The sequence below is a fragment of the Chryseobacterium lineare genome, assembly GCF_977014045.1.
In genome coordinates, this window is sequence record NZ_CDRNIQ010000001.1 from 1,211,104 (window position 1) to 1,268,774 (window position 57,671).

The window sequence follows — 57,671 nt, forward strand, 5'->3', positions numbered from 1 at the left end:
TAAAAACGCAAAGATACAAAAAAGAGTGCCAAAATAATCCGGCACTCATGAGTTTTATAATTTACTATTGACTAGCTTTTGACCCATTTGAATTGAAACTGCAGGTCAGGCGTAGAAATCCTGTCCGTAATTTTCTGAAGTCTTCCTGGAAGTTTCATCAGATATTCCTGTGCTTTCTCGGCTTTTTCGTTAAGACCTTTTATGTGTTCAATTTTCCATTCATCCAAAAGATCTTTAAGAATATTGATATAATCCTGTCCTGTATATACCATGCATCTCTGTGCAGCATCCGAAAAATGTCCCCAAAGTTCTCCCGCTTTCTGTCCGGATTGTCTCATCATGTGGGCTGGCATTACAATTTTTTTACGCATCATATCTTCAAATGCAAGAATCATTTCAGAAGGATCGATCTCAAGAATTTTCGTTACAAAATGTTTGTATGCTTTGGCATGTCTTGCTTCATCTGCAGCGATTACGCCACACATTTTAGCCAGCTTTCCGTTTCCGGACTGTTTTGCCAAAGTTCCTACTCTTCTGTGAGAAACATTGGTAGCGGTTTCCTGGAAGCTTGTGTAAACAAAATTTCTGTACGGATCCATACTTGTTCCCAAATCGAAACCATCATTGATAAGATATTGTGTTGTTACTTCCATTTCTCTCATGTTTACTCTTCCGCACAGGTAAAGATATTTGCTTAAAAGATCTCCGTGTCTGTTTTCTTCGGCAGTCCAGGCTCTTACCCAGTTGGCCCAGCCAATTTCTTTCTGTTCCTGATCTACTCCATCTACGCCCATCAACCAGGATTCATATGAAGGTAAAGCCTCTTCCGTAATACAGTCTCCAATTAATGTTACGAAAAGATCGTAAGGCATTTCACGTGCAAAAGTCTGGATTTCTTCTAAATCATATTTGAAATCTGAGCTTGATGGATCAGGAAGATAATCGGAAGGCTGCCAGATCTTTTCAATTGGCGTTAAAAATTTATCCAGAAAAGAGCCTACTTCCTTTTCCAAAATTCCCATTACTTCTTTTCTTACAAGCTTTTGATACATTCTTTAAATTTAGGATTAATTTGCAAATTTAGAGTTTTATTTATTATTTAAAACATAATAATCTGTTAATTCTTCTGATATTCATCATAAAAATTGCCGCTATATAAAATACAACGGCAATTTTAACGTAATATTATTATTCTAACTGATTAATATATCACCTGTCATAATCTCAGGAATCTCTATATCCATTGCTTTTAAAATAGTTGGTGCCACGTCCCCGAGTTTACCGGGCTTCAGATTCCAGGTATGGTCTTTATCCATCACGATAAAAGGAACCAGATTCGTGGAATGCTGCGTATTTGGTGTACCATCCGGATTAATCATCACGTCAGAATTTCCATGATCTGCAAGAATGAAAACCACATAACCGTGTTCATAAGCAGTTGTCGCTACTTTTTCAATGCATTTATCTACCGTTTCCGCTGCTTTTACAGCCGCCTCAAAAACACCGGTATGGCCTACCATATCAGTATTGGCAAAATTTAAACATATAAAATCTGCTGTTTCATTTTCCAGCTCAGGAACGATGGCATTCGTAATGTCGTAAGCAGACATTTCAGGTTTAAGATCATAAGTCGGAACATCCTTCGGACTTGGGCAAAGCAGTCTCTTTTCTCCATTGAAAGGCTCTTCTCTTCCTCCTGAAAAGAAGAACGTTACGTGAGGATATTTCTCTGTCTCTGCAATTCTGATCTGAGTTTTATGATTTCTTTCCAGAATTTCGCCCATTGTTTCATGAAGAACTTCTTCATCAAAAACTACGTGTACATCTTTAAAAGTTTTATCATAATTGGTTAAAGTCACATAATACAGCGGCAGTTTTCTCATAAAATATTCCGGATGACCTTGCTGCGTAAGTACTTCTGTGATCTCACGCCCTCTGTCTGTACGGAAATTGAAGCAGATCACGACATCATGATCAGTGATTTTAGCTACCGGAACAACATTTCCAATCGCTGTAGAATCGATCACAATAATCGGCTTCATAAACTCATCGGTAATATTTTCATCATAAGACTTCTGAATTTCCAGTAATGCATTGGTCGTCTGAGCGCCAACACCTTCCACCATCGCATCATAAGCAATTTTTACACGTTCCCATCGCTTGTCTCTGTCCATTGCGTAATATCTTCCCACCACAGTAGCCAGTTTACCAACGGTTTTTTCCATGTGATTCTGAAGATCTTCAATAAATCCTTTTCCGGAATGAGGATCACAGTCGCGGCCGTCTGTAAAAGCATGAACAAATACATTTTCATGTAAACCGAATTCATGAGCCGCGGTTAAAAGACCTTTCAGGTGATTGATGTGAGAATGCACCCCACCGTTGGAAACCAGACCTATAAAATGTACTTTTTTATTTTCTCTTTTAGCATATTCAAAGGCATCCTGAATAACTTTCTGCTGACCCAATGATCCATTTTCAACAGCCATATTCAGCTTCACAAGATTTTGGTAGACTACTCTTCCTGCACCCAGATTCATATGTCCTACTTCTGAATTTCCCATTTGTCCTGCAGGTAAACCTACCGCCAGTCCGCTTGCTTCCAGTGTGGTATGTGGAAAATTTTTAAGACAGTTATCTATAAATGGAGTGTTTGCTTTGTCAATGGCTGAAACGTCCGGATTCATTCCCAATCCCCATCCGTCGAGGATGGCTAATATTGCTTTTTTCGACATTTTGTATAAACTTTTGTATTACAAATTTATCTATTTTGAAATGAATTTAAGAATTGAAGGGCTTAAAATTTGTTTAAAATCAATTTCCGCAGGACCTTAGCGGAGAAAGTTTAGATAAATATTTATTAATTTTGCGATATGGATTTAAGAGATCAATTGAAAAACCTTTTTCCTGAACATGAGGAGCAGGATTTTGAAATGCCTGAAGAGCAATTCAAGCAACAAGAGCCTTTGGTTTGCAAATTTGAAAAGAAAGGCAGAAATGGTAAACCTGTAACGATCGTTGAAGGCTGGGAAGGCAGTGAGGAAGACCTTAAGAAAATATCAAAAAAAATAAAAACCACCTTAGGAATAGGTGGTTCTGAAAAGGATGGAACGATCATTATTCAGGGGGATAACCGTGATAAAATAATGAATATCCTTAAAGAAATGGGCTATAAAACCAAAAGAGTCGGCGGATAGGTTTGTTTTACTACAGCCTTGTTTTAAACGCAAGGATCGCAAGGATTTGAATTGAAATGATTGCGTATATTTTTGATCGCGGAGGCACTTCGTTCAGCAAATGATAGCAGAAACTTTGAAATCAATTGAAATTGAAGACTTAGATGTAATTAAATACGAGTACGAAAAAATTACGAAACTTATACTTATAGATTTCCGCAAGCATTGTGTTAAAAACGATTCTCAACTCTTGCCTTCATACTTTTACAAATCACTCGCAAAAGCTTATTTTTTTTATATCATTTGCTGAACGAAGTGCCCTTGCGAACAGATTAACAGTTAGTCTTTATAAGAAATTCTTTGCGAACATCGCGTTAAAAACAATTCTCAATTTTACAGATCATGGTTAAAAATAAATCTGCGTTTCCGGCATTATTCTTTTCAGGTTTTCAATAGTTGATTTATCCATAGGATTGCCGATCAATATCAGTGTTTTCAGGTTTTTCAGCTTTGAAAATTCTTCCGGGAGATCTTTCAGATTATTATTCGCCAGATTCATGCTGACCACATTTTTCAATCCTTTTACTTTGGGTGAAATTTCCTGGATATTGTTCTGACTTACATTTAAAAACTCAAGATTTTTTGATCTGAATAAATCATCAGGAAGCTTTCTGATGGAATTCTGCTGTAATTCCAGATATTTTAATTGCTTCGGGAATTCAAGTTCTCCCAGATCGTTGAGCTGATTGGATGCGAGATTTAATGATTTTAAATTTTTAATTTGATCAAGGTCTTTCGCAATAAAACTGATCTGATTTCCCTGCAGATTAATTTCTTCCAGACTTGGAATTTGTAATAAAGCTTCCGGAAAAACATTAAGATTATTGGCATCAAGATGAATAACTTTTAATCTTTGAAGTTTCGCCAGGTTCGGGTTAATGCTTGTCAGGCTATTTAAATTAATGGAAAAGCTTTCCAGCTTCTGAAGTTCTGCAATTTCATCCGGAATATATTTGATGCTGTTTTCATTCAGATTTAAGATCGATAATTCTTTCAGTTTAAAGATCGATTCATCCATTTTTTCAAGTTTGTTTTCCATTAAATTCAGAAAGAATATGGAATTCAGTTTCTGGATATCAGCCGGAAGATTAAAGATCTTTTTACCCCTGAAGCTCATGCTGTAGACCGTCTTCCCGCTATTCAATGCCTCGTCGACATTGGTGTAGGTAGGATATTTTACAGGGTCAATCTGTGCCTTTGCCAGTGAAAGGAAGAGTAACGAAATAGAAAAAAATAACTTTTTCATAGAATAGAAAAAGCTACCGGCAACACAATATTACCGGCAGCTATATAAATATTAATAATCTATTTTTTCAACAATTTTACCGTCTGTTGGAATCCTCCTTCCGCTTCGATGTTTAAAATCAACACTCTTGAAGTTTCAAGCTGTTTCGTAAAATCAAGATCTAACATTTTGTTCATTCCAGAATATTTCTGAGTGAAAACAATCTTACCATCTATGCTGTAAGCTGTTACCGCAATATTCTTTAAGCCTTTCGGAGAATTGATTTTCACGATTCCTGAGGTTGGATTTGGTGCAACAGTTACTGTATTTTCTGCATGGGTATCGATAGCTCCTAATGTTCCCTCTGTTCCCAGATTGTTTTTAAGGGCTACGACAATCGTTGCAGATTTTCCTCTGTAATCAACTGTATTTCCGGTAGCATCAATATCTGTAGAAATGGTAGAATCCGGATGCTGAATAGAGAAGAATCCGAATTTATGATCCGGGGTAAAGGTAAGACCTGTCGGCTCCGAACCTGCCGGCATGGAAGCAAACAATTTCACTTTAGGATTGGCCTGTGTATGATCCGGTGCCACTACCCAGATGTAGTTTTTACCACCATCCTGAAGCACCCAAAGGTTTCCAAGCTCATCAAACGTAAGGTTGTCGTTTCCGTCTCCCCAAGCTTCTGTTTTTGTTCCCTGAGCAGTTTCAAAAGAATAGTTGGTAGTAAGACCTCCCACGAAAGTTTCCACCTGTGAAGCGGTAGTTCCGTCATCTTTTAATCGATATACTTTATTCAACCCTTTAGCAGTAAAATAAATTTTCCCGTCAATCGGACTGATATCCACATCTTCAACACCATTGAAAGACGTTCCAAGAGATGCTGCTAAAGATGCTGTGCTATTCTGATCGGGTTTTGTTTTATTAGGAACCTGAACCCATGTTGCCGTCGTTGCTACAGGATCTCCCCCGCTTAATCCCTGATCAAGTTTTAATACATAAAGATTTCCTGAAGAAAGGTTATTCGGTGTATCCATTACATATTTATATACCATGTGCGTACCGCCGTCTTCACCGTAATAAGCTATAGTTCCGGTATTATTGATCACGACGTTTTCGTGGTTCATGATACCCATCTGCCATAGTTTTCCTTTAGATCCGTCAGCATTCTGAGAAATCACCTGAGCTGTTACAGGATCAATTTCTACCAACCATCCGTAATCTTTCATTCCGTCTGCATTCACGTCATTGGAAGTCGTCTGCTCTTCTGCCGTTACGATGGTTCCCCAAGGGGTAACACCTCCTGAACAGTTTCTGATCGTCTGTACAAGGCTAGGTGCAGAGAAGCTTACCGCTCTGGATCTTGTCAGCTGCCAAAGTTTAGTCGTCGCGTTATAATTAATTTCCGCCATGGTAACTCCTCCCGGATTCGTCTCATGGTTTACGGAAAGATAACCGTTGGTACTGCTTGAGTTTTTAGCGACATATCCCGTGAAGTCATTCTGTCCGCCCACTAATCCTCCTCCTTCTGTATAGTTGTCTCCTTCTTTCAGGATAAGCTGATATTTATGTTCGGTAGGGATAATCAGTTTATTTGTCTGAGCTGTCGGTACAATAGACGTGAAGCAGCTGATATGGGTAGCGTTACACGAAACAGGATTAACCGTAGTGGTTGTTTTCAGGTAAGCATCCACTCTTAAATCTGAGCTGTCTGCCCCTCTGTTGTGAAGCTCTATAGAAATCCTGTTGGTTCCGTTTACAAATTTAGATTTAGGAATGGTAAAAACGTTGTAAACATTTTCTGCAGAACCGCTGATGATGGTGCTTGACCAAGTGGTAAAATCAATAGTTCCTGAAGGCATGTTGTCTCTTACTACCTCTTCCCCGTTAAGGTACACAATGATCCCGTCATCTCTCATTACGCCCAACTCCATGTCGTTAGACAGATCATTAAGATTTACGGTAAAATCTTTAGCAAAATAAGCGGTGATAAGCCCGTTAGCAGTAGTTGTTGTTACAGGATCGCCATATCCTAATGGTCCGTTACCTTGTGACCATGCAGATACGTCGTAATTGGCATTTTTCCATTGTGAAGCCAGCGCGGTATTGGTGTCATTATACTTCCAAGAAGAATTCTTGTTGAAGATAAAAGTCTGGGCATTCAATAATGAACCCGTGACCATTGCAAGAGCTGCAACTGTTAGTAGTTTTCTTTTCATTTTAAATTTCGATTTATTAAGACGTAGCAAAACTATTTTTTTACTGTGAACTGCCTATTAATAGGACTTTAAATAAACCTCTCTGAATATTAATTATTGAAGAACTTAATGTTAATTGAGTTACGGGTGTGTTAAATTTTTGCTCAGGATTAATAAGAGAGTGAAAACGGGTTAGATTTTCAACCACAAAAGTCACAAAAGATTTAAGTGGATATGCGTGAAGATAGTTAGAACACATAAGAATGAAAATCTGAGATTTTCATGGGGGGATGACTTTGTTTGCCATGAATGTCTTTTTCATGAATTATTCTTTACTGTAGCTGGATGATGGCTTACTTTACATGGATTTTTGCTTACTTCACATGGCTGTTGGCGGTTTTTCATGAATTATTGCTTACTTTACCTGGATTTTTATCTACTTCACATGGTTGGCGGCGGTTTTTCATGGTTAAAGCCTTACTTCACGTGATTGAAAAGGGTTTGCAGTAGGTTAATAGCGTTTCGCACTGGGTTAAAATGGGTTTGCAGCAGGTAAATGATGATTATTGCCAACAAATATTGATTTGCAATGGGTAAATGGCGTTTTGCACTGGGTTAAAATGGATTTGCAGCAGGTAAATGGTGATTATTGCAGACAAATATCGATTCGTAATAGGTTAATGGCGTTTCGCACCTGGTCAAAATGGAGATGAATGTCGGTGCGTCTGAAAATAAGCTCCCACAGATCATGGTAATTATGCAGATTTCTTTTAAAATCTGCTCAATCTGCGAGAGTAATTACCTGACCTTCGTTTTACTAATATCGGTAAGTGAATTTAGAAATGCAATAATTTGCTTAATTTCGGTCTTTGAAAGATCGAGCTTTTCGGAATCGAGGGTTTGGTTTTTCATTTTTAACCCCAGTCCTTCTCCCCCGCCTTCGTTATAGAAATCAAGCACTTCTTCCAGCGTATTGAAAGCACCATTATGAAAATACGGTTTTGTGAGGGCAATATTCCTTACGGTGACGGTCTTAAAAGAGTTTTCGTAAATCCATGAATTTTCTTTTTTTACCGGACTGTTTATTCTTCCTTTGTCGGCATCGAGTTCAACAGGCTTTTGATTAATAGGTTTTGCCGTTACACCAAGCACTTCAGATTCATTTTCATTAAAGAATGGCGGAACCAGTCCGGAGAAGTTGGGCGCAAAATGGCAGGTCGCGCAATTGGCTTTTCCCATAAAAAGATTGAAACCTTTTTGGGCATCGGTAGAGATTTCTTTTTCATTTCTCATGAATTTATCAAAATCACTTTCGTAGGAATATAATGAAGCAACGTATGAACTTAAGGCTTTGGAGAAATGCTCACGGCTGATATTGCTGTTACCGAAAGCTTTGGCAAATGCTTTTTTATATTCAGGCTTTTTCTTTAATTTTTTAATGATGTTTTCGTAGCTGGTATTGAATTCGTCTTTGTTGTAAATAACGTGTTCCGCCTGTTGCTCAAGATAAAATGCTCTCAGGTCATAAAAGAATCTTTTGGCAAAAACGGCATTATATAAGGTTGGAGAATTTCTCAGAACCGTCTTTCCATCGACATTGCTTTGGGATTTTGCCTTCAGATCCGTGAATGCATTTTCGGGAAGATGACAGGTGGCACAGCTCATTCTTCCATTATCACTTAGATTCTGATCATAAAAAATCTGTTTTCCGAGTTTTCTTAAGGCTTCGCTGTCATCCTCTTTCTTCAGCAAAGTATAAAAATACGGATCAAGGAAATCACTGCTGAAAAATTCTGTACTGCCGACATTCCAACCGGAAAATTCTTTGAGATCGTCGCTTCTTCCATCCCAGCTTCCCAGTTCTTTGTATAAAGGCTGAATGTATTTTTTGTAAAATTCTATCCTGTCGAACGTTTCAAAATCGGTATGGGCTGAAAGATATTGTATTCCTGAACTCAATAACTGATCTGCCTTCTCAGTATTATAATTTTTAAAATAAGGATCGTCATTGATGTATTTTTTCATTCCTGAAAAAGCGTGGCGGGCCTCTTCGGAAATATTTAGGGAACCTGGAGTATCAAAACCGGTAACTCCTAAGCTGTATATCCGTATAAGTTCTATTCTTAAAGGTAAAGTCTTGTTATTTCCTTTGCTTAAACCATTTTTTACTGAGCTTAAATAAAAGCTTGCATAGCTGTTGAAGAGAAAGTCTGTGATTGTTTTGATCTCTTCCTTTTTTTCTTCTGCTTCATCAGAAAATATCATTTCATCCAAAACCTGAAGTCCTTCGGGAGGAAGCGTGTAAGAAGACGTACCTGCCGCTTCAATATGGAATAATGGAGCTGCATTGAGATGTGTCTTGGTGAATTCGGGATAATGATAGGCAACGTAGAATTCTATTTCCTTGAAAGCGTTTCTTGTCTCTTTTAATGTTTTCCGGAGATCTTCAAGGGATATTTTATTTTCAGAAAAGCGGTAAGCATCTGATTTTAAATGATCGAGTTTTATTTTAAAATCCGTTAAACCTGTATTGATGGTGGAATTTTCGGTTTCTAAACCTTTTTGTCTGGGATTAAAAGACATTATGGCAATGCCCAGCAACATAAAAATAACAGCCAACGGATAAAACTTCATTTCAATTTTTTGCGCAAAACTATTGATAGGAAACTGTTTCGAGGTTACCACAACTTTAAATTTGAATTAAATAATCTTTACGTTTTATATATAGGAATTTTTATTAATTTTAAACCCCGAAATCACATTCACGATTAAATGATCTGTTTCTATAGGATCTTTTAAATGATGGAGGATATTTGGGGAGGATTTAATACAAACTTTAATTCAAATAAAAAACATAGTATGCTCAATAAACTTGCTGCTTCAGAACTTGTTCTGAACGAAGACGGAAGTGTTTATCATCTTAATCTTTTACCTGAAGATATCGCTGAAAAGATTATTCTTGTAGGAGATCCGGACCGTGTTGCGAAGGTTTCACAATATTTCGACACCATACAGGTAAGAAAAAACAAAAGAGAGTTTTATACTCATACAGGAACGCTGCGCGGGGAAAGAATCACGGTGATGTCTACCGGAATCGGTACGGAGAACATTGATATTGTCATGAATGAGCTTGATGCTCTGGTGAATATCGATCTTAAAAATAAAGAGTTTAAAAAAGAACATTCGGCACTTCAACTGTTCAGAATGGGAACCTGCGGAAGTGTAAACCCCGATGTGCTGGTAGATAATATGCTGGTGACCCAAAATGTAGTGGGTCTTGACGGCCTGATGCATTTTTATCAGGATTATAAATTTGAGAACGAGTTTTCAAGAAACTTTCTGGATAAATTTCCATATTCTACAATTAAACCGATGCTTTATTTCTCAGAATGGTCTGAAGAATTGGGGAATTTGTATAAAGATGCCAAATATCACGGAAATACGGCGACCTTCCCGGGATTTTATGCTCCACAAGGGAGACAATTGCGCTTAAAAGCTTTAGATGATAAATTCCTGGAAACATTAAATGATCTTGGTGTAACGAATTTTGAGATGGAAACATCTGCCATTTATGCTTTTTCAAAACTTTTAGGCCATAAAGCCATCACCGTAAATAATGTGATTGCCAACAGAAGACGTGGCGAGTTCTCTTCCGATCATCATGCTTCTGAAAAGAAATTGATTGAATGGGTTTTGGAAAGAATTATTAAGTAGATTTATATTTAAGAGAAAATATTAACGAAAAAGGATTTCAAATTGAAATCCTTTTTCCATTTAAAAAAAACAAAAACAATTATTGGCAATAATTATTCTAAAATTCATTGATTGTTACATAAAAATGTGCTGAATTTAAATTCTCTGCATTACCGGAAATATTCGTCAGATTAATAGTGATATTAGTAGTCGACGTTAATCTCGGGTTTGATATTGAAAAGGTAGAATTTCCGGCAAAGTCACTCGCAGGCGTTACAATAATCGTAGCTCTTGTAGCAGAAGGAGTAAAACCTGCCGGAACAGAAATATTCATCGTTGTTGTTTTGCCTGACGGGAGATTAGTAATTGTGACACTTGGCCAGACTTCAAAACTGATCTGGCTTTTCTGCACCGACCCATTGATCCCTAATTTATATTGCCCATTGACATCCAGCTTTGCAGTAGTATTAGGTGTACTGGTACCAATACCAACATTGGCATTGTTATTTCCTAAAACAATGGCATTAGATTGAGAGGTTAAAGCATTATACCCTATTGCTGTAGAGAATTGCGCTTGAGCTTTTGCCCCTGAACCTAAAGCAGTGGAATTCTGTCCTGAAGTTTTAGTCTGAAAACCAACAGCAGTTTCATTATTGGCAGTTGTTTCCGCTTCAAAGCCTATTGCAAGAGACTGATAGCCATTTGCTTTTGCAGTATTTCCCATGGCAGCAGCATTTTGTGCTGCATTTGAGGATTTACCTACTGAAACGGCATCTTGTCCGGCAGAAGAAGAATTTCCAAAAATCACAGAGTTATTTACCCCTAATCTACCGGCAATAGCTGAATTTACTTTAAAAATAAGATCATCATAAGCTGAAGTTCCAAGAGATAAATTGGTATCAGCCCCACTATAATTTCCTATGTTATTTCCTGAAGTACTCCAGCTGGCTGAACTTGGCGGTGCTGTAGAAGTTGTGGCTATCTGATTCCATTTGGAATTATTCCAGAAATAAAATCCTGCTGCAGAGACAGCACCAAGACCATTATTCCATATTAATAAACCATTGGCAGGAGAAGGAATTGTAGTAACATCTGTTGTGGAAGCCAAAGCTATTCTTGGTATCAGAAGTCCTTTGTTACTCGAAGTAATATCCAACATTGCAGAGGGAGCAGGATCAGATACCCCTATTCCAACCTGTGCCTTAACTGAGTTTGAAAATATTAAGAATGTAATCGCTAATATTAAAAAAAGCTTTGTTTGTTTTTTCATCTTTTTTCGTGTTTAATTCTTGGTTTGAATCACAAATATAAGAATTGCTGACATAAAAAAAATTAACTCTTAAAAAAATAAGAAAAAGTTATATTATTTTTTATGAAAACTTTAACATTGACTTATTGTTTTAGGAATAGTTATTGGTTAATTACAATTATCACTAAAATATTTTATTATGAACAATTCAGAATACAACAAAGCAGAAAATGCAGTAGATAATACTGAGAACTCTTTAAAAAATGCAGCCGACAAAACAAAATGGAAAGTTGAAGAGCTTGCAGACAGAGCAAAAGATTATATCAATGAAAAAAGAGCCAATGATGAAGAAGCAAAACATGAAGACTGGCTAGACAGAGCAAAAAATAATGTATCTGATACATGGGAAAATGTAAAGGATAAAGCCAATGATGCATGGGAAAAAACCAAAGATGCAGCCGAAGATGTAAAGGCAGAATGGAAGAAAAAAACAAATTAAATTTCAGTCATATAAATATTTTCAAGAAAAACGGGGTCTTTTTAGCGAAGGCTCCGTTTTTTATTATGTAATAAACACAAATATCGTTACATTTGTACATTAATAAACATTAAAAAATATGTCATACGGTTTACTTAAAGGCAAAAAGGGAATTATATTTGGAGCCCTTAATGAACAATCGATCGCTTGGAAAGTGGCAGAAAGATGTCATGAAGAAGGTGCTGAATTTATTTTGTCTAATGCTCCTATCGCGCTAAGAATGGGAGAACTAAACGAATTAGCAGAAAAAACAGGTTCTGAAGTAATCGGTGCAGACGCAACTTCTGTAGAAGATCTGGAAAAACTTTTTGATGCTGCAGTTGCAAAATTTGGGAAAATCGATTTCATTCTTCATTCTATCGGAATGTCTATCAACGTAAGAAAAGGAAAACATTATACAGAAATGAACTATGACTGGTTGGAAAAAGGCTGGGATATTTCCGCTGTTTCTTTCCATAAAGTAATGCGTGTTGCCTGGGAAAAAGACTGTCTGAATGAATGGGGAAGTATTCTGGCATTGAGCTATATCGCTGCTCAAAGGACATTCCCGGATTATAATGATATGTCTGACAATAAAGCATATCTTGAAAGTATCGCAAGAACTTTCGGGAATTATTGGGGAGAAAGAAAAGTGCGTGTAAACACAGTTTCTCAATCTCCAACAATGACTACTGCAGGAAGTGGTGTAAAAGGTTTTGGAGGTTTCCTTGGATATGCTGAAGATATGTCTCCGCTAGGAAATGCTACCGCTCTTGAGTGCGCAAATTACTGTGTAACTCTATTCTCTGATCTTACGAAGAAAGTAACGATGCAGAATCTTTTCCACGACGGAGGTTTCAGCAGTTCAGGCGTTACACAAAAAGTAATCAGTAAATATGATACAGAGGACAAATAATTGTTCGTAAAGATATTTAGAAGCCGGAACATTCGTTCCGGCTTTTTTGTTGTACATTTTCCAATGTACATCCTGGAAAATAGTTTCGGCGGCATCTTCGATGCCGCCGAAACTTTAAAAAATAATGTTAATATGAAGTTTATAAAATTACAGTCTGTATAGAGTGTGCCGGAGCGGGCAATTTTGCAGCCATGCCTTCGATCCAGAGATTGGCATCAATATCAGTATCAGAATCATTCATAATTACCGTTACCAGCTGACCGTTTTCATTCATGAAGGTTGTCGATGTAAGTGCTATTCTGTTTGATGAACTCCCTATTCTTTGTGCATTAGGCTTAATGAATTTTGAAACATGTCCCACATAATAATATTCATAGGTATAATGAATTTCACCTGTTTTTGTATCTGCAATAATAGGAGCGAAACAGAAATTTCCGACATGATTCGGACCGCCGGTTTCGTCAAGGAGAACATTCCAGTCTGTCCATAAAGCGGTACCTTTGTTAAAGTCATTCAGCATATTTCTTCCGTACAGTTCACCCAATTTTACATCATAAATTTTAGACATATCAAACTGTTCCTTACAACCTTCTGTAAACGCCAGAAATTTATCCGGAAAAGCTCTTTGAGTTTCAGCAAGATTATCAAAAAGCTGTGTTTTATTATTCCAGGTTTCATACCAGTGATATCCTATTCCTGAAGCGTATTTAGAAGTTTCCGGGTCACTTAAAGTAGTCGTGGCTCTTTGGTAAATAAGGTCACGATTGTGATCCCAAATCATTACTTTTTTATCTTTAAAACCGTTTTTCCAAAGCGTTGGCCCTAAATTGTTTTTAAGAAAATCACCCTCTTCTTCGGCGGTATAAATACACGATTCCCAAGTCTGTGTTGCCATTGGCTCATTTTGTACCGTTAATCCCCATACATTAATTCCTCTTTTTTCGTATTCTTTTATGAATTTAACATAATAATCTGCCCAGGTCTGGTAAAAAACGTTTTCAAGCCTTCCCCCTTTCAACATACTTTTATTTGATTTCATCCATGCAGGCGGACTCCATGGTGAAAAGTAAAAGGTAAAATTTTCCCCTATTGCTTTCTGCGCTTCCTTAATCATCGGGATTTTATACTTTTCATCATGAGACACATTAAAGGTCTTCAAAGAAGTATCATTATCCTGCACATAAGTGTACGAATCACTTGAAAAATCACAAGAATTCATATTGGTACGTACAACAGTATAGCCTAGTCCATTTTTTCCATAGTAGGCATCTATGATTTCTTTCTGTTTATTTTTCGGAAGTTTATACAAAGTTTCTGCTGCGGCATCTGTAATGGCACCACCGATACCGATGAGTTTTTGATATTTAAAGTCAGGGTCAACAAAAATACATGCATCAGTTTCTTTAGGCTGAACCATTTTTTCAAACTTCACAGTTCCTTTATCGACCATTTTTTCGTTGGCTGATGCACTGGTGAAAATTACTTTTGCTGTTTTTCCTGCATTTTTTTTCCAGTAATTTTGCGCATTTGCATTGAAAGCAACTCCTACTACAAAACAACTTACAATTAATCTCTTCATTATTTCTTTTCTATTTTTATATAAATTTTCCTTGCCAAAAATTCTAAAGAATTTCATCAGAAGAAAATTTGATTTGTCTTATTTATTTTGATAGACTCTCACGTAATCTATCTCAAACTTCTGAGGAAAAATGGCGTCATCAATTCCTTCTTTTCCGCCCCAAAATCCACCAACGGCAAGATTTAAAATAATAAAATAAGGCTGATCAAAAGGCCATGCGCCATAGGTTTTTTCTTTATTTTCATAGGTGAAAAATTTCTTATCATCAACATATATCTCAATCTTTTCAGGAGTCCAGTCGGCTTTGTAAACATGAAACTTTTCGCTTGCGTCTTTCACAAATATAGTATCTGTTTTCTGAGTATTAATCTTGTGATTATAATTCTTCGTGTGAGCCGAAGCATGGATGAAACCCTGGTTATATCCTACATGCTCCATAATATCCAGTTCACCGTCATCCGGCCATTTTTTCATATTTTCACTCATCATCCATATGGCCGGCCACGTACCGCGACCTTTAGGAAGTTTTGCCCTGACTTCAACAGTTCCGTATTCAAAAGAAAATTTACCTTTCGTGAGAAGTCTTGCAGAAGTATATTTACTTTCTTTCCAGTTTTCCTTTTTAGCTTCAATAATAAGATTTCCCTTCTCTACTCTTGCATTTTCAAGGCGGTTTTTAGTATAAAATTGCGATTCTTCATTTCCAAAACCGTGGCCTCCAACATCGTAATTCCACTTGGTAGAATCGGGTAATCCTTTATAATTAAACTCGTCCGACCATATCAGTTTCTGGCCAGAATACTTATTAGCGGTACAATTTAACAAAGAAAAAGCGAGACTTCCTCCGATGATTACATTAAAAATATATTGAAGTTTAATTTTCATATTAAAAGTTTGTTACAACATTATGCATTCTACCACCAAAAGCGGGTATTATCCCGCTCTCAGTTTAGTAAACCTGTATTATTTAGACCAATTAATTCTTTTTGTCTGAACATCCTGTGAATTAGTTCCGACCATAATGTCGAATTCGCCACTTTCCCAGTCGAAATTTAATTCATCATCATAAAACTTCAGATTTTCAGGAGTTAAAGTGAAATTTACCATTTTACTTTCCCCTTTTTTAATGAAGACTTTCTGAAAGCCTTTCAACTCTTTAACAGGTCTTACAACCTTTCCAACCAAATCTCTTATATACAGCTGAATGACTTCTTCCCCATCGTAATTTCCGGTATTGGAAACTTTTACATTAATGTTCAATGTCTGATTGCCTTTAAGATTTGTTGAACTCAAATTCATATCTGAATAGACAAATTTTGTATAGCTCAAGCCATATCCAAATGGAAATTTCGGGTCGTTATCCAAATCAATATAGGCCGAAACATAATTTCTGTCGGTATTATTTTTGGCCGGTCTTCCCGTATTATAATGATTGTAGTAAACCGGAATCTGTCCTTCCGTTCTTGGAAAACTCATGGGAAGTTTACCTCCTGGATTTACTGTTCCGAAAAGGACGTCTGCAATAGAATTCCCCGCTTCTGTTCCCAGCCACCAAGTGTACACGATTGCCGGAATATTGTCTGCAGCCCAGTCAAAAACCAAAGGCCTACCCGCATTAATCATTAAAACAATCGGTTTCCCTGTTTTAGCAATTTCTTTTAAAAGATCTTCCTGAACCCCGGAAAAATGAATATTACTTCTGCTTTTTGCTTCACCACTCATCGCATGGCCTTCCCCTAAAGTCATAATCACAACATCTGCTTTCTTAGCCGTTTCTACAGCTTCTGCAAACATTGATCTGTCCTGATCATCGACATTCGCACCTTTTGCGTACAGTAATGTTGAGTTTTTATCTAATTGATTTTTAATTCCGTCAAACTGTGTTACAATCCTTTGATTGTCATCTTTAAATGCAACCGACCAGAATCCGTGATTAGCAGTAGTTTCTTTCCCGAAAGGACCAATGAGAGCAACCGTTTTTGTTGATCTTGAAAGAGGCAGAATATTCTTGTCATTCTTTAATAAAACGATACTTTTAGAGCCGAATTCTCTGCCGAATTTTCTGTTTTCAGCGTTGTTAGTCTGCTCTTTTTGTCTTTTTTCGTTACTGAAACGGTAAGGATCATCAAATAATCCCATTTCAAATTTCTTAACTAAAATTCTTCTTGTGGCATCATCAATCAATTGAGGATCAACTTTTCCTTCCTGAACTAATTTTGGAAGTTCAGCCATGTAAGCACGGCTTTCCATATCCATATCGCTACCGGCTATGATCGCTTTTTCTGCAGCTTCTTTATTATCTTTTGCGTATCCATGGTTGGCCATTTCGCCGATACTTCCCCAGTCAGAAACGACAAATCCCTGGAAATTCCATTTTCCTTTCAATAAATCTCTTAAAATATACTTGTTGGCCGTCGCCGGTATTCCATTGATATCATTAAAAGAGTTCATGAACGTTGCTACCCCAGCTTCAGCAGCTGCCTTAAAAGGAGGTAAATACGTTTCGTTTAATTGTCTTAAACTCATATCCACTGAGTTGTAATCTCTTCCACCCACTGCTGCTCCGTATGCTGCGAAATGCTTTGCACAGGCCATGATTGCGTCAAGATTTCCAAGTCCTTTGCCTTGAAAACCCCGGATTCTTGCCAGCCCGATTTGTGTCCCCAGATAGGTGTCTTCACCCGAACCTTCCATCACTCTTCCCCATCTCGGATCTCTTGCAATATCTACCATCGGCGCAAAAGTCCAGTGAATTCCATACGCTGAAGCTTCGGTTGCTGCAATTCTTTCTGATTTTTCTATTAAACTTAAATCCCAGCTTGCCGCCTGCCCGATATTTACCGGAAATGTTGTTCTGTAGCCATGAATCACGTCTAGACCAAATAACAATGGAATTTTCAATCTTGATTTTAAAGCTAATTCCTGAAATTTTCTGGTTTCTTCTGCCCCTGCCACGTTGAGCATTGAGCCTACTTTTCCTTGTTTTATTTCATTTAATACATTTGCAGAATTGGAATTTTGTGGTCCGGTGGCATATTCAAAACCGCTGTATTGAACCAACTGTCCCACTTTTTCTTCCAGCGTCATTTTCGACAACAAATCAGAAACCTTCTGATCGATTGTCTTTTGTCCGAATGCATTCACTCCAAACGCTGTTATCGCCAATAGGAAATAAACTCTTTTCATTATAATTTTATTTTTGACTATCTGCTGTTTGTCTTGTCTTTAAGCAAAATCCGAAAGATTTTTAATTAATTAAAAATTTCAGATAATCATGTTAACCTTAAAAAACATAAGTCGCTGTTGAACTTGCCGGAATTGTTACCGGAGCTGTTTTCTGATTATATTTAATATTGAATGCTTTATCCGTTGAATTGCTGTTTTGAACGATCAATACAGTTTTTCCTGCCGGCGTTTTAAACGCTACCGTTGAAAGATTGTCTCCTTGTGTAGATTCAATTCTCTGGGAATTTGCCGGAACAAATTTCGAAGCATGAGCAATGATATAATAAGCAACATTTTTTTCATAATTAGCAGATCCGTTTATAGTAACTGCGCCTTTACATTGTGTACACCCTCCAGGTGTATGAGGACCAAATGAGGCATCATTTGCTACGTTCCATTCCAAGGCTGTCCGGCTCCAGTTTCTCATTGACCCAATAATAATGTTTTTAGTGTGCCAATCCAAATCTCCACCGAAATTTCCTGTAGAACTTGTCCATTGTTCAGTAAAATATACATTCTTACTAGGAAATAAGTTGTGAACAGTACTTAAAGCGGAAATATCTCCTGCATATAGATGAAAAGCAGATCCGTCAACATATGGATTTGCAGCAGAATCATTTAAAACCGCTAATGGATAAGCAGGATTATCACAGTTGTGATCGTACGCAATAATCTTTGTGGTAATATTCGCAGCTTGGAAAGCTGGTCCCAGATTATTTTTGATAAAGGTCGCCTGATCTCCTGCAGACATATACATACTCGGATTATTTCCCGGATGCAAAGGTTCGTTTTGAGGCGTAATCGCATCAATTTTAATTCCCTGCGCCTGCATTGCTTGAATGTATTTTACAAAATACTGTGCGTAAACACCATAAAATTCAGACTTAAGACTTCCTCCAATACTGCTTCCGTTATCTTTCATCCAAACCGGTGGTGACCAAGGTGTTGCTAATATTTTGATATTCGGGTTGATGAACAAAATATCTTTTAACATCTGAATTACGGCCTGATCTTTAGTTAAACTAAATTGAGCTAATGTAGGATCTGTCTGCCCCGCCGGAATATCATCATAAGAGAAAACTTCACTGTTAAGGTCGGAAGCTCCGATACTTATTCTCAAATAACTGACACCAATACCTGAACTGCTGAACAGATCATTTAATAATTCCTGTTTTTTTGCAGCGCTTAACTGATTAATCACCTGAACACTTCCACCTGTAAGAGTATATCCGAAGCCATCAATCGTCTGGAAAACCTGTGAAGCATTTACTTCAATAGATGTTCCTGAAGTTGAGCTTCCGGAAAAATATGCCGTATTTTGTTGCTGCAATTTCACCGACTGATCTCCTTTGGTGACCCAAACCTGTACAGGATCTCCGGATGTATTTCCACTTCCATTGTTTCCTGAATTATCATTATTGCCAGCCAGATCCGAAGATGTACTACTGCAGTTTAAAAAAGAAAGAAGCGCTACACCGCAAAGTGCAGCACTTCTAAGTACGAAACTATATGAATATTGTGAATATTGTAATTTCATTAATTAAGTTTAGGTTGATTATTGTGTTCTTCGGAATTCTACCTTGTCAATGCTTAAGCTATTAATAGTTTGCCCTCCGCATTTTATCACTAAGTACACAGTTCCTGTAGTTGTAGCTGTATATACTCCTCCATTTTTAGAATCATTACACCCTACAGATGAAACTTTCCCTCTAAATTGACTGGTTCCGCAACCGTCCCAAGTATTAATATTTCTGTAGACCGTTCCTCCAACATCCTGTCCTGTTGCCGGAATACTATTTAAAACATAAACTTCAAACCACGTATTTACTAGAGCGGTATCTGAAGAAGCTACCATATCAATAGAATACTTTTGCCCAGCAACAACATTTACAGGTTGGTAAATTGCCTGTTGATTATTTCCAGAAGCTACTATAGTAGCTTTACCATTTGCAAAAACCCATTGTGCCCCCGATGGACTGATTTTATGAATATTCCATTTAGAAATTTCATCAGGAGTATCAAATCTTCCTCCCTGAATTATATTTCCGGAAATTGGATCTGATGTAGGAACCACAACAGTTTCGCTTGCTATTCCGCCAGCTACACCTCCAACACCTACTGCTTGATGTTGAATAACATAAGTACCTGCATCAGGAAGAAAAAGGCTTTGTTCCCCCTTTCCATTGTTGTAGCCGTCATCATCTATATTCCATCTGGAATTAATAAAATTGTTATAATTTCTTTTTAATAAATAATGGTTTTCTGAGGTTTTGGTTACTTCAAAAGAGGCATCTAAAGTTCCTTGAGAAATACCATTTCCATCGCCATCAACTGTATCAGGTGTACAGCTCCCCAAGAAAAAAACTGAGGAAACTAGTAAAAGACTTTTATTGATATATTTAGTTATCATAGTATAATTTTTTAGTATCCAGGATTTTGTTTTAAAATTGTTCCTGTAAGCTCTGTTAATGGTATAGGCATTATTTCATTTTTCCCTGCTACAAAACCTTTGGAAGCTAATTTTGTGGAAGCTTCTCCCCATCTTACAAGATCAAAGAATCTATGTCCTTCGCCTGCTAATTCTCTTCTTCTTTCATCTTTGATAGCCTGTAAACTTACCGGTATTGATGCCAGACCAACTCTTGCTCTTACTGCATCAAGTAATGACTGGGCTCTCGATCCACTACCATTAAGAGCTTCAGCTTCCATAAGATATGTATCTGCAAGTCTTATAAGAATATAATTTTGTCTATAATTTAATTCTGAAGGGCCAGGCAAATTGGTCATTTTATCTTTTGTCGGCATAAATTTGTTAAAGAAATACCCAGTATCCATATATGCAGGCGAATAATCTGCTTTTCCCTGTTGCTTTAACAAATTCATATTTAGAATGGTTACATCTCTTCTAGGGTCGCTTTGCATGAAATTATAAAGGTCTGTTGTAACTGTATTAAAAGCCCAACCAGAAACAATATCTGGAGCGTTATCTGTAGGATTTTGTTGAAGGACTCTATTATAAGATCTAGGTGCGGTCATAATGCAGATAGAGTTTCCTTCGTCTTTGCCCTGTCCCCAAAAACTCCAGTCAGAACTTGCTTTATTAGTATGCATCACTTCAATGATAGATTCAGTACTGAACTTATAAGGGTCATTAGCCTCAGTGACGGGTGCAGACTTAAATAGATCTGCATAATTTGCGACTAATTTATATCCGTATTGACTGGTCCCACCAGGAGTTCCATTTACATCAGCAAGTTGTGCAGCTGCTTCATTTTTTTTATTCTCATATAAATAAACCTTACCTAAAAGTGCTTTTGCAGCTCCCTGGGTCAGGCGTCCCTTTTGTTCTCCAGTAACAGTCATGGGGAGATTAGGAATTGCCTCTAATAAATCTGTTTCTATCTGGGCATATATTGCTGTAGGGGCAGCTTGTGGAACATTAAAAAGATCGTCGGCTGCTGTAAAAGGTTTTAGAATTAACGGTATATTTTTAAAAATACGTACAAGATCAAAATAATATAATGCGCGAAGAACTTTTGCTTCTGCAATAAATCTACTTTTTACATTTTCATCCATTACTGCATTGGGAGCTCTCAATATCAAAGTATTTGCTCTAGCGATCCCCTGATAATAGTCACTCCAATAACTTGCAGGCATTGTAGTTGGATTAATTTGAAAACTTGAAGCACCTTGTATCCCTGCTCCATCTGTTGCACTTCCACCTCCAGCATAAAAATCATCTGATGCAGCATTGTAAAAGGTTACCAGATTTTCGAAACCTCCAGCATACTTTCGTAATGGATCGTAAGTTCCTACAAGAGCAAAAAAACATTCCTGCTCGTTTCGGAAAAAGTTTTCTGATAAAAATGTTCCAGGATTTGTTTTTTCCTCAAGATCAGCGTCAGTACAAGATATATTGATTGCAGACAAACTCAAAAGTAAAGAAGCCGCAACAGTTATTTTTAAGAATTTATTTTTCATTATATTTTTTTTAAAAAGTTACATTAGCACCAAACATGAATGTTCTTGCCTGTGGGTAAAAAGCTCTGTCAATGCCAAAAGAATCTCCCGCTGCAATTTCAGGATCATAGCCCGTATACTTTGTGAATGTAAAAAGATTTTCACCAGTTACATATAATCTAAGTTTACTCACTCCAAAATTTTGAGTAACATTAGTAGGTAATGTATATCCTATCTGAACAAGCTTGATACGGAAATAATCTCCTTTTTGCAAGTACCAGTTCGACATTCTGGAATAATTCTTATTTGGATCATCTCTTGTTACTCTTGGATTTTCATTAGTAGATCCTTCCCCGGTCCATCTATCCAAAATTTTTGTTTGATAATTAGCATCAAGCATATCAAGTCTTCTTAAACCCTGGAAAATTTTATGTCCGGCAGCTCCTTGCCCAAATACCATCAAATCCCAATTTTTGTAGCTTAAGTTTAGTGTAGCTCCGAAATTATATTTAGGTATAGAGCTTCCAAGATATACTTTGTCATTATCATCAATTACGCCATCTCCGTTTGCATCCTGCCATATAAAATCTCCGGGTTTTGCGTTTGCTTGCAGCATTTGTCCATTTGCATTAACATAAGAATTAATTTGCGATTGGTTTTGAAATACTCCGAGTGTCTGGAACCCGAAGAATGATTTATAAGGATAGCTAACCATTGTTCTTTGTGTTGGTCCCATAGATTGAAAACCTCCTTCATCTAAGTATTTAGTGCCGGTTTCAAGTGTTAATACCTCATTTTCATTATATGCAAAATTTGTATTTAATGAAAAAGTAAAATCATTCCAATTTTTCTTGTATCCCAGCTCTACCTCTACTCCTCGGTTTTCCATATCCCCCACGTTTGCAATATATGGAGCTGCTACCCCAACATATCCTGGAATTTTGATAGGGCGTAAAATATCAACAGTTTTTTTCTTATAAAAATCAACTGACAAATTAAAATTAGTAAATAGTTTAAGATCTGCAGCAATGTTTACTTGTCTTGTTGTCTCCCATTTAAGATCAGGATTTGCAAGAGAACCAGGTGCATACCCTGTCATTACGGTATTATTTCCATTAGTGTAGTTAAATCCTGACAAAAAGAAACTTGAGAATCTAAATGCCTCAATACCATCATTACCCAACGTACCGAATCCTCCACGGAATTTCAGACTATTAACTATATTATTTTGAGGCCAGAAGCTTTCATTATTAACATTCCACCCTAAAGAGAAAGATGGGAAAAGCCCCCAATGATGATTTGGTCCAAAAAGAGAAGATCCATCATAACGTAAGGTTCCTGTCAATAAATACCTGTTATCATAGTCATAAATTAAACGTCCGAAATAAGAAGCTTTATTCCACTCTACATTATCCCATGCATTTGAAGTTCTATTTTCAGAAGGTAAAGCAAAGTTAAACGATGCATCTTGATAACTTGTAATAGGAAGATTAGTGTGAGTAATTGTTTGTCCGTTTCCAATATTATAATCATAATATCCTGTTCCTAATAAAACATTTATATTATGCTTACCAAATTTATTTTGATAGTTTAATGTATTTTCCATACTCCATTCAAATTTATTTTGAGTAGTACGGCTTAAACTATTATTAACTAAATTACTATAGGTAGAACTCAAATAAAATAATGGAGTGAAGTTTTGGCTTCCCCAATATGCTTTTTTACCATTTAAAGAAGATTTAAAAGTAAAATGATCTAAAAATTTAATTTCAGCATAAACATTTGCTATGAAATCATCAGACCAGTTAAAATTTCCTAGCTGTGTATATCTGAAAGCTTTTGGGTTAGACATTTCCTGATTTACATATGGAGAGATCCCATAAGGATTTCCATTTTCATCTCTTATGATGTATGGGTTTGAATACATGTTGGGATCTACGGTTGAGAAATCTCTAACAACTACAGGGGTAATTGGATCAAGGTTTACAGCAGAGCTTAAAGGTCCCCCAAACTCACCATTAGAATTAATTCCTTGATTTTTCTGATGTGTATAACCAAATGTCTGACCTAAAGTTAACCAGTCTGTAACTTTATGACTTGAGTTTATTCTTGCTGTTAATCTTTTATAATAAGAGATATCACTCATTACAATACCTGATTGATCATAATATCCAAAAGATCCGTAAAACAACGATTTATCATTTCCCCCCTGAACACTGATTTCGTGATTTTGTCTTTCTCCTGTGCTAAAAATCTGATCTTGCCAATCTGTACCTTTTCCAAATGATGAAGGGTTTTGAAATCTAATAGCTTTACCGTCATTCGCAAAGCCTTCATTTATTATTGTTGCATATTGAGTTGCATCTAAAAGGTCTAACTTTCTTGCAGCATTGCTAAATCCATAAAAGCCATTATAAGTAAGATTAAGCCTACCTCTTTTACCTTTTTTAGTAGTAACCAAAATTACCCCTCTTGCAGCAGATACACCATAAATTGCTGATGATGCACCATCCTTTAAGACTTCAATGCTTTCGATGTCACTTTGGTTTAACCATCCGATACCGTCCACAACAATACCATCAACAACCCACAGCGGGTCGTTGTTTGAAGAATAACTGGTAACACCTCTTACCCTAATAGTTGCACTTGATCCAGGCTGTCCCGAATTCGAGATAACATTGACACCGGCAGCTCTTCCCTGAAGAACCTGCTCCGGTTTTCCGGCGGGTATAGCTTCGATATCGCTTGCTTTAATACTTGAAATCGCTCCGGTAACATTACTCTTCTTCTGAGTGCCGTAACCGATCATTACCACTTCCTCGATTTTCTGCTCTTTCGGAAGGGTGTCACTCTTTGTGTTCTGGGCATTGAAATTGGCAGTGAAATAGAGCACTGCAACCATCCCCAAACTTCTAGATATTCTTACATTCATATACAGTTAGTTTTTTAATTCTCAAATTGAGACAATAAAAATATATTTTTTTTTAATTATTTAACATTTTATTAATAATTATTTTAATTTTTCGTTTATTTTTGGGGGTTTAAAGGCATAATTTTTATCTTAAAAACTGCCAAATTTCCTTAAAATTTAATGATAAGAGTCCCCAAAATGACAACCAAACTTTCAAAAATATCACTTCCACTAAAGCTTACTTTTCTAATTTTCTCCATGGTCTTAAATTGCATGGGCATTGTGATCCTTCAACTTTCGGAGGCAAAAGTCACGTATGAGAAGCTTGGTTTTTTAGAATCATTTAAGGATATTCCGATTGCATTTATTTCACTTTTTGCTGTAAATTTTATCAGCAAATTCGGAACAAAAAAATCCCTGATTCTGGCTTTAACAATTGTTGGGATTTGTTCCTTGATTTTACCATTTGTCGAAGTTTTCTGGTTTTACAAACTGTGGTTTGCGATTATCGGAACATGCTTCGCCGTAGGAAAGATTTGTGTTTTTGGCATTATCAGGAATAATATTTCAGACGAAAAAGTACTCGCAAAGACGATGAATAATGTAGAGGCATCTTTCATGATAGGAATTTTCGTCGTAAATACGGGTTTTGGATGGCTGATATCAAGCCAATTCTCTGAATTCTGGAAATTTGGATTTTTATCAATTTCAGTGTTATCGGCAATTACGATTTTTTTGTTTTCAAAACTCTCTATTTCCGAACCGGTAAAAAATAATGATCAAAATATTTTAACAGATTTAACAACACTACTTAATCCTTTGTTAATCCTTTTTTTAGCCATTATTTTTTCAATTGTTTTTGTGGAGCAAAGTTTCAATTCATGGTTACCGTCTTTTTATAAAAATCACCTGAAGGTCAATTCATTTTTTGCGTTGCAGGCATCTTCATTTTTAGCATTATTTTCATACGTGGGAAGAACAATTACAGCAAACGTGATTCATAGGTTTTCATTATCGAAATACTATATATTCTGTTTGTCACTCATTATATTGGTGTTGGCGATCATCATCGGAATTCAGTTTTTTGATACGGATGACTCCAAATCACTCTTGTTTTTATTCCCGGTGATCGGTTTATTCCTGTCTCCACTCTACCCTGTTATCAATTCAAAAATGATTGCTAAAATTGATAAGGCAAAAGCCAGTCTTTTTACATCACTCATTGTTATTTTCTCTTCACTGGGCAGTTCTGTAAGTTCGATTCTTATGGCGGTCCTATTTGGAAACCAGCTTTTAAGTTTTTATTCCGTCTATATTTTATGTGCTGTTATTGTGATGTTTACAATAAGTTTAATTTATTTTAAAATTGCAGATAAAAAATTTAGAAAATAATTTTATTTTTACTGCCATGAAAATCAATACCGAAAAAAACAAGGAAACACTTCAGGAACTCATTGATACAAAAGACTTTGTAGCACATGTATCGGTTGACTGCACTATATTTGGTTTTCATGACAATATCCTGAAGGTTTTGCTTTTGAAGTACCACGACCTAAATTTATGGGCCCTTCCCGGAGGTTTTGTATTCAACGATGAAGATTTGCGTGAAGCTGCTGCACGTGTTTTATACGAAAGAACCCATCTGAAGGACATTTTCCTGAAGCAATTTCATACATTCGGGAGAATTGACAGAACGGAGAATAATATTCACCAGATTTTATTAAAAAATAAGGGAATAGAAGTTCCTAAAGACCACTGGATCTTTCAGCGATTCATTACTGTAGGCTACTGCAGTCTCATCGATTTTTCAATTGCCAATACTTTCCCTGATGCTTTCAATGAAACCTGCGAATGGGTGGAAGTCAACAATTTACCCAATATGGCTTTTGATCACGACAGAATTATTGAAACCGGACTGGAATATTTAAGAATGAATATCAATACAGAGGTTGCGGCAAGCAATCTTCTTCCGGAAAAATTCACGATGAAAGATCTTCAGTGCCTGTATGAGACTATTTTGGGCGAAAAATTCAGGAGGAATAATTTTCAGCGCAAAATATTAAGCTTAAATATTTTAGACAGACTTGAAAAACTTTATGACGGATCTGCTAACAAAGCTCCCTATTTATACAAGTTTAAAAACAGAATTTACACTCCTACCCATCAATACCCTATTTCAAATGAAGACAATGAAAATTGATTTTATTGTCCTTTACGTTTTAATTCTTATTTAAAACATTAAAAATCAACTAATAACAGACATTCAAAAAAAATTCTCCGAAATACTTTAAAAGTCTTATTTTTAGAAAAATTAAAATATAATGTCATATTATTCCCTTACGACCATTCCCGATTATTATGGGATTGATTCTTTACTCACCGAAGAACACAAACTTATCCGTCAGTCTGTAAGAGACTGGGTAGAAAGTTTTGTAATGCCACAGATAGATCACGCAGCACAGAACCATACCGATATTCCGAATTTAATGAAAGAATTGGGACAGATCGGAGCTTTAGGCCCTTATATTCCTGTTGAATACGGCGGTTCGGGATTAGATCAGATTTCTTACGGACTGATTATGCAGGAATTGGAAAGAGGCGATTCTGCGGTACGTTCTGCGGCTTCTGTACAAAGTTCACTGGTAATGTTTCCAATTAATGAATTCGGTTCTGAGGAACAGAAAAGAAAATATTTACCTAAACTGGCAGCCGGAGAAATGATTGGCTCTTTCGGTTTAACGGAGCCTAATCACGGATCAGACCCAAGCTCTATGGAAACCAATTTCAAAGATATGGGAGATTATTACCTGTTGAACGGTGCTAAAATGTGGATCACCAATTCGCCACTTTGCCACATTGCGGTAGTTTGGGCTAAAAATGAGGAAGGTAAAGTTCAGGGATTAATTGTTGAAAGAGAAATGGAAGGTTTTACAACACCTGAAACTCACAATAAATGGAGTTTAAGAGCCTCAAAAACAGGAGAATTGGTTTTTAATGATGTAAAAGTTCCGAAGGAAAACCTTCTCCCCGGGGTTACAGGATTGAAAGGGCCTTTATCTTGTTTAAATTCGGCGAGATATGGAATTTCCTGGGGCGTGATCGGCGCAGCAATTGACTGCTATTGTACAGCAGTTCAATATGCTAAAGAAAGAAAACAGTTTGGAAAACCGATTGGATCTTATCAGCTTCAACAAAAAAAACTGGCAGAATTTTTAACGGAAATCACTAAAGCTCAATTACTTTGCTTACAGCTAGGCAATCTTAAAAATGATCATAAAGCAACACCTGCACAAATTTCTATGGCTAAAAGAAACAATGTGAAAATGGCTATTGATATTGCAAGAGAATCACGTCAGATTCTCGGTGGAATGGGAATTATGGGTGAATTCCCGATGATGCGTCATGCTGCCAACCTTGAATCGGTGATTACTTATGAAGGAACACACGATGTTCATTTATTAATTACCGGATTAGATATTACCGGAATTAATGCTTTTTGAATAATATGAATAATAGGTGGCTTCGGGATTCTTGAGCCACCTATTATCTTCTAATTCGAATATGCTTTTATTTCTTCAATAAAATTGATATCAGGATTCAGAATTTCTTCAATTAAACTTTTAACAGACTTCATGGCATCCTCAATACTTCCTTTTTCAAACTGTAACGAAACAACACCTTTTTTTGCCTCTGCAAAGCTCCATATTCCGGTTTCAACCGGCATTCCCCAAAACTCAGGAAGATTTTCAACTACATATTGATAGATACAAAGCTGTAAGGCCTGTTTTCTTTCACTGTTATGGAAATATTCATCGATCTTATCTTCATCAATTTTAACTGTCAGGTTTTTGATCTTTGCCGTTTTATAATCAATAATTCTAACGGTTCCGTTCAATCTGTCAATTCTGTCGATAAATCCGAAAAAGGAAATTTTATCATTTTCATTAAGATAAAAATCGACATTTTCAAATCTTTTTTCGATGTCAATAATTTCCAGTGTATTTCCGTTTTTTATCAGATCAAGGTCATGAGCAAGGATCGTTTCTATTACTTTTTTAGCAATTGCCTTATGAATAAAATTCATTCCTTTTTCATAAAATTCAGGCTGATGTTTCAGCTTATTAATAGCAATATTAATATATTCATCTATAGCTTTAACTGATTTTTTTAAATCATTTTCTTTTAATACTTTACCTTTCAATTCTTCATATACTTCTTGAAGTGAATAATGAACAAGATTTCCATAGTTTTTCACGGATAATTCTTCTTCAATTTCATCGGTTTCTGAAGCATTTAAAATCTTGGAAAGATAAAAATCAATAGGATTATAAAGATAGCTTGTGAGATGTGAAGCAGAAACTTTTGACTTCCATTTTTCAAGCCTTTCAAGAACAATATCTGTCTTTGGAATTTCAATCGGCTGAGTAACGATTGGTTCGGAAGAATTCTCAATAATGAGATGCTCGATATGGTGTGAACTTTCCATTTCGATCTGAGTGATAAATCTGCTTTTTTCACCAGTATTGACTCCTGAACTCAATGCATTAAACAGTAAATGAACATTTTTTGAATCCTGGATTAATCGATAAAAATGATAAGCGTAAATACTGTCGTTTTCCAAAAAGGTATGAAGATCAAAGAACTTCCGAACATCAAAAGGAATATACGTGTTCTGTGAATTTCCGAGTGGAAGCTTACCTTCATTCACCGAAAGCAAAATAACATTTTCAAAATTCAGGAGACGTGTTTCCAAAAGTCCCATAATTTGTAATCCTCTCAACGGTTCCCCCTGAAAATCGATACTTTCTGAATTAATATGTTGATTAATAAGAATTTCCAGCGTTTCCATTTTAATCTCAAACTGATACGGGGCAAGCTGGTTTTTAATGATTCTGAAAGCATTTTCGAAATGAGATATATTTTCATATTGAATATCATCGATTTCAAGCCATTTAATCTGCCTGCAAAACGCTATCAGGGCATCGAGATATTCGTTGGTAGAAGAAGCTTTCTGAAGCAGATTAAAGTATGAAAGACCGCTTAAAAATTCATTCATCAGCTTCTTGGAGATGTACACGATGTTTCTTTCCTCAACTTTAGTTTTAAAATTATTAATGACTAACTCATCTTCAATAGATTTTGGCAACTCTTCAAGAATCGGAAAAATGTCCCGATAATAGTAGGACGATTTATTTTTTTCCAATTGTTTCTGAAGGTAAAAAAGCTGCTTAACCGCATTTGAAAAAGAAAGATTTTTTAATGGAAAGCCCATCGTAATATTCAGATTCTGAATTCCATACATGACATCTAAACTTGCCGGAAGCAAATTTTCATCCAGCAAAACAACGGCCGTATTTGAATATGTTTTATCTTCGATTTCTTTAAAAATTTCAGGTAAAATCTTTGTCTGGGTAATGTTTCCTGAAACTTCGTAGACTTTTATATTTTTGGGTTGGTTAAAGTCATCCTCAATCCAACTAAAAATCCGACTATCATTGAATTCCTTCCATGTTTTATGATTCCTGAGAAATTTTCCGGCTTCCTGTCTTTCATCATCAAAATAATAATGATCTGCCTGAAAAAAACATTGTCCTTTATTCCACTGTAAAAGACTTCTCACCAGATTTTCTTCGACAGGCGTAAAAGCATTAAAGCCACAGAAAACAAATTGTTCTTTCGTATCTTTGGCAAAATCATTAAGCTTGGCTTTCGCCGTTTCATGAATCATTCCGGAAGTTGCCCAATTTTTTTCCTGCAGTTTCTGTTTGAGTACCGGAAGAAAAACATTCATATTTTTCCAAAAATTAAGGAATTTTTTTCTTGGAACATCATCGTCTTCTCCCAGATTCTGTGCCCAGTCTTTTATCCTTTCTTCATCAAACATATAATGCAGTACTGCCTGATCACTTTCTGAGAATTTCATCATATCATCCCAGTCTTTCTGAAGCGTAGGAAACCATTTCAGGAAATCTGAAAAATCATCATTCGGAATAAGATTAAGACTTTTATAAACATCGAATGAAAAGAGCCATAAAGAAATACCGTCAATCCCTTGTTTACCGGCAATACTGTTTATTAATTCCTCTATCGTAAAAAAATTAGGGAGAAATCCAGAATATTGTTTTTCTTTTAAAATTTCACGGATAAATACAACCGGACGTTTTCCGGGTAAGATAATGTTAAACTCAGATAGATCAGAATTTTGCGCGAGCAGTTCATTAACAATTTTGTTCAGGAATTTCAAGACGATTTATAGCTTTTATAATTTTCCAATTCTTCAGCAATAATACGATTATATTCCGATTGTTTTTCTTCCAGCATTCCATTTCTCGTTTCACGATCATACGTTCTTTGAAAATCCTGATATTCTTTAAGATTTCTATTATAAATAACTTTAAAATATTTATCAAAATCTAAAGATGTCTTTATTTTTTCGGCTATTTCTTTGCGAAGTTTTCTGGCATAAACTTCAGCTGCATCAAAATGTTTCTGTTCATGAAGAAGTACATAATCATTGATCCTTTTAACATCTTTCCAGGATTTATCTTCATTAAATAAGGTTTGTATTTCTATTTTGATCGGTGCTTTCGGATTTGAGGATTTGACGTAAGAATAAGTCCAGCCACAGTTTGTATAAGCGACAACATTAGCTCCTCTTTGATTATTGACTTTACTTTTAAAGTTACTCCAGTTTAATTTTACATCCTCCCGCCAATATATTTTCTGGCTATATAACACATTGGATACCAGAAAACAGGCTATAAAAATCCATTTCATTTTTCTTCTATTGAACTACAATTGTTTTGGTGATCCAGTTACTGCCACCATTCCAAAATTTAAAAGTGTAATTACCAACCTTTTGCGGGCTGAAATTGATCTGGCCGGCAGATGTATAAGTTGCCTGTGTACAAGGTCCGCTGGTAGTGTATTTATAAGCTGTAACAATTCTTGTTAAATTATCATCATGAACATAATCATAAGCATAAAAACCTTCACAATGAGACGAATACGTTGAATATGTTTTAATACTCTGAATGCTAAAGACATCCATGGTGTCATTACTGATCTTCACACTGTCAATTTTAACTTTGTCAACAGATTCTATGGTTTGATAATCGTCGTCATCGTTACAAGAAATAAAAAATAATCCTAAAAAAAATGCAGAAAAACCAAAGTGGAGAAAATTCTTCATAACTACAAATTTTGATTATTAATATATTTTTATCAAATAATGTTCCCTAATTATGCTAAATTAAGAATTAAAATTACCTTTTGACACATAAACAACTTTTTTAGTATCAAAAAACTCTTCATCAAAATAATTTTTAAGATTGAAGATTTCAGCTTTAATTCCGGCAAGTTCTTCAGCAAGATCACCACCTTTTAAATATAAAATTCCGTTATGCTTCGGGTTAAACTGTTCTTTTTCAAACTTACCTTTCAGCCATTTCAAAAATTCAGGCATCTGCGTCACCGCCCGACTCACCACAAAATGGAACTTTTCCTTCAGCTGTTCCGCTCGTCCATGAATGGCAGTTACGTTTTTTAACCCAACACCCTCAGTAACAGCATTTACTACACTTATTTTCTTTCCGATAGAATCAATTAACGTAAATTCTGCTTCAGGAAATAAAATAGCGAGAGGAATTCCCGGAAAACCGCCACCTGTTCCGATATCCAAAACCTTTGTTCCGGGAGCAAATTCCATTACTTTGGCAATTGCCAGGGAATGCAGAATATGCTTCTCATACAGAGATTCCATATCTTTCCTTGAAATCACGTTGATTTTTTCGTTCCATTCATTATACAGATTTTCCAGTTTATCAAACTGTTCAAGCTGTTTTTCTGTAAGATCCGGAAAGTATTTTAATAGTAACGTTGTAGACATGTGAAATATTATAAAAAGCAAAAATAAGTTTTTTATCAGCTTTATTCAAATTCAAAAAAAATAAGATGGTTCTTACGTCAACATTTTTAGTCTTTTTCAATGTAATTATTCGTTCTTTTTAAACGCTGGAGAATCTTTTGATCTAGTTTACTCTCGATATCATCCGTCGTAAAAGTAAAACTGCGCATCGTTTTTTTATAATCGGCAAAAGACATCTCTTTGGTAGACTTCGGCAAAAGTGAAAAAATTGTGTTAATTTTTTTGATCTGAATTAAATTAAAAACATGATTATTTTCTGAATCTTTTACGCTCACGATAAGTCCCGGAAGCCCGGAAAATTTGTATGGTCCGTCATTAACTGGATAATCTTTGCTGAACCACGCTTCCCAGCTTCTTCCTTTAAAGTTTGTGGTGGCTTTTTGACAGTCAATATTGTTGATTTTTAAAAATTCTTTCTCAATTTTCCATTCAGGAACTTCATTATCGCGAATCAGGAGATTGACGGTTTTGAATTTATCATAGAATTTAACAGTCTTTGCAACATAATCCTTTTCAACAATATAGCTAAGATTCTGATCATAGTTTTTATATAAAAGCAAATCCTTATAACTTTTTGTTGCAGCGTAGATTGAATCTCTTTCATATTTTACGGCATTATAAAAATAAGACTTTTTGCCATCCGTATCAAGATTCATAACATCTGTAATCACAGAATCTTTTTTATTAACGTCAGGCTTCATTCTGTATTCGTAGACGAAACGATAATGCTGAGCGGAAACGAATGACATTATAAAAAGGAAAAGAAATTTGTACATTTTTCAAATATTTATTTAAAATTCAAATTGAATAACTACAAACATAGTGATAAACTTTAACCCGAACAAAACCTATTAATTTTTCATCAACTATTTTTTATTAATATATTTGTTAAAATTGAATAATTAAATGGAGAAACTTTCAGAAAGAGTAAATAGACTTGGTTACTCACAGACTTTTGTTATGTCAAATAAGGCCCGAGAAATGAAAGCCAATGGAATAAATGTCATCAGCCTTACTTTGGGGGAACCTGATTTTGACGTTCCGGACAATATTAAACAAGCTGCTTTCGATGCCATCAATCAAAACTATAGTCACTACTCTCCTGTTCCGGGATTTCTGGAGCTACGCGAAGCTATTGTTCACAAATTGAAAAGAGATAATAATTTAGAATACAAACCTTCTCAAATCTGTGTTTCCAACGGTGCAAAACAGGCTATTATAAATGTTCTGGCAGCACTTCTTAATGATGGAGACGAAGTTATTCTTCCAAATCCTTATTGGGTAAGCTACGATGAAATGGTAAAAATGATGGGTGGAAATTCTGTAATGCTTCCAACATCTTATGTAACCGATTTTAAAATCACGGCTGAACAACTCGAAGAAGCTATTACAGATAAAACAAAAGCTATATTATTCAGTTCACCTTGTAATCCTTCTGGCGGATATTATACGTATGATGAATTGAAATCTTTGGCCAAAGTTATTGCTAAATACCCTCAGATAACGGTAATTTCAGACGAGATCTACGAATACATTAATTACGAAACTAAAACAACGTCTATTGCTCAGTTTCCTGAAGTTTACGAACAGACGGCCGTTATCAACGGTATGTCAAAAGCTTTCGCCATGACAGGCTGGAGAATCGGTTATTCTGCATGTCCGGAATGGCTGGCTAAAGCCTGCGAAAAAGTTCAGGGACAAATGACAAGCGGCGCAAATACAGTTGCTCAGAGAGCCTCTATCACAGCTTTACAGGCCGATCCGTCAGAGTATAAATATATGATCGATGCGTTTAAAACAAGAAGAGACCTGGTGTATGATTTAATGAAAGAAATACCGGGATTTAAAGTTGTATTGCCAAAAGCGGCTTTCTATTTCTTTCCTGATATATCACATTATATCGGAAAAACCCTGAACGGAACAGAAATTAAGGATTCGGATGATTTTGCCATGTTTCTTCTTGAAAATGCACATGTAGGATGCGTAGGCGGTGTTTCTTTCGGAAGCCCTGAATGTATCAGATTTTCGTACGCTGCTTCTGAAGAAGAGCTTACTGAAGCAATGAGAAGAATAAAGAATACATTAGAAAATTCAGTTAATTAATATTTATAAATAAAACTAAAAACTCCGACAAATGAACTTTTTAAAGAGAATTACCATTGTAACGAGTATCGCCGCAGCGAGTTATTGCGGATATGCTTACGGACAGGATTTCCAGTGGAAAGAAGCACAATCAAACGGCTACACGTATAAATATGTAACCAATGATCCTACTTCAGCAAGATATTATACCTTAAAAAACGGTTTGACCGTAATTTTAAGTCCGACTAAAAAAGATCCGAGAATCCAGGCTTTCATTGCTACAAAAGCAGGAAGCAAAACCGACCCTTCAGATCATACCGGATTGGCACATTATCTTGAGCATATGCTTTTCAAAGGAACAGATGCATTCGGATCTAAAGACTGGGCAAAAGAAAAACCTCTTTTAGATCAGATTGATGCCCTTTACGAAAAATATAATTCGACAAAGGACGAAGCCAAAAGAAAGGAAATTTACAAAGAAATTGATAAAGTTTCCGGAGAAGCGGCAAAATATGCCATCGCCAACGAATACGACAAAATGATGGCCGGTATGGGTGCCGACGGAACAAATGCTTTTACCTCTTACGAGCAGACCGTTTATACAGAAGATATCCCGGCTAACGTAACGGATAAGTTTCTGGCAGTACAGGCTGAAAGATTCAGACAACCGGTTCTCAGACTTTTCCATACAGAGCTGGAAGCAGTGTATGAAGAAAAAAACAGAGGACTTGATAATGACGGAAGGAAAGTCTATGAAGCCATGTTTGCAGCTATTTTCCCCAATAATAATTACGGAAAACAAACAACTATCGGAACAATTGAGCATTTGAAAAACCCTTCACTAAAAGCTATCAGAGAATATTTCAACAATTATTATGTTCCAAACAATATGGGAATTATCATGTCGGGAGATTTTAATCCTGATGAAATGATTGCCAAGATCGACAAGGCATTTTCTTACATGAAGCCTAAAACAATTCCTGAATATAAAGTAGGTCAGGAAAACCCGATTACAGCACCGATTACAAGAGAAGTATATGGCCCTACTCCTGAAAACATCATGATCGGATTCCGATTTCCGGGAGCTACGACTAAAGATGCAAGAATGCTGAATTTTATCGGAAGCATGCTGACCAATGGACAGGCAGGCTTAATTGATCTTGATCTTATCAAAAAGCAAAAGTTATTAGCAGCTTATGCATATCCCTATGTTCTGAAAGATTACTCTGTTCTTTTGCTACAGGGAAATCCTGTAGAAGGTCAGTCTCTGGATGATGTGAAAAATCTTTTGCTTCAGGAAATCGACAAATTAGGGAAAGGCGAGTTTTCGGATGATTTGATGAAATCAATCATTAATAACGAAAAGAAAAATACTATTCAGAAATATGAAAAATATACTTCAAGGGCAGAATCTCTGATGGATGAATTCACTTCTGAAGTTGATCATAAAACGCAACTGGAATATATTGAAGAGATTTCAAAACTGACGAAAAAAGACATCATGGATTTTGCTGCCAGATATCTTAAAGACAACAATTATGTAGCGGTTTACAAAAGAAAAGGTGAAGATAAAAACATTGTAAAAGTAGACAAACCTACCATTACTCCTGTTTCCGTAAACAGAGAAGATCAATCACCATTCCTGAAAAAGGTTGATGATATGCCAGAAGCTCCGATCTCTCCGGTTTGGCTGAATTTCGACAAAGATATTGCTAAAAGTAAAGTAAAAACCGTAGATGTTCTTTCTGTAAAAAATACAGATAATGAACTATTCAGGTTATATTATTACTTCGATTCCGGAAAATGGAATAATAAAATACTTCCGCTGGCGGCTGAATATTTACAATATTTAGGTACGAAAAACAAGTCTTCCGAGGATATCAGTAAAGAATTTTATAAACTGGCATCAAGTTTCAACGTAAGCGCAGGAAATGAGGAAACCTATATAACACTGGAAGGTTTAAATGAAAATTTTGATAAGACTGCAGCTTTATTCGAAGATTTAATCAAAAACTGTCAGCCGGATCAGCAGGCGTTGGAAGCTTATAAAGCGAGAGTAAAGAAATCCAGAGCAAATGCCAAGCAGAATAAAGGAACCATTATGAACGGATTAAGAAGCTACGCTCAGTACGGACCGCAGAATCCTTTTAATAATGTTTTAAGTGATGCAGAATTAGATGCTTTAAAAGCGGAAGATTTAGTAAATGTACTTCATGATTTATTCAATTTTAAACATAAAATCCTTCACTACGGTCCTAAATCTGCCAATGAAGTTGCTTCATCTTTAACGCTGATTCATAAAGTTCCTAATTCGTTGAAGGAAATGCCGAAATCTAAGACATTCACGCAGGTTGCAACGGATAAAAATAAAGTTCTGTTTGCGCATTACGATATGGTTCAGGCAGAAATTTTCTGGGTAAGAAACAGTGATCCTTACAACGTGAGCATTACGCCGACGGTAAATTTATTTAACAACTATTTCGGTGGCGGAATGGGATCTGTGGTATTCCAGACAATCAGAGAATCTAAAGCTTTAGCCTACTCTACGTATTCATATTTTTCACTTCCGGGCAAAAAAGAAGATAAGGATATGATCATGGCTTATGTTGGGACCCAGGCAGATAAGTTCAATGAATCTACAACAGCGATGAATGAGCTTTTAACAACACTTCCTAAGTCTGATCAGCTATTTGAAACAGCAAAAAGCGGATTGAAAAAATCTATTGCTGCAGAAAGAATTACCCAGGACGGAATTATCTTTACCTATCTGAAAGCACAAAAACTTGGGAACAATACAGATATTCGTAAAAACGTTTATGAACAGGCTCCGAAACTGACTTTTGCAGATATCAACAATTTCCACGACAAGGAAATGAAAAACAAGAACTACACCTATTGTCTGGTCGCTTCACAGGATAAAGTAAGTGAAGCAGACATGCAGAAACTCGGTGAAGTGAAAAAATTAAACTTAACTGAAATTTTCGGTTATTAAAATAAAGTGAAAGTCCTGAATTCAGGACTTTTTTTAATCTGATAGAATAAAAATAATTATAGATTTTATTTATCAATATCAAGTTGATTGATAGATGTAATATTTCTATATTTGCACTAGAAAAATTTAAATAAAAACAAGAAATTATGTCTTTAGTAGGAAAAAAATTCCCGAATGTAACCATTGATGCAATGTCTGAAATGGGTGATGATCTTAGAATCAACGTTTTTGAAGAAGCTACAGCCAATCAGCAAAAAGTTCTTTTGTTCTGGTATCCGAAAGATTTTACTTTCGTATGCCCGACTGAGCTTCACGCTTTTCAGGAAGCTCTAGGAGAGTTTGAAAAAAGAAACACTAAAGTAATCGGTGCTTCTTGTGATACAAACGAAGTGCATTTTGCATGGCTTAATGTTTCAAAGGATAACGGTGGTATTGAAGGAGTTACTTACCCGCTTTTAGCTGATACTCACAGACAATTAGCCAATATTTTAGGAATTGTTGATCAGGATTTTGAATATAATGATGAAGGCGAGGAAGTTTTCACAGGTTCAAACGTTACGTACAGAGCAACTTATCTTATCGACGAAACAGGAAAAATTTTCCACGAGTCTGTAAATGATATGCCGCTGGGAAGAAACGTAAAAGAATATTTAAGATTAATTGATGCTTATACTCACGTTCAGAAGCACGGTGAAGTTTGCCCTGCCAACTGGGAAGAAGGAAAAGAAGCTATGAAAGCTGACAGAAATTCTACTGCTGAGTATTTAGCGAAAAATTAAGATTTTTAATATGACAATGTAACAATCTAACAGTGTAACAATTTTTAAAAGCAGTTTTTTGAATTGTTAGATTGATAAATTTTAGATTGTTACATTGTTTATTTTTTTATAAAAAATAAACTTATGTACACAGAATTAACAGAAGATACGCTTCAGAATATCGTAAGCGAAAATGAAAAAGTAGTCGTACAGTACGGCGCAACATGGTGCGGAAACTGCAGAATTATGAAGCCGAAATTCAAAAAATTAGCTTCTGAAAATGATAATATTCCTTTTCTTTATGTAGATGCAGAAAAATTGCCGGAAAGCAGAAAACTCGCTAAAGTAGATAATTTGCCGACTTTTGCCATCTTCAGAAATGGTGAACTGGTGAATCAGGTTCAGTCTAACCAGGCAGAAAGTTTAATTAACTTATTTAATGAATTATAATGAAATTACCAATTATAAGACAGTTTTATCAGAATCAGACTCCTGAAAATCTGGAAAAGACATTAGAAGTATTGGAAAGCTTCACAGAATTCAGAGGAACTACAGAAGAAGATATGAATGTTGCCGGAGAACTGATTACCAATATCTGCGGAGCTCTTGAGGTTCATGCTAATGTACAAAACGGAATGAGCGAAAAAGATGCTTTAAACTCATTTGCTCAAAAGGTTTTAGGATCGATTGACAAATAAAATCTTATTTCAAAGTTGAGAGATTTTAAAATTTCAATAAATACGAAATATAAATTTTGCGAAGCTTACCTTTAAATTTCCAAACAAAAATCCCGATGAATAAACATCAGGATTTTTTGGGTTTATAAAAATGAATTATAAAATGTCGATTTACTCATAACTTATAATTCATAAATCATCACTAAATTTAGTTTCTTCTGCTCATTAAAATGCTCAAAATATACCAGAATAAAAGCATAATTGAAGCAAACAATTGCAAAGATGCGCCAACATACTGATTTGTACTGTAAGAATCTTTCAATTTGCTCGTTTGATACAGAATCGTTGCAGAAGCAAGAATTACCATGCCTACGGAGAACCAAAGTCCGAGATTGAACCCGAACAACATTCCTCCTACGATTAATCCGAGAGAAATAAATCCTCCGATAACAATAATGTTTCTAAGGAAAGAAAAATCTCTTTTTGAAGTAAATGCTACCGCAGAAATTCCTGCAAACATCGCAATGGTAAGCATTGCAGCCTGAAAAATTACCTGTGGACCTGCATACAGCGTTGCTATTTTAATCAATGGAAGAAAAATAATCGCTTCAAGCAAAATATAAAACCCAAGACCGAAATATTGTGTTGATTTACTGAGCGAAAGAGACCATTTTGTAGCTAAAACAGAAGCTAACCAGAACACTCCGATAATCAGCAACCAAATGTATCTCTGAGCAAACATGGCAAAGATCAGCTGATCCGGAACTATTTGTAATAAAACAGTTTCTACCCCGATAAACGCAAGAATTGCTAATGCAACGTGAATATAAGTTTTTTTGTAAAAGTCAGCTTTCTCCACATCAGAAGAATGTCCGACAAGAACATCTGTCATCATAGTTTTCATTTATTTATCTAATTTTTTAATTACTATCTTTAATTATCTGCTGTAATCAGGCTTTACACCAAGAATTTTACCATCATTTTCAAATATTACAGTGATGATATCCCTTGGCGGTTCCTGCTTGTCATCAGCATATTTGTATTGAATGGCAGGATAGATTTCATTTTCATCCAATTTCTGATATCCCGACTTATAAACTTCCGTTTTTCTGTCAAAGCTTATTCCGCCAACCAAATTTCTGATGATATCATCAGAAATATAGTATTTTATTTTATCAGATATCATCGTTTGGAGCTTCTCTTTATCGGAAAGTTTCAGTGCATCAACAAATCTGAGGAAAGATTGATTGTAAAAATCAATTTTGTCTTTGCTCAGTTCAGAAGTAAGCTCAATTTTCTTGCTCTCAATTACTTTTATTTTACTTTGCTGGGAAAATGCCCAGTGAAAAGCGAAAACGGCACAGATCAAAAATATTTTTTTCATATAAATCATGATTGGTTGACAGCAAGATACGAAGAATTATATTACTGATAAAAATTTCATCGTATCAACATTGTCTGCATAAGTATCCAGGCCGGGGTTTTGAGCTTCTCCAAGATCAATTGAATCTAAACCAAGCTCCTTTTTTGCTACCACACACTGAATATTTTCTTCATTTTCAGTAATGAAATTTGTTACTTCATCCAGAGAAGAGTATCTGCTGAAATTGATCACCGAAAGTGGACTGAAGAGCTTTTCATCCTCTTTCATCATCACAAAATTATTGTCCCAGAATTTTTCTTGATTTAAAAGATAAACTGCTCTGTTATATTCATAATTGTTGGCATATTTATTATGATTGATAATCTCCTGAAAATCAAGGAAACTTTCAAAAATCCTGTCGATTACATAATCCTGAGGAATAAAAAGTCTCGTCACATTTCTACAACCCAATCCGAAATATCTGAAAATATCTTCAGCCAGAAGTTTCAATTCCTCTTCGGTTTCGTCTCCTTTTAAAACCGCGACTGAAGTTCTGTTTTTTCTGATGATGTGCAGGTGATTTTTAAAGTAATACTCTAGATATCTTGCGGTATTGTTGCTACCTGTAGCAATGACTGCATCAAAGTTTTCAAGCCTTTCTACAAATTCAAACTTCACATTTCCTCCGGAAAATTCATTCCATTTTTTAAGCAAAAACGGAATCATATATCTGTCTTTTGATGATAATTTGATTACGGGAATATGATTGCTCAATACAACGGAAATTACATCATGAAACCCAACCAAAGGAATATTTCCCGCCAGAATAAGTCCTACCCTTTTCTGTGTTTTTGAAATGGAATATTCTTTAAGCCAGTTATTTATATGATCCTCCGTAAGCAGATTAGCCCATTGTTGTAAAGCAAATTTCTGATTTTCAACGATAAACCATGGATTCTCAATTTCAGACTTTTTTATTAAAAGCTCAAAATCAACGTCATTTTCGTTATAATCTTCACTTTTTTTTGCTAAAAATCCTGATATATAACGACTCAGTTCTATAAGTCCTAAAACTTTATTTTCAATATTCATAAGTACTGTAAAATTGGGGAATATTTTGTAATTTTGTGCAAATTTAAAAAAAATTAGCAATGGCTATTAAAATAACTGATGAATGCATTAATTGCGGGGCATGCGAACCAGAATGTCCAAATAATGCAATTTATGAAGGAGCAGTAGATTGGAAAGCTTCAGAGGGTACAGAATTAAAAGGTACTGTAACATTAACATCAGGCCTTACGGTAGACGCAGATGCACCACAGGAACCTGTAAGTGATGATGTTTATTTCATTGTAACAGATAAATGTACAGAGTGTAAAGGTTTCCATGAAGAGCCACAATGTGCCGCAGTATGCCCGGTAGACTGCTGTGTTCCGGATGAAGATCACGTAGAAACTGAAGAAGCACTGCTAAATAAAAAAGCATTCTTACACGGAGAATAAAAACTGCCGTCTCATACATCATGAGGCGGTTTTTTATATATTAAATCTTTATTTTTCATCAACAAACTATAAATGAAGCTGTAAGAGTACATTTTTACAGCAACCAAAAAATAAATACTATGAGCAAAAAACACAACTTTAGCGCAGGACCATGTATCTTACCTCAGGAAGTTTTCGAAAAATCGGCACAGGCTATTTTAGATTTTAACGGGATTGGATTGTCTCTTCTTGAAATTTCGCACAGAAGCAAAGATTTTGTTGCGGTAATGGATGAAGCCCGCGCCATTGTAAAAAGACTGATGAACTTAGGAGATGATTACGAAGTTTTATATTTGGGAGGCGGAGCAAGCTTACAGTTTGCCATGGTTCCCTACAACTTAATGAAAGTTGGTGGTAAAGCAGCTTATCTTGATACAGGAACATGGGCTGCAGGAGCTATTAGAGAAGCCAAAAAAGTTGGAACCGTAGATGTTGTAGGTTCTTCAAAAGAAGAAAATTATTCATTTATTCCAAAAGATTATAAGGTGGGTGCGGAATATGATTATTTCCATTGTACCTCTAACAATACCATCTATGGAACGCAGATGAAATCTTTCCCGGAAGTGGATACCTTAATGGTCTGCGATATGAGTTCTGATATTTTCTCAAGACAGCTGGATTTTTCAAAATTCGACCTGATCTACGCCGGAGCTCAGAAAAACATGGGACCTGCAGGAGTTACGTTGGTTGTTATTAAAAAAGAAATTCTGGGTAAAACAGGAAGAGAAAACATGTTCTCCATTCTGGATTACTCTCAACATATTGCCAAGGAATCGATGTATAATACGCCACCGGTTTTCCCGGTTTATGCGTCTTTACTTACATTACAACATTTGGAAAACAATGGTGGAATTGCCGGTGCTGAAGCAAGAAATGAAGCCAAAGCAAAACTTTTGTATGATGAAATTGACAGCAATCCGTTATTTGAAACGTTCTGCGTAAAAGAAGACCGTTCTTTAATGAATGTTTCCTTCAAAATTACCGATGAAAGCAAAAAAGAGGAATTCGACAATGCCTGGAAAGCTGCAGGAATCAGCGGACTGAACGGACACAGAAGTCTTGGAGGCTACAGAGCGAGCCTTTACAATGCTTTACCAATCGAGAGTGTTCAGGTTCTGGTAGACGTAATGAAATCGTTCAAATAATTTAAATAGTAAAAAATTCAAAGATTAAAAGATGAGTATCATTATTTTAAAATTTCTTAATTTGCGAGTCGGTTTAGAATTTTTAAATATTCTAATTTTTAAATCTTTAAATTAAATAAAACTCCATGAAGGTTTTAGCTAACGACGGTATTTCCAAAGCAGGCGAACAGGCATTGAAAGATGCCGGGATTGAAATTCTGGACAACAGAGTTGCACAGGATCATGTTATTAAATTCATCAACGACAATCAGGTTGATGTTCTTCTCGTAAGAAGTGCCACCAAAGTAAGACAGGAACTTATAGATGCCTGTCCGGGGCTGAAAATCGTCGGAAGAGGCGGTATAGGAATGGATAATATCGATGTGGAATATGCTATCGAAAAAGGTCTGTATGTTATCAATACACCAAACGCATCGTCAAAATCGGTGGCAGAGCTTGTTTTCGGGCATTTCTTTTCATTGGCGAGATTCCTTCACGAATCCAACAGACTGATGCCTCTGGAAGGAGAAACGCATTTTGATGCCATGAAAAAGTCCTTCAGCAAGGCGTATGAACTTTCAGGAAAAACCTTAGGAGTGATCGGTTTTGGAAGCATAGGACAGGAAGTCGTGAAAATGGGAATTTCTCTGGGAATGAAAGTAATTGTTCTTACCAGAAAGCCTCAGACAAAAGTTATTACCCTTGAGTTTTTCGACGGACAGTCGGTAAAGTTTGAGATCACTTCCACCAATGATATGGATGCTTTCCTTAAAGAAGCAGACTTTATCAGCATCAACACCCCTAAAACCAATGAATATATCATAGACACGCCTCAGTTTGAAAAAATGAAAGACGGAGTCTACATCGTAAATACTGCAAGAGGAGGCGTCATTAATGAAGTAACCCTGATCGATTTTATTGAATCAGGAAAAGTAGCCGGTGCTGCGCTGGATGTTTTTGAAAAAGAACCCAATCCTGAAGTACTTCTTCTTATGAATCCTGCCCTGTCACTTTCACCACACGTAGGAGGAAACACAGTGGATGCTCAGGAGAAAATCGGAATAGAGCTTGCAGAACAGATTATCAAGATAAAAGAAACTATAAAATAAAATATGCCTGTTTTTAAACCTTTTCGCGGAATAAGACCTCATAAAGACTATGAGAGTACTTTCCCTACTCATCCTCTGGACAATTTCACCCAAGAAGAGATAGCGGAAAAAGCTCAAGTTGAAGATACTTACATCAATATGATAAAGCCATATGTTGTCAGTAAATCTAAAGATATCGACAGGAATTTAAGAAAAATCCGGTCTACGTTTGAAGAATTAATGGATGAGAACAAACTCGTTCAGGACAATTCGGCGTATTATCTTTATGAGCAGATCTATCCCAGCAAACAGGTTTTCAGAGGGCTTTTAGGATTGGCAAGCATCGAGGATTTCTGGAGTGGAAAGATCAAAAGGCATGAAAGTACCATTCCTCAAAAAAAGGAAAAACTGGCTCATTATCTGGAAAAGGTAAATATTCAGGCAGAGCCTGTATTGCTTACCTACCCTGCCAATTCCAAGATTGAACTGCTGATGAATCATGAAGAAAAGAACGTTCCGATCTTCAATCATGTGGATACCAAAGGAATCAGGCATAAGATATGGAGAATCGATAACCGTCTGAAACTGCAGCAGTTTAAAGAAGTGATCGACCAGATAGATGCTTTCTACATTGCCGATGGCCACCATAGGATCGGTTCTACGGCTCTTAATGCCAAACACCAGAAAGATAAAAACAAAAGACATAACGGAACAGAACTTTACAATTTCGTCTATAGCTTTATCGTATCCAACCAGTCTATTAAAATTCATGATTACAACAGAATCGTGACGGATCTTAACGGACTTTCGAATGAAGAATTTTTAAGTGAACTGGAAAAATATTTCCTCATTCACGAAAAAGGAGAAACGGCATATTTCCCTTCACAGAAATTCCATATTTCGATGTATCTGGGCGGAAAATTTTACTCACTTCACGTAAAGCATGATCTGCGTTCTCAGGAAATGTCATTAGATAATCTTGATCATCATCTTCTTGATAAATTTATCTTCAAAAACATATTAAAGATCGAAGATCCCGACAGCTCCGAAAAGATAGACTATGTAAAAGGAACTTCCAGTCTTGAAGGAATCAATTATCTTAAAGAGAAAGTGGACAATGGTGAAGCAGTAGCAGGTTTCGGGATTTACCCTGTGAGTTTTAACGATATGATTAAAATTTCCGATCTGAAGCTGAGCATGCCGCCAAAATGTACATTCATTGAGCCTAAACTCGTTACTGCCCTTTTGATGTACGATATGAAACAGTAAAAACTAATCAATTTTTCCTTACTTTTAGCATGGAAAAAGAAAGGTAAATAATAAATGAAAAAGATCTTCATTATCATTCCACTCTTTTTGGGTGGATTTTTATTTTCTCAAAAAAAACCGTTGAAAAAACCGGTAAAGAAGTCCGGCATCACACAAAAACTCAACTATCATGATGAGTTTAAAAAAATCTCCGACGAGATCATGATGAACGGAACCGCCTACAATAACCTTGGTGAACTTACCAAAGGCATAGGACCGCGATTCAGTGCGACTCCCGGCTATATGAAAGCCGTAGAATGGGCCGAAAGAAAGCTGAAGGAAATCGGAATCGAAATGATCTGGAGACAGGAAGCCAAAGCTCCTATTTGGATTAGGGGAAAAGAATCCCTACAGATAAAAACGGGAAATGGGGAATGGAAAAACATCAGAATGCTGTCTTTCGGAAACTCTGAAGGGACAAAAGGCAAAGATATGGTCGGTGAAATCGTACTCATCAACAGCACTTCCGAACTCAACGCCATGTCCGTGGGACAGCTGAAGGACAAGATAGTATTTGTCAACCTTCCTATGGACCCAAGAATCATCAACACCAGCGATTCTTACCTGATTACGGCAAAATCAAAGCTCATCTCCCCTTCCGTGATTGCAAAAACAGGCGCTAAAGCGTTAATCATACGGTCACTGACCACCGCAAACGACGATACTCCACACGCCAAAATGATCTATTATGAGCCGGATGATAAAGTAAAGATTCCAGCTATGACTATCGGTGCAAAATCTGCAGATGAGCTCGAAAAGCTGCTTAAGAAACAGAAAGTGACCGCCAAAATCAATATGACCGCCGAGTCGAAAGGTGAAACAACGAATCCCAACATCATTGCCGAAATACCGGGTAAAAAAGATTCTAAAGTAATTGTTCTCGGAGCGCAATTGGATTCGTGGGATTTTGGGGAAGGAGCTATTGATGACGGAACCGGTGTTGTACAGTGTATCGAGGTTTTGAGAACCATCAAAGCACTTGGCATCGACAATAATCATACGATTCGTGTGGTGCTGTATGCCAACAGTGAAAATGGCGGACAGGGCCGGGAAATGTATGCCACCTATGTTAAGAAAAAAGGCGAAAAGCACGTTTTTGCACTCGGAACCGATGCCGGAGGGTATTCGCCAAGAGGCTTTTCACTGGATATGTCGCCCCAGAGAAGAAGGCAGATCTTTGAATGGAAAAATTATTTCCTTCCGTATGGTGTCTATGATTTCGACCAGACCGAAGCCATTCAGGATATTTCCCCGCTGAAAAAACTGGACATTCCATTAGCTGAATTGGTTGTTGATACGCAAAGATATTTCGATTACCATCATTCGGTAGAAGATACGTTCGATAAAGTCAATAAAAGAGAACTTCTGCTGGGTACGGTCGCTATGACACAGATGATCTTTATGATCGATAAAAACTGGTAATTGGCTTAATCGACATAGTTTAATCCTTTATCCCAAAAACAAAACTTTGATCACTCTTATAAGTCAAATGACTTTATGTACCTTAAAAATATTCAGTGATAAAAAAAACCTTTGCACACTTAGTGTTCAAATAAGCATCATTATAAATTAAACACCATAAAAACAAATAAATGGAAATCATTAAATTAAACCTGAAACCCGAACTTCTTACCGATACAAAAACCAACGCTCTTTATCATCAGCTGCAAAATCTGCTGAATGAGCTTGAGCAAAAGAAAATATCAGTCACAACAGCAGATACGATCAACAGGGAGATTGAAACGATCAATTCCACTTCTTTAAAGGATAAAGCTTTGCATAAAATGCTGAAGGAAAAGCAAACCTACATCATTAAGATCCTTGAAAAAGAACATAAGATCGTCCCTATTAATTATTACAGGAATCTATGGCTGGCTGCAGGTATGGGAGCTTTCGGTTTGCCGATTGGCGTTGCATTTGGCCTGCTGATGGGAAATATAGCCCTTCTCAGTATCGGATTACCGATTGGTATGGCCATTGGCGTTGCGGTAGGAACATCAATGGATAAAAAAGCAGCAGCAGAAGGAAGACAATTGAATGTTGAAATCAAAATTTAAACGAACGAATAACAGGAGAAGAAAATGAAAAATATTATCGCAGCTGCAATATTGTTGGGTACTATGACAGTTTCCGCACAGGAAAAACAAGATTCTGTACAGTTTGCAGAAATTTCCACAGAGATCTTAAATAAAGGGAAAAGCTATACCGAACTGCGGGAGCTGACAAAAAATATCGGTCACCGTCTCAGCGGTTCAGAATCCTATGAAAAGGCTGTCAAGTGGGCAGAACAGAAACTTCGTGATGCAGGAGCTGATAAAGTATGGCTTCAGGAAGTGATGATCCCGGTCTGGGTAAGAGGAAAAGAATCATTACAGATCAAAACTGCCAACGGAAAATGGAAGAATCTCAAAATGCTTTCACTTGGAAATTCCGAGGGAACAGGCGGAAAAGATGTTACCGGGGAGATCATCATGGTGAGGTCAATGGATGAATATGAGAAACTGTCACCGGATCAGGTGAAAGATAAGATCGTTTTCTTTAATTATCCTTTCAGCCAGACGTATATCGAGACTTTCAGAGGATACAGTGATGCTGCCAAATACAGATCAACAGCAGCTTCTTTAACAGCGAAAAAGGGTGGTAAATTTGCTATTATCCGTTCACTTTCTTCTGCTTTTGACGATGTTCCGCATACGGGAGCGATGCGTTATGCAGACGATAAGAAAATTCCTGCCGTAGCTATCGGAAGTACCACTGCTGATGAACTGGCTTTGCTTTTAAAATCTCAAAAAACCGTCGCCAAACTTAATTCTAACTGCGGGATGAAAGGTGAAAAACTTTCCCATTCTGTTATCGGGGAAATTACCGGCAAAAAAGATCAAAGTGTGATCGTAGTAGGTGGACATCTTGATTCATGGGATGTCGGTGAAGGGGCTCATGATGACGGAGCAGGAATCGTTCAGAGTATTGAAGTGTTGCGGACTTTTAAAAATTTAGGAATTAAAAACAATCATACCATACGCGTAGTCTGTTTCGCTAATGAAGAAAATGGGGTAAAAGGCGGTGTTCAGTATGGGAAAACGGTTAAAGAGAATAATGAGAAACATCTTTTTGCCATTGAAACTGATGCCGGTGGATTTACCCCGCGTGGAATTTCTCTTGATATGGATAACGAAAAAAGAAAACAGATTCAGAGTTGGTCAGATCTGTTTTTGCCATACGGAATTTATGATTTTAAAAATACCTATTCCGGAACTGATCTTTATCCGCTTCACGATATGGGAATTCCGACCGCAGAGCTGGTTCCCGACTCTCAACGGTATTTCGATATCCACCATACGGAAGAAGATACTTTTGAAAAGGTAAATCGCAGAGAGCTTCTGCTGGGAGCAGTGGCGATGACACAGCTTATTTATATGATTGATAAAAACTGGTAAATATATTCAACCGTTCCTTAAAAGAGCGGTTTTTTATGAAATTATCTCTAATTGTATTTCTTTCCCGAAAAGCTGTTGCACCCTTGCAATGACTTTTCGGGAACACCCGAAAGTTTGTCGCACCCTTGCAACAAGGTTTCGGGTAACCCAGAAAGTTTGTCACACCCTCGCAATGACTTTTCCGGTGACCCAGAAAGTATGTTGCACCCTCGCAACAAGATAGCGATGTTTTAAACATCAAATTATTGATCGCCAAAGCGTACGATTACTTGTTGAATATAAATTGAAGGTTTACGAACGAAGTTCAGCCCTTGCGAACGGAAAATATCCTACGTCAAAAAAACTTTTTTATCAAGCTTTACCTCAAAGGTTTCTCCGCCTCTTTTAATCTTTAGATTGAGGGTATTCTGATCTTTTTCCACTCGGTTGATGAAATAATGACAGGCCGTATCTTTGTCAAGATTTTCAAGCTTTATGCCATTGATGCTGAGGATCGCATCCCCTATCTTCAGCGGGAAATTTTCATCCTCAAAGATAAAAGTGACCATCGCATTTCCATTAACAAAACGGTAGCTGAATCCGAAAGATTCAAGAGTAAAAGGACTGGTACTGATTCTTTTCATATAAATCCTGTTATTCTTCCAGTCGAGGATAAAAATGAAATCCTTAAAAAATTCGTTGCCTATGAGATCCGTTTTTCCGGTAGCCATTCTTTCCTTCTGAAACATAGTATTTCCCATTTTCACGGAATCTGCCCGGAAAATATATCCCGGTGCCGGCATGGCAGTTCCAAATGCACCGGTGGTACGGGTCCCGAAAGTTTTTACTACATGCTGAAGTGTTTTCGGATCTATATTATCACCCGATACTTCCAGCCTGCCGGAAAATCCGGTATCAAAAGTAAGCTTTATATCTTTATTCAACAGTGAGATATTTATTACCGGAGTTTTCTGTGGCTGGCTCTCGAAAGGAATGACTATTTCATAATCCTTTGTATTAAAAGCATAAATATCATTTGATGCCTCCAGTAAATTTTCTGAATAATTAATCTTCCAGAAAAGTTTAGCCATCTGATTGGCTCCAATAATACCATCGACTTTCAGACACCCCAGCTCCGCCGAATTGAGATCGAGAACAATTGCCCCTACATTTTTAAAGATCAGTCCGTCTATCTTCATTTCCGGAAGCTCGGTGAAGATCTGTTGTTGTACCTTTTCGTCGGAATCTTTAATGGATTTTTTATACTTTTTCTTAAGATTGAGTTCCTCATAAATCGTTTGAGAAATAACAGTCGGCGCGCCGGTATCAAACAGGAAGTTATAGAATTTCCCATTGATGCTCACTTTCACAAATGGCAGATTGTTTTCAAATCTCAGATTTACTTTTTCGACCGGATGCAAAATCTGCACTTCTCCTTTTTCAAAAAACTTTTTAGACTGTCCGAAAACTGTAACTGCTGAGAATAGGAAGAGTGAGTATAGGATTTTTTGCATTAACTTATTTTATGGCTAAAATAAGGTTTTTTTGTGAGGATGTGAAAATAGAAAAGCCATCCCAACGGACAGCTTTCTATAATACATTAAAAATTCTAAATTTTATCCAATACCTTTTTCGGAAGCACCTTTACCAGCTGAGGCTTATATTCCTTTTCCAGTACTACAAACTTCCATGATTTACGGTCCTTGGAAACCGCGCAGGCTTTCATGGTGGCATTGATAAGGTAAGCACCTTCTTTGGGCAGATATTTTACGTTGTTTTTACCGTATCTTTTTGTCAGCATTGTACTGAGCTGCTTTTTCATCTCATCATTCAGGGAACTCATATTGCATTTCATGGTAAAAATATAGTGGGCAATTGAGAAATATTCTCCATTGATGAGTTCCGGTTTTTCAATATTTCCAAACTGAAGGTTCTGAAGATCAATTTTCATGAAGGGATTATTGTACGTCATGTTCATAAGCTGAGTCACCTGGTCTTTCGGAACCACGGTAAAAAACTTGGGATAAATACAGTTTACTGCCTGATTGATCTGCTTGGTTTTAATAGTGTTAGCAAAATAAGTAAGCGATTTTTTGATGGCCGCGTCGTCCGGATTGGCTTTTGTCTGTGCAAATGATGAGAACGACAATAAAACGAACAGCAATAGAAGTGATTTGATTTTCATAATTTAATTTAAACTTTATTAACGTCAGGTTCGAATGTTTTTCGTAATGAAATGGAGAAAAAATATATCGAGGCCTTTTTAGTTTAAATAAGCTTTTCGATACTATTTTTTTTAAAATCTACTCAGAGTGACGTTGTTTTTTCTGATCTGTCGCAGGATTCTGAGAGATTGTTACAATCTTTGTGTAGGTGCGTAAAAAAGCCATCCTTCCGGACGGCTTTTAAAATATATTGTAAAGTCTGATTATTTCACTTTTACAAGCTCAACATCGAAGATCAACCACGCGTTTGGCGGGATCACCCCTCCTGCACCTCTTTCTCCGTAGCCCATTGCCGGCGGAATTAGTAAGGTAGCCGTTTCCCCTTCTTTTAACAAAAGAATTCCTTCGTCCCAGCCTTTGATCACTCTTCCCATCCCGATAGGAATTTCGATCGGCTCATTTCTTTTGAATGAAGAATCGAACTCGGAACCGTCAACCAGTTTTCCCGCATAGTGTACAGAAACATTGTCACCGGATTTCGGAGCTTTTCCGTCAGTGGTTTTGGTGATTTTATAGTAAAGTCCGGATTCTGTTTTCTGCATTCCTGCTTTTAAATTCTCCACCATTTTCTCCTGGTTTGCTTTGAATTCCTCTTCTTTTTTCTTCTTTTCAGCTTCTTCTTTAGCTAAATAAGCTTTATTATTTTCAGCGATTTTTGCTTTTCCTTCATTAAAAGTTTTGGCAGCATCGTAGTTTTTGTATTCATCACCTTTACTGAAAACGGAAACTTTCTCTAATACGATATCTGTTTTAGGCTTATCCTGAGGTCCTTTTTCTACGTTGGCAATCGTATCGATCACATCTTCTCCTTTTACCACTTTCCCGAAGATCGTATGTTTCCCGTCCAACCAAGGGGTAGCTACTTCCGTGATGAAGAACTGAGAACCGTTGGTATTCGGTCCTGAATTTGCCATAGAAAGGATTCCTTTTCCTGTATGCTTAAGGTCGTTTCTTTCGTCCTCAAATTTATATCCCGGATCTCCCATTCCTGTTCCCTGAGGATCTCCTCCCTGGATCATGAAATCTTTAATTACTCTGTGGAAAATCGTTCCGTCATAGTAAGGAACACCTTTCGCTTTTGCCTTATTGTCTATCTTTCCTTCTGCAAGACCAATAAAATTAGCCACAGTTACAGGAGCCTTTTTATCTTCAAGCTTTACGATCATATTACCTTTCGTTGTCTGAAGATTTGCATAAAGTCCGTCATTAAGACCTTCGTAAGTTTCTTTGTCTACGTTCATTTTTTTATAAATTGGTGTACAACTCATGAGCGAAATACTTGCCGCTGCCAGAATTATATTCTTGTTAAACAATTTCATTGATTATAATGCTTTTAATTTTATGATTAACGGGATATCGTTGTCTATTTTCTTCTCGTCTCCGTACGTACCGTACGCAAGCGCTGAAGGGACCAAAATTGTAACTTCCTCACCATCATGTATAAAACGCAAAGCATCTTCTACTGCTTTCAGCTCATCAAAATGTCCGAATCTGGCTTCCCTTCTCTGGATCGGCCGGTCATAAATCTTGGTCTGATCAAAGTCATAAAGATCATACGAATAGGAAATGAAGCTATCGTCCTGCCTTCTCTGTCTTTGGTCAAATCCCTGAATATTCACCCAATAATTAAGCTGGGTAGGATAAAATTTCACAGGTTGATTGTTGATCCATTCCTGGATATGATATCTTTCCTGCGCATTCAGGTTTTTCATTCGCTGCCTGGAAATATCAAGATCATTCTTGCTGAGAACTCCCCCAACAGGTGGATGCGTCTGCGCATTCTTGCTACAGCCAAATAAACTGAGAACCGATATGAAGAGTATTTTTTTCATAAACTTTTGCGAAAATACACATTTCAGGAATGATTAACAAAACTTGTAAACTAAAGTTTAAACATTTTATTGCTATTCTGAACACATTTTTTAAATGTACCAGCTTGGTCTTTGAAGCTTTATCCGGCTTTCAGCACTCGCTATTTTTTCAGTTTTGGCGGCGCAGCGGAGCTGCGCCGCCAAAACTGAAAAAATGAGCTCAGACAATTGCTCCAATCAGGCTAGGGCTGAAGCCATTTTTTGTCATTGTGAGGAAAAATCTTATCAGGTTGTTAGAGATTCTTCACTTCATTTTGTTCAGAATGAAAGGAGTAGAGATATTATTTAAACGCAAAAAGCCGGGAAATCCCGGCTTTTACAATTATTTTAAGTTTAAAAATTAAACAGTTTCCAATACATGATCTACCTGAACTCTCCATCCAAAAGGATCTTCTGAAAGATTGCTCTGAATATTGACAAGGTCTTTCTTAAGCAATTCAGCATAGCTTTCCTCGTCAGACAATCTTGGCAACTGAAGTTTTTCACCATTGTATCCTAAAGCCTGGAAAACAGTTGTCACCACAGCTGTTCCAACACCCCAAACTTCTTTAAGTGTTCCGTTTTTCTGGGCTTCGATCACGTCTTTTACTTTAATAGGCTCTATTTTCACTTCAATTCCTCTCTTTTTAGCCAACTGAATAAAGCTGTCTCTGGTAACTCCGTCAAGAATTTTTTCTGAGGTTGGCGGTGTATAGATCGTATCGTTGATTCTTACAAATACATTCATCGTTCCGCTTTCTTCAAAGTACTCATGGGTAGAATCATCGGTCCAGATGATCTGCTCATAGCCTTCTTCGATAGCCAATTGTGTAGGATAAAAAGAAGCCGCATAGTTTCCTGCAGCTTTAGCAGAACCTACTCCACCGCTTGCTGCTCTTGAATAATGGTCAGAGATTTTTACAGAAACGGGCTCTGTGTAATAGCTTTTTGCAGGTGTCGCCACAATAGCAAACATATATTTATTGGCAACTCTTGCCTTCAGAGCTTCTTCGGTAGCAAAGATCAATGGTCTGATGTACAATGACATTCCTTCACCCTGAGGGATCCAGTCTCTGTCGATGTCTACCAATGCTTTTAATCCGTCAAGAAACATTTCTTCCGTTACTTCCGGCATTGCCAGACGTTTTGCCGACTTGTTGATACGTTCAAAATTCTTTTCAGGCCTGAAAAGGAAAACCTGTCCGTCTTTGTCTTTATAGGCTTTCATACCTTCAAAACAAGCTTGTCCGTAATTTACGCCCATCATCGCAGGAGTAAACATTAAAGGACCATAAGGAACCAATTTTACATCACCCCACTTTCCATTTTCATACTCGCAGATGATCATATGATCAATAAAAGTATTTCCGAATGAAAAATTGTTTGGGTCGAATGCAGAAATCCGGGAGTTTTCAGTTTTTTGAATTATCATTTCTAAAATTTTTTATGATGTTCTACAAATTTAACATAATTTTCTAAATATAAAAATTTTAGAGTAAATTTGTAAAAAAATAGCTTGAAAAGAGAAATTAAAACCACGAATGATGGTAGTAAAACATTATATATCAGCGATTTAAATGAAAACTACCATTCCCATCACGGAGCGCTTCAGGAAGCAGAACACGTGTTTATTAAAAATGGATTAAATTTAATAAATGATTATGAAATTAATATTTTAGAACTCGGTTTTGGAACAGGTTTGAATGTTTTGGTGACAATTAATGAATATTTAAAAACTGACAAAAATCATGTCATCAACTATTTTACCCTTGAAAAATATCCCATAAATGAATCGGAAATGAACGATTTGGCATATTTTGAACTCTTTGATAACCCGGAATTCAAAAATATTTATCAAAAAATTCATCAGGCAGACTGGGAAAAACAGACTGAAATCATTAATGGTTTTACTTTAAAAAAGATACAATGCGATTTTTTCGACCTGAAAAACATTGACTTACCAAAAATAAACCTTGTATATTATGATTGCTTCGGGGCAAGAGTACAACCCGATCTTTGGGAAAAACCTTTATTTGAAATGGTTTCTGACAAAATGGCGGTTAACGGATTGTTAACAACCTATTCTTCCAAAGGAAGCGTAAGAAGGATTCTCCAGGAACTTAATTTCAAAGTAGAAAAGAAGCAGGGGCCACCGGGAAAAAGAGAAATGATCAATGCGGTGAAGAATGAAAATTCATTAATGTAACAATCTATCAATATACCAATTTAACAATGCTCACCGGTAAACTGTTACATTGATACATTGATAGATTGTTATTTGGCAAGCCTTATTCCCGTAAACTGCCATTTCAGATCCGGCTGAAAAAAATTGCGGTATGTGTTTCTGCTGTGTCCTCGCGGGGTCGCTACAGATGCTCCTCGCAAAACCATCTGGTTAATCATGAATTTTCCATTGTATTCTCCTACTGCACCTGGTTCTTTTTTGAAACCTGGATATGGAAGATAAGCGCTGTTCGTCCATTCCCACCGTTTTCCCCATTCAAAATGAGAAGATGCTACTTCCCATTCCTGTTCGGTAGGAAGACGCATTTCTTTCCATGAAGCATACGCGGAGGCTTCATAAAAACTGATGTGACAAAGCTCTTCTTCTGGATCAATTTCTTTCAAACCATTTAATGTATAATGCATCCATTGATCATCAATTTTATGCCAGTATAAAGGAGATTTTATATTATTCTCTTTTACCCAGCTCCAACCGTCGGCGTGCCAGTATCTGAAATCTTCATAGCCTCCTGCCTCCATGAATTCAAGATAATCTGCATTATTTACAAGACCATCCGAAATTTCAAAATCATTAAGGTAAACTTTATGCCTTGTCAATTCATTATCAAAGCAAAATCCGGATCCTTCAAAGCCCACTTCATAAATGCCTTCTGAGAATCTAAGCATTGTTTTCTCTGCAGCTATTTTATTTTCTTTTTCGCACTTATTTTTATAAACAGGGAAAAGAGGATTATGTCCCAGAATATATTTAATATCGGTCAGCAGCAATTCCTGATGCTGTTGTTCGTGATTAAGACCTAATTCCAATAATGTTACAATCGAGCCATTTATATGATCGCTGTTAAGAAAATCAGCCATTTTTTCATCCACATACTTTCTATATCTGTAAACATCAGAAACAGAAGGACGGCTTAAATTTCCACGGTCTGTACGGATGACACGGGCTCCAATGGTTTCATAGTAACTGTTAAAGACAAAATTATATTGAGGATCAAAAACTTCATAAGAAGGATCGTAAGCTATTAATATAAACGTCTCAAAAAACCAGGTTGTATGTCCCAAATGCCACTTGGGAGGACTTACATCCACAATAGGCTGAACTACATAATCTTCAATCTCAAGAGGCTTGCATATTTCTTCTGAATGCATTCTGATCTCCTTAAATCTTTTAACGAGAGAATTTATGATCGTATCGGTTTCCATATTTATATATTATTTGTTAACCATCCAAATACTGTCTACAAACCAGTTTTTTGAATCACTGATTTCTCCTGTTATTGTAAACCCTGATTTTTTTGCGAGCTCTTCTATGTCGGGTTTTGAAAACTTCTGAGAAACCTCCATATCAATAACTTCATTTTCTTTAAAAGTGATCATTTTACCGGCAACTCTCACTTCCTGCTCGGCAAGACTTATCAGAAAACTACGGCAAGCTCCTGTGATCGGATCGTAAGATTCATAATGCTGAAATTTTTCAATCGTAAAATCACCTCCCAACTCCCGATTAATTCTGGATAAAAGATTAAGGTTAAATTGCGCGGTAATTCCGGATTGATCACTGTATGCATTCAGAACTGTGTAAGGATTTTTCTTCAGATCAAAACCTATTAAAACGATATCTTCAGGATTTAGCAAACGATGAAGCTCTTTGCAAAACCCTTCCGCTTCTTTTCTGTTCATATTTCCGATATTTCCACCCAGAAACAAAATTACCTTTCTTTTTGATGAAAGCGTCATTGCCTTTTCCAGCATTTGAAAGTATTCTCCTTCGAGTGGCAAAACATTCATATGCGGCAACTTCTTTTTTAAGTTTTTCTTCAACACAGAAAGAATATTTCCTGATATATCAATAGGCATATACGTGAAATGGTGTTCTTTTTCGCTAAGATATTCTAAAAGATAAGTAGATTTCATTGCATCTCCGGCTCCCAGTTCTATCAGGTCAAAAGGCTCCTGATGAGCTTTGATACAGTCTGCAATTTCTGCTGTTTTGTTTTTAAAAATATCAAGCTCACATCTTGTCAGATAATATTCCGGCATAGCCATTATTTTCTGAAACAGCTCATCACCTTTTTTGTCGTAAAAATATTTGGAAGACAAATGTTTGGGAGTACTTTGCAGACCGGTAAGAACATCATCCAGAAAATGATCCTTATGATTTTCTTCGTTTCGGTTTTTTAGTTTTTGGGTTAATTGAAGATTCATATGAGTTGTCATTTGGTTTTTAGAATTCTGCAACTATCTTGCCGACGTCATAAAATGTTTGATAAAATATTTGTTTCACAGTAATTGTATTATTGCAAGAATTCATATAAAAACTATTTTTTTTAAAGCTTGGAATGCTCATTGCTATATATGAGCTGA

Annotated in this window: 48 protein-coding genes; 20 read left to right on the plus strand and 28 right to left on the minus strand. The window is 36.4% G+C overall.

Annotated features, from left to right (window positions below; translation table 11 throughout):
• Positions 1 to 71: 71 nt before the first annotated feature.
• Both ACWNCI_RS05440 and gpmI read right to left on the minus strand, forming a co-directional pair.
• On the minus strand, positions 72 to 1,052 hold the full coding sequence (locus ACWNCI_RS05440; protein WP_449387477.1) for an acyl-ACP desaturase: 981 nt from the start codon (positions 1,050 to 1,052) through the stop codon (positions 72 to 74).
• Between the two features lie 141 nt (positions 1,053 to 1,193).
• Positions 1,194 to 2,735 carry a 2,3-bisphosphoglycerate-independent phosphoglycerate mutase gene (gene gpmI, locus ACWNCI_RS05445; protein ID WP_449387478.1) on the minus strand — a complete coding sequence of 514 codons (1,542 nt, stop codon included), beginning with the start codon at positions 2,733 to 2,735 and terminating at the stop codon, positions 1,194 to 1,196.
• 138 nt (positions 2,736 to 2,873) lie between these two features.
• On the opposite strand from gpmI, the gene ACWNCI_RS05450 reads away from it, so the two are divergent.
• Entirely contained in the window at positions 2,874 to 3,197 is a 324-nt protein-coding gene (locus ACWNCI_RS05450) for a translation initiation factor (RefSeq protein WP_449387479.1), read from the plus strand.
• 385 nt (positions 3,198 to 3,582) lie between these two features.
• Here ACWNCI_RS05450 and ACWNCI_RS05455 read toward each other — a convergent pair whose 3' ends face one another.
• The 3 genes from ACWNCI_RS05455 to ACWNCI_RS05465 all read right to left on the minus strand — a co-directional run bounded on the left by ACWNCI_RS05455 (position 3,583) and on the right by ACWNCI_RS05465 (position 9,347).
• On the minus strand, positions 3,583 to 4,482 hold the full coding sequence (locus tag ACWNCI_RS05455; RefSeq protein WP_449387480.1) for a leucine-rich repeat domain-containing protein: 900 nt from the start codon (positions 4,480 to 4,482) through the stop codon (positions 3,583 to 3,585).
• 59 nt (positions 4,483 to 4,541) lie between these two features.
• Positions 4,542 to 6,683, minus strand: a complete 2,142-nt coding sequence (locus ACWNCI_RS05460; RefSeq protein WP_449387481.1) for a PhoX family protein — start codon at positions 6,681 to 6,683, stop codon at positions 4,542 to 4,544.
• A gap of 777 nt (positions 6,684 to 7,460) precedes the next feature.
• Positions 7,461 to 9,347, minus strand: a complete 1,887-nt coding sequence (locus ACWNCI_RS05465; protein ID WP_449387482.1) for a cytochrome-c peroxidase — start codon at positions 9,345 to 9,347, stop codon at positions 7,461 to 7,463.
• A 174-nt stretch (positions 9,348 to 9,521) separates the two neighbouring features.
• Here ACWNCI_RS05465 and ACWNCI_RS05470 point away from each other — a divergent pair, with 174 nt between their 5' ends.
• Positions 9,522 to 10,376 carry a nucleoside phosphorylase gene (locus ACWNCI_RS05470; RefSeq protein ID WP_449387483.1) on the plus strand — a complete coding sequence of 285 codons (855 nt, stop codon included), beginning with the start codon at positions 9,522 to 9,524 and terminating at the stop codon, positions 10,374 to 10,376.
• 97 nt (positions 10,377 to 10,473) lie between these two features.
• On the opposite strand, the gene ACWNCI_RS05475 is transcribed toward ACWNCI_RS05470, so the two are convergent.
• On the minus strand, positions 10,474 to 11,625 hold the full coding sequence (locus tag ACWNCI_RS05475) for a hypothetical protein (protein ID WP_449387484.1): 1,152 nt from the start codon (positions 11,623 to 11,625) through the stop codon (positions 10,474 to 10,476).
• 178 nt (positions 11,626 to 11,803) lie between these two features.
• Between ACWNCI_RS05475 and ACWNCI_RS05480 the strand changes: the two genes are divergently transcribed.
• Together ACWNCI_RS05480 and ACWNCI_RS05485 are read left to right on the plus strand one after the other, a co-directional pair.
• Entirely contained in the window at positions 11,804 to 12,103 is a 300-nt protein-coding gene (locus ACWNCI_RS05480) for a hypothetical protein (RefSeq protein WP_449387485.1), read from the plus strand.
• A gap of 118 nt (positions 12,104 to 12,221) precedes the next feature.
• A complete protein-coding gene (locus ACWNCI_RS05485; protein WP_449387486.1) occupies positions 12,222 to 13,037 on the plus strand; it encodes an enoyl-ACP reductase FabI in 816 nt (271 codons plus the stop codon).
• Between the two features lie 139 nt (positions 13,038 to 13,176).
• On the opposite strand, the gene ACWNCI_RS05490 is transcribed toward ACWNCI_RS05485, so the two are convergent.
• The 7 genes from ACWNCI_RS05490 to ACWNCI_RS05520 all read right to left on the minus strand — a co-directional run bounded on the left by ACWNCI_RS05490 (position 13,177) and on the right by ACWNCI_RS05520 (position 24,733).
• A complete protein-coding gene (locus ACWNCI_RS05490) occupies positions 13,177 to 14,616 on the minus strand; it encodes a glycoside hydrolase family 30 protein (protein WP_449387487.1) in 1,440 nt (479 codons plus the stop codon).
• Between the two features lie 78 nt (positions 14,617 to 14,694).
• On the minus strand, positions 14,695 to 15,501 hold the full coding sequence (locus tag ACWNCI_RS05495; RefSeq protein ID WP_449387488.1) for a glycoside hydrolase family 16 protein: 807 nt from the start codon (positions 15,499 to 15,501) through the stop codon (positions 14,695 to 14,697).
• A 78-nt stretch (positions 15,502 to 15,579) separates the two neighbouring features.
• Positions 15,580 to 17,802, minus strand: a complete 2,223-nt coding sequence (gene bglX, locus ACWNCI_RS05500) for a beta-glucosidase BglX (protein ID WP_449387489.1) — start codon at positions 17,800 to 17,802, stop codon at positions 15,580 to 15,582.
• A 97-nt stretch (positions 17,803 to 17,899) separates the two neighbouring features.
• Complete coding sequence (locus tag ACWNCI_RS05505; RefSeq protein WP_449387490.1) at positions 17,900 to 19,378, minus strand: glycoside hydrolase family 30 protein; 1,479 nt, start codon at positions 19,376 to 19,378, stop codon at positions 17,900 to 17,902.
• An 18-nt stretch (positions 19,379 to 19,396) separates the two neighbouring features.
• Positions 19,397 to 20,251 (minus strand): hypothetical protein, encoded by an 855-nt coding sequence (locus ACWNCI_RS05510; RefSeq protein ID WP_449387491.1) that lies wholly within the window; start codon positions 20,249 to 20,251, stop codon positions 19,397 to 19,399.
• Positions 20,252 to 20,262: 11 nt separating this feature from the next.
• Positions 20,263 to 21,822, minus strand: coding sequence for a RagB/SusD family nutrient uptake outer membrane protein (locus ACWNCI_RS05515; protein WP_449387492.1), 1,560 nt, complete (start codon positions 21,820 to 21,822; stop codon positions 20,263 to 20,265).
• A 10-nt stretch (positions 21,823 to 21,832) separates the two neighbouring features.
• Positions 21,833 to 24,733, minus strand: a complete 2,901-nt coding sequence (locus ACWNCI_RS05520) for a SusC/RagA family TonB-linked outer membrane protein (protein ID WP_449387493.1) — start codon at positions 24,731 to 24,733, stop codon at positions 21,833 to 21,835.
• Between the two features lie 252 nt (positions 24,734 to 24,985).
• On the opposite strand from ACWNCI_RS05520, the gene ACWNCI_RS05525 reads away from it, so the two are divergent.
• The 3 genes from ACWNCI_RS05525 to ACWNCI_RS05535 all read left to right on the plus strand — a co-directional run bounded on the left by ACWNCI_RS05525 (position 24,986) and on the right by ACWNCI_RS05535 (position 28,212).
• Positions 24,986 to 26,104 (plus strand): MFS transporter, encoded by a 1,119-nt coding sequence (locus ACWNCI_RS05525; protein ID WP_449387494.1) that lies wholly within the window; start codon positions 24,986 to 24,988, stop codon positions 26,102 to 26,104.
• A gap of 16 nt (positions 26,105 to 26,120) precedes the next feature.
• A complete protein-coding gene (locus ACWNCI_RS05530; protein ID WP_346985236.1) occupies positions 26,121 to 26,912 on the plus strand; it encodes an NUDIX hydrolase in 792 nt (263 codons plus the stop codon).
• A gap of 121 nt (positions 26,913 to 27,033) precedes the next feature.
• Positions 27,034 to 28,212: an acyl-CoA dehydrogenase family protein gene (locus tag ACWNCI_RS05535; protein ID WP_449387495.1), complete on the plus strand. Its 1,179-nt coding sequence runs from the start codon at positions 27,034 to 27,036 to the stop codon at positions 28,210 to 28,212.
• Positions 28,213 to 28,262: 50 nt separating this feature from the next.
• On the opposite strand, the gene ACWNCI_RS05540 is transcribed toward ACWNCI_RS05535, so the two are convergent.
• The 5 genes from ACWNCI_RS05540 to ACWNCI_RS05560 form a co-directional block, all read right to left on the minus strand.
• Positions 28,263 to 30,956 carry a PD-(D/E)XK nuclease family protein gene (locus ACWNCI_RS05540; RefSeq protein WP_449387496.1) on the minus strand — a complete coding sequence of 898 codons (2,694 nt, stop codon included), beginning with the start codon at positions 30,954 to 30,956 and terminating at the stop codon, positions 28,263 to 28,265.
• The gene (locus ACWNCI_RS05545) at positions 30,953 to 31,489 is read right to left on the minus strand and encodes a DUF922 domain-containing protein (protein WP_449387497.1); all 537 of its coding nucleotides are present in this window, start codon (positions 31,487 to 31,489) and stop codon (positions 30,953 to 30,955) included. Before ACWNCI_RS05545 ends, ACWNCI_RS05540 begins: the two co-directional genes overlap by 4 nt.
• A 7-nt stretch (positions 31,490 to 31,496) precedes the next feature.
• Entirely contained in the window at positions 31,497 to 31,904 is a 408-nt protein-coding gene (locus ACWNCI_RS05550; protein WP_449387498.1) for a hypothetical protein, read from the minus strand.
• Positions 31,905 to 31,964: 60 nt separating this feature from the next.
• Positions 31,965 to 32,600 carry a 16S rRNA (guanine(527)-N(7))-methyltransferase RsmG gene (gene rsmG, locus ACWNCI_RS05555; RefSeq protein WP_449387499.1) on the minus strand — a complete coding sequence of 212 codons (636 nt, stop codon included), beginning with the start codon at positions 32,598 to 32,600 and terminating at the stop codon, positions 31,965 to 31,967.
• Between the two features lie 86 nt (positions 32,601 to 32,686).
• Positions 32,687 to 33,415, minus strand: coding sequence for a GLPGLI family protein (locus tag ACWNCI_RS05560; RefSeq protein WP_449387500.1), 729 nt, complete (start codon positions 33,413 to 33,415; stop codon positions 32,687 to 32,689).
• A 130-nt stretch (positions 33,416 to 33,545) separates the two neighbouring features.
• Here ACWNCI_RS05560 and ACWNCI_RS05565 point away from each other — a divergent pair, with 130 nt between their 5' ends.
• The 5 genes from ACWNCI_RS05565 to ACWNCI_RS05585 all read left to right on the plus strand — a co-directional run bounded on the left by ACWNCI_RS05565 (position 33,546) and on the right by ACWNCI_RS05585 (position 39,169).
• Entirely contained in the window at positions 33,546 to 34,742 is a 1,197-nt protein-coding gene (locus ACWNCI_RS05565; RefSeq protein ID WP_449387501.1) for a pyridoxal phosphate-dependent aminotransferase, read from the plus strand.
• A gap of 31 nt (positions 34,743 to 34,773) precedes the next feature.
• Positions 34,774 to 37,713, plus strand: coding sequence for an insulinase family protein (locus ACWNCI_RS05570; protein WP_449387502.1), 2,940 nt, complete (start codon positions 34,774 to 34,776; stop codon positions 37,711 to 37,713).
• 146 nt (positions 37,714 to 37,859) lie between these two features.
• The gene (locus ACWNCI_RS05575) at positions 37,860 to 38,492 is read left to right on the plus strand and encodes a peroxiredoxin (protein WP_346985228.1); all 633 of its coding nucleotides are present in this window, start codon (positions 37,860 to 37,862) and stop codon (positions 38,490 to 38,492) included.
• Between the two features lie 123 nt (positions 38,493 to 38,615).
• Entirely contained in the window at positions 38,616 to 38,921 is a 306-nt protein-coding gene (locus ACWNCI_RS05580) for a thioredoxin family protein (protein WP_346985227.1), read from the plus strand.
• Positions 38,921 to 39,169 carry a DUF6952 family protein gene (locus tag ACWNCI_RS05585; protein WP_055978832.1) on the plus strand — a complete coding sequence of 83 codons (249 nt, stop codon included), beginning with the start codon at positions 38,921 to 38,923 and terminating at the stop codon, positions 39,167 to 39,169. The genes ACWNCI_RS05580 and ACWNCI_RS05585 overlap by 1 nt, the downstream gene beginning before the upstream one ends.
• 187 nt (positions 39,170 to 39,356) lie before the next feature.
• Here the strand turns inward: ACWNCI_RS05585 and ACWNCI_RS05590 are convergent, their stop codons facing one another.
• Genes ACWNCI_RS05590 through ACWNCI_RS05600 form a run of 3 tightly spaced genes read right to left on the minus strand, consistent with a single transcriptional unit; the run spans position 39,357 to position 41,603 of the window.
• Positions 39,357 to 40,043, minus strand: a complete 687-nt coding sequence (locus tag ACWNCI_RS05590) for a Bax inhibitor-1/YccA family protein (RefSeq protein WP_449389482.1) — start codon at positions 40,041 to 40,043, stop codon at positions 39,357 to 39,359.
• 42 nt (positions 40,044 to 40,085) lie between these two features.
• Positions 40,086 to 40,532, minus strand: a complete 447-nt coding sequence (locus ACWNCI_RS05595; protein ID WP_449387503.1) for a peptidylprolyl isomerase — start codon at positions 40,530 to 40,532, stop codon at positions 40,086 to 40,088.
• Positions 40,533 to 40,568: 36 nt separating this feature from the next.
• On the minus strand, positions 40,569 to 41,603 hold the full coding sequence (locus ACWNCI_RS05600) for an acyl-CoA reductase (RefSeq protein ID WP_449387504.1): 1,035 nt from the start codon (positions 41,601 to 41,603) through the stop codon (positions 40,569 to 40,571).
• Positions 41,604 to 41,662: 59 nt separating this feature from the next.
• Here ACWNCI_RS05600 and ACWNCI_RS05605 point away from each other — a divergent pair, with 59 nt between their 5' ends.
• The 7 genes from ACWNCI_RS05605 to ACWNCI_RS05635 all read left to right on the plus strand — a co-directional run bounded on the left by ACWNCI_RS05605 (position 41,663) and on the right by ACWNCI_RS05635 (position 49,009).
• A complete protein-coding gene (locus ACWNCI_RS05605; protein ID WP_449387505.1) occupies positions 41,663 to 42,013 on the plus strand; it encodes a 4Fe-4S binding protein in 351 nt (116 codons plus the stop codon).
• Positions 42,014 to 42,132: 119 nt separating this feature from the next.
• Positions 42,133 to 43,197, plus strand: coding sequence for a 3-phosphoserine/phosphohydroxythreonine transaminase (gene serC, locus ACWNCI_RS05610; protein ID WP_449387506.1), 1,065 nt, complete (start codon positions 42,133 to 42,135; stop codon positions 43,195 to 43,197).
• Between the two features lie 125 nt (positions 43,198 to 43,322).
• Positions 43,323 to 44,285: a D-2-hydroxyacid dehydrogenase gene (locus tag ACWNCI_RS05615; protein ID WP_449387507.1), complete on the plus strand. Its 963-nt coding sequence runs from the start codon at positions 43,323 to 43,325 to the stop codon at positions 44,283 to 44,285.
• A gap of 3 nt (positions 44,286 to 44,288) precedes the next feature.
• Positions 44,289 to 45,533, plus strand: coding sequence for a DUF1015 domain-containing protein (locus ACWNCI_RS05620; RefSeq protein WP_346985223.1), 1,245 nt, complete (start codon positions 44,289 to 44,291; stop codon positions 45,531 to 45,533).
• A gap of 54 nt (positions 45,534 to 45,587) precedes the next feature.
• Positions 45,588 to 46,994, plus strand: coding sequence for a M28 family peptidase (locus ACWNCI_RS05625; protein ID WP_449387508.1), 1,407 nt, complete (start codon positions 45,588 to 45,590; stop codon positions 46,992 to 46,994).
• 170 nt (positions 46,995 to 47,164) lie between these two features.
• A complete protein-coding gene (locus ACWNCI_RS05630; RefSeq protein ID WP_449387509.1) occupies positions 47,165 to 47,629 on the plus strand; it encodes a hypothetical protein in 465 nt (154 codons plus the stop codon).
• Between the two features lie 24 nt (positions 47,630 to 47,653).
• The gene (locus ACWNCI_RS05635; RefSeq protein ID WP_449387510.1) at positions 47,654 to 49,009 is read left to right on the plus strand and encodes a M20/M25/M40 family metallo-hydrolase; all 1,356 of its coding nucleotides are present in this window, start codon (positions 47,654 to 47,656) and stop codon (positions 49,007 to 49,009) included.
• A 329-nt stretch (positions 49,010 to 49,338) separates the two neighbouring features.
• Here the strand turns inward: ACWNCI_RS05635 and ACWNCI_RS05640 are convergent, their stop codons facing one another.
• The 5 genes from ACWNCI_RS05640 to ACWNCI_RS05660 all read right to left on the minus strand — a co-directional run bounded on the left by ACWNCI_RS05640 (position 49,339) and on the right by ACWNCI_RS05660 (position 54,495).
• Positions 49,339 to 50,502 (minus strand): aspartyl protease family protein, encoded by a 1,164-nt coding sequence (locus ACWNCI_RS05640; RefSeq protein WP_449387511.1) that lies wholly within the window; start codon positions 50,500 to 50,502, stop codon positions 49,339 to 49,341.
• A 95-nt stretch (positions 50,503 to 50,597) separates the two neighbouring features.
• A complete protein-coding gene (locus ACWNCI_RS05645; protein ID WP_449387512.1) occupies positions 50,598 to 51,173 on the minus strand; it encodes a hypothetical protein in 576 nt (191 codons plus the stop codon).
• Between the two features lie 243 nt (positions 51,174 to 51,416).
• Entirely contained in the window at positions 51,417 to 52,454 is a 1,038-nt protein-coding gene (locus tag ACWNCI_RS05650) for a peptidylprolyl isomerase (RefSeq protein ID WP_449389483.1), read from the minus strand.
• An 81-nt stretch (positions 52,455 to 52,535) separates the two neighbouring features.
• Positions 52,536 to 53,045 (minus strand): FKBP-type peptidyl-prolyl cis-trans isomerase, encoded by a 510-nt coding sequence (locus ACWNCI_RS05655; protein WP_449387513.1) that lies wholly within the window; start codon positions 53,043 to 53,045, stop codon positions 52,536 to 52,538.
• 379 nt (positions 53,046 to 53,424) lie between these two features.
• Positions 53,425 to 54,495, minus strand: a complete 1,071-nt coding sequence (locus ACWNCI_RS05660; protein WP_346985214.1) for a branched-chain amino acid aminotransferase — start codon at positions 54,493 to 54,495, stop codon at positions 53,425 to 53,427.
• Between the two features lie 84 nt (positions 54,496 to 54,579).
• Between ACWNCI_RS05660 and mnmD the strand changes: the two genes are divergently transcribed.
• Positions 54,580 to 55,269: a tRNA (5-methylaminomethyl-2-thiouridine)(34)-methyltransferase MnmD gene (mnmD, locus tag ACWNCI_RS05665; protein ID WP_449387514.1), complete on the plus strand. Its 690-nt coding sequence runs from the start codon at positions 54,580 to 54,582 to the stop codon at positions 55,267 to 55,269.
• Positions 55,270 to 55,337: 68 nt separating this feature from the next.
• Here the strand turns inward: mnmD and egtB are convergent, their stop codons facing one another.
• Positions 55,338 to 56,510 (minus strand): ergothioneine biosynthesis protein EgtB, encoded by a 1,173-nt coding sequence (egtB, locus tag ACWNCI_RS05670; protein ID WP_449387515.1) that lies wholly within the window; start codon positions 56,508 to 56,510, stop codon positions 55,338 to 55,340.
• Between the two features lie 9 nt (positions 56,511 to 56,519).
• Positions 56,520 to 57,512 carry an L-histidine N(alpha)-methyltransferase gene (gene egtD, locus ACWNCI_RS05675; protein ID WP_449387516.1) on the minus strand — a complete coding sequence of 331 codons (993 nt, stop codon included), beginning with the start codon at positions 57,510 to 57,512 and terminating at the stop codon, positions 56,520 to 56,522.
• Positions 57,513 to 57,671: the final 159 nt, after the last annotated feature.

Excerpts from the sequence above, each read along its gene's own strand:
- ACWNCI_RS05440 (WP_449387477.1), bottom strand. The coding sequence starts at position 1,052 with ATGTATCAAAAGCTTGTAAGAAAAGAAGTAATGGGAATTTTGGAAAAG.
- gpmI (WP_449387478.1), bottom strand. The coding sequence starts at position 2,735 with ATGTCGAAAAAAGCAATATTAGCCATCCTCGACGGATGGGGATTGGGA.
- ACWNCI_RS05450 (WP_449387479.1), top strand. The coding sequence starts at position 2,874 with ATGGATTTAAGAGATCAATTGAAAAACCTTTTTCCTGAACATGAGGAG.
- ACWNCI_RS05455 (WP_449387480.1), bottom strand. The coding sequence starts at position 4,482 with ATGAAAAAGTTATTTTTTTCTATTTCGTTACTCTTCCTTTCACTGGCA.
- ACWNCI_RS05460 (WP_449387481.1), bottom strand. The coding sequence starts at position 6,683 with ATGAAAAGAAAACTACTAACAGTTGCAGCTCTTGCAATGGTCACGGGT.
- ACWNCI_RS05470 (WP_449387483.1), top strand. The coding sequence starts at position 9,522 with ATGCTCAATAAACTTGCTGCTTCAGAACTTGTTCTGAACGAAGACGGA.
- ACWNCI_RS05475 (WP_449387484.1), bottom strand. The coding sequence starts at position 11,625 with ATGAAAAAACAAACAAAGCTTTTTTTAATATTAGCGATTACATTCTTA.
- ACWNCI_RS05480 (WP_449387485.1), top strand. The coding sequence starts at position 11,804 with ATGAACAATTCAGAATACAACAAAGCAGAAAATGCAGTAGATAATACT.
- ACWNCI_RS05485 (WP_449387486.1), top strand. The coding sequence starts at position 12,222 with ATGTCATACGGTTTACTTAAAGGCAAAAAGGGAATTATATTTGGAGCC.
- ACWNCI_RS05490 (WP_449387487.1), bottom strand. The coding sequence starts at position 14,616 with ATGAAGAGATTAATTGTAAGTTGTTTTGTAGTAGGAGTTGCTTTCAAT.
- ACWNCI_RS05495 (WP_449387488.1), bottom strand. The coding sequence starts at position 15,501 with ATGAAAATTAAACTTCAATATATTTTTAATGTAATCATCGGAGGAAGT.
- bglX (WP_449387489.1), bottom strand. The coding sequence starts at position 17,802 with ATGAAAAGAGTTTATTTCCTATTGGCGATAACAGCGTTTGGAGTGAAT.
- ACWNCI_RS05505 (WP_449387490.1), bottom strand. The coding sequence starts at position 19,378 with ATGAAATTACAATATTCACAATATTCATATAGTTTCGTACTTAGAAGT.
- ACWNCI_RS05510 (WP_449387491.1), bottom strand. The coding sequence starts at position 20,251 with ATGATAACTAAATATATCAATAAAAGTCTTTTACTAGTTTCCTCAGTT.
- ACWNCI_RS05515 (WP_449387492.1), bottom strand. The coding sequence starts at position 21,822 with ATGAAAAATAAATTCTTAAAAATAACTGTTGCGGCTTCTTTACTTTTG.
- ACWNCI_RS05520 (WP_449387493.1), bottom strand. The coding sequence starts at position 24,733 with ATGAATGTAAGAATATCTAGAAGTTTGGGGATGGTTGCAGTGCTCTAT.
- ACWNCI_RS05525 (WP_449387494.1), top strand. The coding sequence starts at position 24,986 with ATGGGCATTGTGATCCTTCAACTTTCGGAGGCAAAAGTCACGTATGAG.
- ACWNCI_RS05530 (WP_346985236.1), top strand. The coding sequence starts at position 26,121 with ATGAAAATCAATACCGAAAAAAACAAGGAAACACTTCAGGAACTCATT.
- ACWNCI_RS05535 (WP_449387495.1), top strand. The coding sequence starts at position 27,034 with ATGTCATATTATTCCCTTACGACCATTCCCGATTATTATGGGATTGAT.
- ACWNCI_RS05545 (WP_449387497.1), bottom strand. The coding sequence starts at position 31,489 with ATGAAATGGATTTTTATAGCCTGTTTTCTGGTATCCAATGTGTTATAT.
- ACWNCI_RS05550 (WP_449387498.1), bottom strand. The coding sequence starts at position 31,904 with ATGAAGAATTTTCTCCACTTTGGTTTTTCTGCATTTTTTTTAGGATTA.
- rsmG (WP_449387499.1), bottom strand. The coding sequence starts at position 32,600 with ATGTCTACAACGTTACTATTAAAATACTTTCCGGATCTTACAGAAAAA.
- ACWNCI_RS05560 (WP_449387500.1), bottom strand. The coding sequence starts at position 33,415 with ATGTACAAATTTCTTTTCCTTTTTATAATGTCATTCGTTTCCGCTCAG.
- ACWNCI_RS05565 (WP_449387501.1), top strand. The coding sequence starts at position 33,546 with ATGGAGAAACTTTCAGAAAGAGTAAATAGACTTGGTTACTCACAGACT.
- ACWNCI_RS05570 (WP_449387502.1), top strand. The coding sequence starts at position 34,774 with ATGAACTTTTTAAAGAGAATTACCATTGTAACGAGTATCGCCGCAGCG.
- ACWNCI_RS05575 (WP_346985228.1), top strand. The coding sequence starts at position 37,860 with ATGTCTTTAGTAGGAAAAAAATTCCCGAATGTAACCATTGATGCAATG.
- ACWNCI_RS05580 (WP_346985227.1), top strand. The coding sequence starts at position 38,616 with ATGTACACAGAATTAACAGAAGATACGCTTCAGAATATCGTAAGCGAA.
- ACWNCI_RS05585 (WP_055978832.1), top strand. The coding sequence starts at position 38,921 with ATGAAATTACCAATTATAAGACAGTTTTATCAGAATCAGACTCCTGAA.
- ACWNCI_RS05590 (WP_449389482.1), bottom strand. The coding sequence starts at position 40,043 with ATGATGACAGATGTTCTTGTCGGACATTCTTCTGATGTGGAGAAAGCT.
- ACWNCI_RS05595 (WP_449387503.1), bottom strand. The coding sequence starts at position 40,532 with ATGAAAAAAATATTTTTGATCTGTGCCGTTTTCGCTTTTCACTGGGCA.
- ACWNCI_RS05600 (WP_449387504.1), bottom strand. The coding sequence starts at position 41,603 with ATGAATATTGAAAATAAAGTTTTAGGACTTATAGAACTGAGTCGTTAT.
- ACWNCI_RS05605 (WP_449387505.1), top strand. The coding sequence starts at position 41,663 with ATGGCTATTAAAATAACTGATGAATGCATTAATTGCGGGGCATGCGAA.
- serC (WP_449387506.1), top strand. The coding sequence starts at position 42,133 with ATGAGCAAAAAACACAACTTTAGCGCAGGACCATGTATCTTACCTCAG.
- ACWNCI_RS05615 (WP_449387507.1), top strand. The coding sequence starts at position 43,323 with ATGAAGGTTTTAGCTAACGACGGTATTTCCAAAGCAGGCGAACAGGCA.
- ACWNCI_RS05620 (WP_346985223.1), top strand. The coding sequence starts at position 44,289 with ATGCCTGTTTTTAAACCTTTTCGCGGAATAAGACCTCATAAAGACTAT.
- ACWNCI_RS05625 (WP_449387508.1), top strand. The coding sequence starts at position 45,588 with ATGAAAAAGATCTTCATTATCATTCCACTCTTTTTGGGTGGATTTTTA.
- ACWNCI_RS05630 (WP_449387509.1), top strand. The coding sequence starts at position 47,165 with ATGGAAATCATTAAATTAAACCTGAAACCCGAACTTCTTACCGATACA.
- ACWNCI_RS05635 (WP_449387510.1), top strand. The coding sequence starts at position 47,654 with ATGAAAAATATTATCGCAGCTGCAATATTGTTGGGTACTATGACAGTT.
- ACWNCI_RS05640 (WP_449387511.1), bottom strand. The coding sequence starts at position 50,502 with ATGCAAAAAATCCTATACTCACTCTTCCTATTCTCAGCAGTTACAGTT.
- ACWNCI_RS05645 (WP_449387512.1), bottom strand. The coding sequence starts at position 51,173 with ATGAAAATCAAATCACTTCTATTGCTGTTCGTTTTATTGTCGTTCTCA.
- ACWNCI_RS05650 (WP_449389483.1), bottom strand. The coding sequence starts at position 52,454 with ATGAACGTAGACAAAGAAACTTACGAAGGTCTTAATGACGGACTTTAT.
- ACWNCI_RS05655 (WP_449387513.1), bottom strand. The coding sequence starts at position 53,045 with ATGAAAAAAATACTCTTCATATCGGTTCTCAGTTTATTTGGCTGTAGC.
- ACWNCI_RS05660 (WP_346985214.1), bottom strand. The coding sequence starts at position 54,495 with ATGATAATTCAAAAAACTGAAAACTCCCGGATTTCTGCATTCGACCCA.
- egtB (WP_449387515.1), bottom strand. The coding sequence starts at position 56,510 with ATGGAAACCGATACGATCATAAATTCTCTCGTTAAAAGATTTAAGGAG.
- egtD (WP_449387516.1), bottom strand. The coding sequence starts at position 57,512 with ATGAATCTTCAATTAACCCAAAAACTAAAAAACCGAAACGAAGAAAAT.